This is a genomic window from Methanomassiliicoccales archaeon (assembly GCA_013415695.1).
GTDB lineage: Archaea > Thermoplasmatota > Thermoplasmata > Methanomassiliicoccales > JAAEEP01 > JAAEEP01.
This window is the reverse complement of the sequence record JAAEEP010000004.1, coordinates 57,672-115,342: the sequence shown is the minus strand read 5'-3', so window position 1 is coordinate 115,342 and position 57,671 is coordinate 57,672. Positions and strand designations below refer to the sequence as shown.

The following is a 57,671-nucleotide window of genomic DNA, read 5'->3' as shown; positions in this document are numbered from 1 at the left end:
CGACCAGAAGGAAGAGGGCGGTAAATTCATTTATTACGTGAAGAAGAAGTAGGTGATATTATGGAGAAACTCGTGATAATTGGCACCCATGGGGAGGATAACCCTGAGAAGGCAATCCTCACATTTGTCATGGCCTGTACCGCCACCGCCTCTGAGATGGACCCAGTGGTAGTTCTACAGGGTCCAGGAGTGTGGCTGGCTAAGAAGGGCTATGCTGAGACCATAAGTGTTACTAGTTTCCCACCACTGGATGAACTATTGGATGCCTTCCAAGAGAGCAAGGGCCGCATTCTTGTATGCGCTCCCTGCATCAAGAAGAGGAATATCCAACCGGAGGATCTCGTGGAGGGCGCCGTTGTGATCAATGCTCCTACGGTGATCAAGGAGATCGGTGAGGCCAAAGCGGTCCTCAGCTATTGATATTATCAAGGTGATAATGTGAGCTCTGATAACGAAGAGAATCCAAAGAGGATGGCGATCGTGGTCTCTGAAGGAACATTCGACAAGGCCATGATGCCCATGATGCTGGCCAATACTGGAGTGTCATTGGGTATGGATGTGCATATTTTCTTCACATTCTTCGGTCTCAATCTACTGAAGAAGGAGGCCAACCCCAAGCTGTCCGGAATGTACCGCCTTTTCACAGGCGTGTTCAAGAACCGAATGAAGAAGATCGGCTTAGAGGACTTCAAGGCCCAGAGAGAAATGGCCATAGAACTGGGGGCGAACCTTTATGCCTGCAGCACCACAATGAATCTATTGGGGCTTGGTACCGAGCAGATGGTTGATGGAATCAAGGTACTCGGCGCCGCAGCCTTCCTAGACATCGCGGCCGATTCAGATATCCAGCTATTCATAGGGTGAGGATATGAAATCGACGCTTTTTGTCTTGGTCAAAGGACCTCACGAATCATGTGACCTCGACCTGATACAGAAGGTTGGAGGCGAGGACCGGAAGGCCGTTATCCTTTTCGAGGACGCGGTCTACTTCTCGGTGATCGACATGAAGGCGGATGATCTCTTGGCAAGGGTGGACGAGGCTTACGTGATATCCGATGATCTCAGGGCCAGGGGCGTAGCAGAGAGACTGATCCAAGGATTTGAGGAGATCGATTACCCGAGGGCAATTGACCTCATCATGGAAGAGTACGACCTGACGGTGACAATTTAGGTGATGATATGGGCACGCTAACCATACAAATCCGTTCCGGAACGATGATGAACATGGACACCAACGTCATGGTGAAGTTGGCAGCCGCGGCGGTCGAGAAGGGGCACAAGGTCAAGATATTCGGATATGGAGAGGGGATCATGTCCATCAAGGAGGGACAGGAGCCCAAGCGTTTTCCAAACGTGGGAAAGATGCTGAACGACTTGGCTGAAAAGGGAGTGGAGATCGCGGTCTGCGAAACCTGTGCCTACGCTAGGGGTATCAAACGTGAAGAAGAGATATCGGGCGCCGCCATCGGTTCGCTGACCAACAACCTTTCGGTAATGGTGTCCGAGAGCGATAGGATGATTACCCTGGCGAGGTGATTGATTGGCTGAAAGTATAGTGGTACTGATAAGCAAACCGCCCTATGGCATTGAGGAAGCCTTTGCCGGTCTGAGACTCTCATTGGCCATGATGGTAAGCGGCGTGGTGGAAAGATCCACTGTGATCCTCATTGGTGATGGGACCCTCAACGCGGTCGTTTCACAGGATCCCGACGCCATTGGGATGCCCTCAAACGTTGAGGCCATTACCGACCTGGATGACTTCGAGGGTGAAATCTACTGCGTGGAGGAGGACCTCAGAGAACGGCTGGGTGAGATCGAGGTCGTGGGAAATGTCCAGATGGTCAATTGGGACCGTGCAAGGGAGATAATCAAGGAGCACGATCTGGTGACCACCTTCTGACCGCCAATGATTTCTATAGGGATGTAGATAGCAGGGTATGCTTGAGGTGCTGGACAGGGCTTTCAGGGCCAGGACGACACGTTGGACAGAGGCCCCGGTCTCTCTGAGCACCCCCGATATCATCTTTCTTGACACTGAGCATTTTCCGGCACCAGATTTCGCTAGGAGCTTCCTAGTTGAATCCGTTGAGGGAAGGAGATTGGTTACCAGTGAATCTGAGGGAAAGGGGCCATTGTTCAAAAACAGCTGGAAGGTGCCCCTCTCTCACCTGAGATCGACGAACATAGGAATGGTGACCCATGGAAAGGGAACGACAGGTGTGAGGTCGAAACCGGAATTAATTCCAGAATTACTATCGGGCTCGAAGCATAATATCGTTTCTATTGAGGATGCCTTTGAGTTGCGACGGGACGCTCGCAGCCTTGTCAGAACGATAGTGAATCTGAGAGAGATAGTCGGACACTCAACACTGATCTACGCACCTGGAATAATGGATCCGGGAAACCTCGCTCTCCTTTGCTACCTGGGCATCGATCTCTTCGACTCATCGCTTATTATCTACCAGTCATCTAGAGGAAAGTTGATTCTGCCAAATCTCACAGTGGATGCCAGTGAGGCTAGGTGGCTCCTTACTGATCCATCCCCAGAGCTTATACTAGAATTCAATCTGGAAGCGGCGTGGAAAGAGCTCCAGATGGTCCGATGGGCGATAGAGAGGAGTAAGATTCGCGACCTGGTAGAGACCCGAGTGACATCTGATCCCTGGGCGGTGGCAGTGCTGAGGCTCCTAGACCAAGAGGGCTACGAATACCAAGAGGAAATGTCGCCTGTCGTGGGGGGGACAATGCACTGCAACACCAAGCAATCCCTGCACAGGCCCGATGTCCAGAGATGGCGTAGGAGGATCCTTGACAGGTATCGTCCTCCTGAACACAAGAGGATCCTGCTTCTCCTGCCATGCTCCGCACGCAAACCCTATTCCACATCCAAGACTCATAAGTTATTCAGAAAGGTGATCGACACTATAGGTAAGTCCCACTTGATTCACGAGGTCATCGTGACATCACCCCTCGGCGTGGTCCCAAGGGAGATTGAGCTTCTATACCCTGCATCCCAGTACGACATTCCCGTAACAGGAGATTGGGATTGTTTCGAGCGTTCGATGATCTCAGAGATGCTCAACCATCTGAACAGCTTCGGTTACGATCAGACCATCTGCCACATGGATGAAGTGTTCGTAGCTGAGGCCATTGACTGCGAAGTGACTGCTGTTGGGGATCCCACCTCCCGCGAGAGTCTCGATAATCTGAGGAATCTGCTTGAAAAGGTTTGTGATGATCTGCCCACCGTGCCAAAGGCAGTTGACAGGGAGCAAGATATGGCCTCGTTGGCTAGGTTCCAATTTGGAACTGGTGGTGAACATCTTATTGATGGGGCCGAGGTGACAGGAAGGTACCCAAGACCAAGAGTGGTGAAGGGAAGGAGTCAACTGGGAATGCTTTCCCCTGAGAGGGGAATGATTTCGCTTACCATTGAGGGTGCGGAGAAACTTCGGGAGAAGAATCTGAATGTCGTCCAAATAGGCAGTTTCGATCTGAAAGGAAACCTCTTTGCCGTCGGTGTGGAGAGCGCAGATCCCTTAATTCGGATAGGGGACGAGGCAATAATCGTTCGGGAGGGCGAGACTGTTGGCGTTGGTGTTGCCTCCATGAGCGGAAGGGAGATGATGGACCTCTCTAGAGGAGAGGCGGTCCGGGTGAGACATACAGCGTAAGGCAGGCATTTTCGGTGACCTCCCCCCATTTCCCATATAAATATCCTAATCAATAGTAGAATTGATGGCATCGGATGATAACGAGCACTTCAGCTGGGAGGAACTCTATTCCCTTTATGGTGTATCCTTCACTCAGGATCACGGCGAAGGGATCACGATCCATCAAGATGAAACATCATCCCTAGGTGAGATGGGGAGAGGCCCCACCCCGCTCACTACTCCGATAGAGGCGTACAGTAACTGACGCCTCATTTTTTTATACAATCGGGCACCTCTTGAAGAGGGCCCGACAACCCTTTCAATAGGTGTTGAAGGTGAGATTATCGGATTATGGTCGAACCATGTATCGATACCCATCTAGGATCATTTTTTAATTTAAGCTAAACCAAAATTGCACAAGACCTCTCTACTAATTTCTCATTTGATACTGATGAGGATGGAGGGGGTAATCTTTTGAATTGGGGGGAGGGTTAGAGGCAATGGGGGCGCTGAGATGGGATGTAGCACCCCTTCTGCTAAAGAGATTGGTCTCTGAAGTCCGAACACGGCCTATGCTACATCACCGTTATCTTCCAAGAGAAACGCTTTCCATAAGAATGAAGGATGGGAATTCGATTCACCTGCGTTCAGAGAGTGGCTCGAATCTGGATATGATATTGGTTACCCCATCAAGAGGATTGGAAAACCGAAAACGCGTAAGAATGAATCAGAGACTTGATTATCAAAATCGATATCGATATCTATTAATTGCTAAACCCAAACATTTAAGCTTCAATGCTGAAATAGAAAGTCAATACAATTGTGATAATAGTATCTAATTAGAGAATATTATCACGATCAGGGGGGTAAGAAATAATGATTGCCAAACGAGCAATCTGCGTGCTGATAATGTTCAGCATGTTGCTCGCGACCATAATCGTGGCGTCACCCAGTATTCAAGCCCATACTGAGTCAGATCCCATGGTTGTGGATCTTATCGCGGGCGGTGGCAACCCCGAATCTGCGATGATAGTCGGGGATGTCAGTGTGTGGAATGACCAGGAATTTCTCTATGTGCAATTTAACACAGATGGCGACTGCTACCTAGTGGAGACACATTTGGCTGTTAACCTAACCCTAGGAGAAATACCTCAGACCAAGAAGGGCAATCCTATTCCAGGCCATTTCGAGTACAAGAATGAATCTCACGATGAATTCACACAATCATACACCTACACGATTCCGTTAGATGAGGCATGGGTTCCGTGTGAAACAGATGTTGTTATCGCGGCTCACGCTGTGGTCTGCTGCCTGTCCTGGAAACTCGGTCCTGAGCTCGTGATAAATGGAGATTTTGAATCTCCCGTTGTTGATACACCACAACAATGGGACATCTACGACAGTGGCACTCCCGGCTTGGGTTGGGATGTGGAGTGGTTTGATGGAGCCTCATCGTACGGAGGATGGGAAAGACCATATCCTGCCCATCTCGAGCTTCATGGGGGGGTGAACGGATGGCTGCCCAATACCGGCGACCAATATGCGGAGCTTGACACGGACTGGGACGGACCGGATAGTGGGCTCACCAACGAGCCAGCCTCAGTCAATATTTCGCAGGACCTTTCAACTGGGCAATACTGCCAGGTAGGCTTCTCATGGTCGCCCAGGCCCGGTCACAGTGACAACCAGATAGAAGTGTATTGGGAGGACGAGCCCATTTTCGGCCTGTCGGGCCCGGGAGATAGCAATACTATTTGGTACGATGAGTCAGTGATATTGTTCTCACCAGAGGATATATCCACACTTGCTTTCGTGGAAACGGGTAATGCCGACTCGCTAGGAATGTTCCTCGATTCGGTCAGCGTTAGGTGCTTCCCGTGCGAGACTGCATGGGGTGACGGCGAGGACTTCGAAGGCAAGAACTGGGCGATGTATTTCAGCTACCATATCCAGGAATATGAGGAGATCATCACCTTCCCAGAGACAGGCAACGCCTACATAGGCTACGAGGACTGGTATAACGGAGACTTCGATTACAACGACTTCGGAATGAATTTTAACGTAACGGAAGTCTACAAGGGTGGTGAGCTCACCCAGATCGACATGACCTTTGAGGCCGTCATCTACGATTCGGGTGGCAACAGCTATATTAACATAACAAGGATGCTGAACGGCGATTACGAGGTCAGTGTTGAGAGAACGGCCACAGCAATCACTCTCGAGACTCCAGCCGGATCATATTCTGGCTCAGGGGATGTGAACGTGTGCCTCTTTGACACTGGAAAATATGATTGGCCGCAAAAGAATATTGGGGAGTTCGTCTGGGTCAACATCACGGTTCTGGAACCAGGGCTCAATCCCATGGTCCCTCTCTCCTCACCGAGAGTCTATTCCAACGAAATAGTGGATTTGGACCCAATCTGGGAGAACTATGATCCTTGGATCGATCCTTACGAAGATCTTTTCCCGGGGTATGCAGCAGGTGATTACCACATTGATACCATCCAGACAATCACCTCAACCTCAAGTCAGAAGAACACGGGGTTGATCATCCCTATTGGTACGGAGGTTCCGTTCATCCTGGTTGTTCCATTCACCGATTGGACTCCACCGGCTGAGGACCACACAATCACTGGCCCATACCCTGACTTCTATGATTTCTACGTCGATGGTGACCAAACATACTACGACTGGTACATGCCTTAAACCTCTTCTCTAATTTCTTCTTTTTTCTTTAGCCCAGTACTATTAGAAAATGAACATTAGTCTACACTGCAGCCTATTCGCCATTGGTCATTATCTCGTTACCAGTAAACTCGATCTCCAGTGTTCGATATCATAAATGCGTGGCTATACGCCAATAACATCATTGGGATCTCTACTTCTCCTTATAAAAGTGAACCAGCTGTGAAATCATTTATGGAGTCTCTATGTGATGTAGTCCCCAAATAGAAATCGAAATCCTGATCATGAGATGCTGTTGTGGTGCAGGCGTCGGGATTCGAACCCGAGCTGTTGGCTTGGAAGGCCAAAATCCTAACCAGACTAGACCACACCTGCTTCTGGCACCTAATCTCAATTCCATATTAAATGCTTAGCGGTGACCTCTTTAGGTTCAATGTTGGAAAGACGGAGTATTATTAAGGTAGTGAATAGACCAAGAACAGTCAAGAGGAGGTTTAGGGGGACTCATATGCCCCCCTGGAGAGTTCAATCAAGCGTGGGCAGGCTCCTTCGTCGATATTTCGGAGCTCTTCAGGTCCATAACCCCTTCTTTAGCAACCAAGTTAAGCTCCTGGATGAATTCCCAGACTTCTTTAGCGTTCTCGCCGTTCTCCTCCATCTCGATAGCGATGTCGGTGAGGTCTCTGAGGGTGTGGTTCTTCATCCAATCCATGACGTCCTCAGCAATTTCCAACTGACTTGCGTCGAAATCTCCTGTCAAGTTATCCCATCCCTTTGGGGTTTCCCCCTTGTCCGACTTACGTCAGACAATAATGATAATCTTTATCATTATATATATAAATTTTGAAAACAATTGTCAGACGTAAAAATGGGAATCATCATTATACCAGTGTGAACTTAAAATATTCTTATTGTCAGACGATTTTTAATGAAAGTATCATTTCAATTTCGTTTTCTCATACTATGACCAAAGCTTTTTGAGCATTGCCGGATATTTAACCAGCACAGGTGAATGGGATGGGTTTTTTTGACTCTCTGCTCGACAGTGATCTGAGGGCTATCAAGAAATCACAGAGGTCCATCGAGAATGCTCAACAAAGCGTCGCTGGCGGCAACGTCGATTCAGCGCTGGAGAGTCTCGAGAGGGCCAAGGTGATGCTGTTCAAGGGAATGCCCAGCAAGCAGGAGAACCAGGCGACATACATCGAGACACTCTCGCAGTTGAGTCGAGCCTACATCACCTGTGAAAGGCCGGATGAGGCGAACAAGGTTGCGGATAAGGCACTTGAGGCATCCTCCCAGAGCGGAGTAGCCCTTACCATCAAGGCAAGGGCCCTATTCGCCATTGGGTCTGAGACCGAGGCAATCGACATCCTGGATAAAGCGATCCGTGACAATCCAGATGATAAGTCCCTATGGATGGAGAAGGCAGAGCTGCTGCATGATGCAGGCAGGGACGAAGAATCCGTCGAGTCCCTCAAGAGGGTCCAGCAGATGGACCCTCTGGACATTGTCGTGTATGACAAGCTCGTCGATAGGAGCGAGAACAAGGGGGATTGGCTCAGGAAGAAAGGCGAGACCCTCATGGGCGAAGGCAAGCTGGAAGAGGCTCTCGAATCTTTCGAGACTGGACTGGAGGAGGCTCCAAGAGACATTTACCTTCTCTTGGATAGGGCCAGGGTCCTTCTCATGAAAGGGGAGTATGTGTCAGCTGTAGAAGCATACGATAATGTCCTCGAGATAGATAGAAACTCCTTTTCAGCTCATCTGAACAAGGCCAGAGCTCTCCGGGAGAAGGATGATCTATACGAAGCTCTGGAGAGTTATTCAAAAGCACTTCGCTTGGATCCGGTGGACAAACACATCTGGGCAGAGAAGGGATCCCTGCTAGACCAGATGGGAGAGTTGGACGAGAGCATTGTCGCCTACAACAGGTCCCTGGAGATAGATCCTGTTTATATGCCAGCACTGGATGGAAAATGCTCGATTCTCAAGAGATTGGAGAGATATGAAGAGTTGGCAGAATGTTGCTCCCGCATCCTTTCCGTCAAGGACGAGGATCTGCCCACCTTCCTGATCAAGATGGATGCCCTCATCGAGTTGGAGGAGTACGATGAAGCGATGATGGAGATCCAGGCTACCATGGTCAAGTTCCAGAAGGAGCCCGAGCTCCTGACCAGGATGAGAATCGTGCTCCGCAATCTGAAGAAGTACCCCGATCTGGAGATTGTATGTTCCGAGCTTATATCTCTGAGGGCAGAGGATGCCGATGCCCTTCATGACCTTGGTCTGGCAATGATCCGGACCGATAGGTACAAGGATGCAATAAAACCCCTTGAGAGGTCCGCAAAGATCCGGCCGGATTACGAGGATACGTTCATTTTGATTGAGGAGGCCCAGAAACACCTTGGTAAGGACAAAGCGGTCCTTGATGCCTGTGATAGGATACTAGAGCTGAACCCGGCCAACAAGGATATTCTTATTGACAAAGCTGTAGCACTCGACAGGCTCGATCGGAAGCTGGAGGCAATCCAGGTCTACGATAAAGCATTGGAGATGGACCCGAATGACGAGAAGCTGATCCAGGATATTTCTGTGGCAATGTTCTCCGTGAGAAGATTTGAGGATGCCTTGAACAGGGTCTCTGACGGAGCTGATAAGTTCCCTTCGAATATCACATTCTGGAGAGTGAAGGGCGATTCGCTGTATGCCTTGGGCCAGTATGATGAGGCCACTGAGGCCTTCACCTCGGCGATCGAATTGGACCAGAATGATAAGCGACTCTGGTACTCCAAAGGACTGGCCCTGGAAAGCTCCAAGAGGTTCGAGGAAGCTGTTGCCTGCTATGACAATGCATTGGGCATCGACCCCTCTGACAAGAATATCTGGATTAGCAAGGGGGTAGCCCTCGAATGGCTTGACCGCATGTCCGATGCCCTCATGTGCTACGATCAGGCTGTTACTATGGATTTGGAGAACAAGTTCGTCCACTTCAGACGCGGCCAGGTCCTGTCTAAGATGGGGAGGCACCAAGAAGCGGTGGATTCTTACGACCGAGCCCTGGAACTTGGCAGAAGGGACATTGACATTCTCGAGGCTAAGAAATACTCGCTCAAATTCATTGGGCGGTCGGATGACATCATCAGAGTCTGCGACCAGATAATCAAGATCGATCCCAAGAATAAGAATGCCTGGGTGGACAAGGGAATAGCATGCCAGAACCTAGACAGGAACAATGAAGCGATAAAGGCCTTCGATCGTGCCATCGAGCTGGATCCCACTGATATTGGGATATTTGAGCACAAGAAGCTCTCGGTCATCGTCAAGGGGGATCCGTCGGAGATCATCAAGATATGCAACGAGATCCTACGTTTGGATGCCAAGAATAAGATGGCTTATGTTGACAGAGGAGGTGCGCTTGAGCGATTGGGAAGAGCTGAGGAGGCCATATCATCTTACGAGATGGCCATCCAGCTAGATACTGGAGACAAGATGCTATTCAATAGGAAGGGCCTTGCCCTGATCTCTTTGGGCCGTTATGGCGAGGCAGTTGAATGCTTCGATAGAGCCTGGAGATTGGACGCTTCTGATGCCAACATTCTCAACAATAAGGGAAGAGCCCTTCTTCTACTCGGCCAGTACAACGAAGCCCTGAAGGTCTTCGATAAGTGTGTGGAGATGTCCCCCAGCATAGCCTTGTTCCAGATGGATAGGGGGAGAGCCCTTGCTTCCTTGGAAAGGTATGATGACGCGGTTGCCGCCTTCGACAGGGCCATCACCCTGGACCGACGGAACGGTGAGGTATGGAAGTACAAGGGCGGCGCGATGTTCAAGCTCCAGAGATTTGAGGAGGCAGTTGACAGCTACAACCATTCCATAGAGCTTGGGGTAGCCGATTGCCAGATCTTCAAGTCCAAAGGCAGGGCGCTAGAGGAGCTTGGAAGGATGATGGAAGCACTCGACAGCTATGAGAGAGCCGCCTCAATGGAGCCTAATGACTCCGGTGTTTGGAACCGGCTGGGAGTGGTCAACATGAGGCTCAACAATATGGAGAGGGCGATGGAGTGCTTTGACCGATCACTGGAGATAGACCCAAGGGATAAGAAGGTCTGGCTCAACAGGGCATCCCTGATGGAGAGGGCAGGAAAGCAGGAGGAGGCCTTAAGGAGTTACGATTCCGCCCTAGGCATCGATGCTGACGACAAAATCGCCTGGAACGGTAAGGGAATGATATTGCTCGCCATGGGCAAGCACGAACCCGCCAAGCGGGCCTTCGAGAAGGCACTGGAGATCGATCCTGGAATGGACTCTGCGGCAGAAGGAAGAAGGCAAGCAGAGAAGAAGCTCAGAGAGGGGGAGATCGCTGGCATGGCCGAGAAAATCATGGAGTACGAGTACCGCCAGAACAAGAAGATCACAAGAGAGGAGGCGTTCAGGGAATGCGGAGTACCCTATGCATATTTGGACGATGTGATGGAGTTCCTTGAGATACGGGAGCCTTTGAGCCTATCCTCTCTCACAAGGGCTGAGTTCAAGGAGTACGAGGATCTCTCACGCAAGGTTCTGTTATCAAGTTACCGAAACCCCAGTGTCTCACGCTATGGTCTTAGATTGCCCGATGTCCTCATGGCCCTTCCCGAAAGGAATATCAAAAAGGCCAAACGGGTGCTCTCCTACATCGAGAAAGTGAACGAGATGGAGATGTCCTCAGGAATAAGGGACGAGGATACCGAATACCATCTACGGAGGGCAATGGACCTTCCGGAGGAACAGCGCAACCTGCTGGGGATCATGGAGAGTCTGGGAGTAGGCCTGTACACCGCCAGGAAGCTCATGGCGGTGATGGATTCCCTGAAGACGGAAGGATATCGCACCGCTGGTGTCAAGGTCAAAGAGTTCCACGGGGCCCAAGGACCAATATCCTTGGAGGACAGCAGGAGGGTCCCAGTTGCCCCAGTCACCACCAAGAAGCCCCCCTCTCCAGTGCAGAGGGAGAAGGAACTTTACGACCGGTTCTACGGTAATGATAAGAAGGAAGAGCCCACCAAGGTCGACACCGACAGCTTGAAGGACAGACGATGTCTGTTCCATGGCTCGCTCGCAACCGCTCAATGTCCATCCTGCGAGACCATGCTCTGTAACGATTGCTTGAAAGAGGGAAAATGTCCCAGGTGCAAGGCTCCCCTATCCAAGGACAGGCCAAAATCCCAGAGCAAGAAGGATGATTTACCACCATCCAACGGAAAGACCCTTCCGCTTGATCACGAGGAAAGACAGGAAAAGGAGCCCAGGGACTGGTCTCGGCTTTGAATGGCCCTAGTATCCAATGGGGTCGACCTTGAGGAACTCCCTCAAGAGGGAGGTGGCATAGCATCCTTTTCCCAACTTGAACTTGAATGTAGCCGTATCACCATCGACCGAGTTCGAAAAGTCCCAGAACCTGCAGATCAGTTCTCTCCTGCTTCCCTTTGAGCTGCAATGCGGGATCTCAGGGACGATGAAATCCTCCTTCTTCAGTCCTTCTGATTCCACGACAGATATTTCCAGGGCCCCCATATCTCCTTCGGCGAATTCGCTTTCAGAGCCGAACAGCACACCTGACACGAACGCCTTGCCCTCGGAAACCTGCTTGGACACGAGGTCGATGTTTTCCTCTGTCACGGGTATGAATAACTCGTGGTCCGGAATCCAGTCCTTGGTCATTGGGAGGACCACATCTCCCACTAGAGGAGAGTTAAGGGGCATATTCCTCCTGATCCTCTCAGAAAGAATTCGATTGAACATGTACGATTGGTAAGCGTGAACGAACATCATCTGGAGGTTAGTAGGAAGCCTTTTAAGCGCTCCGGAATAGTCTTCGGGGTATTCTACAAGATGGTCTATGACGACTCTCTCGAAGGTCAGCCTCTGGGGGAAGTACCCAAGGGCTGATTTAAAATCCCATTCCTCGTGTAGCCTCTTCCTTGCATCCCTGGATTCCTCCATCTCCCATGGTGTCGGTGTGGCCACATAGGTTCTCACGGCACCCTCAAAATCCCCATGAACGATCTGTTTCCCGACGGTGTGGGTAACTGGCCTTAGTGACCCGAATCGCTGAATGCCGAAGTAATTGGGAAAACCTCCAAGCTCCTGGAGGGGAGTCAGTACACTCTTGATCCTCTCCAATAGCTGCTCGCCTCTGGTAGAACAATCAACAACCCTCAACTCGAAGGCGTTGCCCACCAGGTCTCCAATGTTGATCTTTCTCCGGGCTCGGTAGGCATCGGTGATCTCCACCCCAGGCATCTGGATGGAAACGACTTCTTCAAGCGGTGCCTCGAAGGACATGAGCTGAGTGGTTACTGCCCTTTTATCCTTGGTTCCTGCGAATCCGATGCGGTTCCGTGAGATATGGAGGTTTCTGGACAATTGTCTGATGAGCCTGTTGGTCTCCCAGTTGTTGGAGGTGACCTTTGCGATGGTGAATCGCCCGTCACCGGATTCCGGAGGGAATTCTGGAATCTCTTCCACCCTGAAGTCCTCAGGGGTGTCCCTCAGCCTTCCCTCTATACCTGGTGTTTCTGTGTAGAAAACTTCGAAACCCAGGTTCCTTTCCCGGGTATGACATTCGACGCAGGCCATGGCACCTACTTCAGATCCTTCTTGAGTTTCTCCCTGGCTTCCTTGAATTGGTTCGATAGGTTCTTCGCCGCCCTCTTCAGAGCGGTTTGCGGTTTGCCCTTTTCGACCTTCACATAGAGCGTGGGAGATTCCAGATCGGGGTGACCGGCCCAGTAGTCGACCGCAGCCACCACTTCATCATTCAAGAGTTCGGTGACCAGGGGGTTGATAATCGTCATTTCTGGATCAATGAACTTTATCTTGATAGAGTCCTTGTCCTTCTCGATGAGCTCGAGTTCCATCGGGACTCGCTATATTCGTTCCATTTATAAACATTTTCGTAGAATTAGGATTCTACCCTCTTTAATTGGTGCTTATACATGGCCTCTAGCTCCTCAGAGCTAGTTGCTTCTCTCGGCCCCTTGTCTTCCCTTGTTCTTCCAGTGAATCTGGGGAAACGAATCGCCAACCCAGCCCCCTCGCGAATCATGGAGAATGCAGCGGTGTGGATCGGGCTGAGGCTTATCTCCGAGCCAAGGACCTCGAGCACCAGCGAAGGTTCGAACCAAAAATCAGCATCCATCTTGGATTCAACCTGGTGATGCTTCACACTTTCCTTGTACGGTTCCAGTAACCCCGGGAGAGCGGCTAGGAACTCGTCGTCGAACCCGCTGCCCAACTTGCATACCGTCTCGAATTTGTCCCGTTGTTCGTTGTAGGTTGCCATTAGGAGCGCTCCGTACACCCCGCCTCTTCTTCCCCTACCAGCGAAAGCCCCGACCGCTACCAGGTCCACTGTGTCAGTCATCTCCGACCTGTATTCCTTCTTGTATTTGATCCATAGGAATCCACGAGCTCCAGCCCTGTACACGGACCCTTCACCTATCGATTTGGCCATTAGTCCCTCGCAACCGTCCTGTAGGGCCCTGTTGAAAAAATTCTCCACTTCCTTCGTGTCCTCGAGAATCCGCATCTCCGACAAACGGGCTCCGTTACCCTGATCGATGATACCTTCGAGGGCCTTCCTCCTGATGGAGAGGGGCCGCTCGGTCAGGTCCTCCCCGTCAAGATATAGGCAGTCAAATAGGAATATTCGGACCGGGTAGTCCTCAATGGCGTCCTCCAGTCCATACTTACGGCCCCGACGGTGCGATACCTCCTGGAAAGGCAGCATCTCACCGGTATTGATGTCGATGGGGACGCACTCTCCCTCAACGATGGCCTCGCCCCCCGTAAAAGCATCCCTGAGATCTGAAACCACGTCTGGGAACTGGGGAGTAAGATCCTCAAGCCTCCTTGAGAACAGCCTGATCTCATCCTTCGAGATATGTGCCTGAACTCTCACGCCGTCGTACTTGTACTCGAAAGCAGCCGTTCCTCCAAGTTTCGCGAGTATCTCCTCCGGCGAGGCGAGCCTCTCTGCCAACATCGCCCTGATGGGATTTCCAACCTTAACACTCAGATGGGATAGGCCATCCAACCCCTCGCTGCATAAAGTGTAGGCCACCATTCCCAGGTCCGAGGAGATGTTGAACGCTCTCTCCACCTCGGGCTTGTGTTCCTTGCCACCAAAGGCCTGGGAAAGAGCGTCCACAGCGGTGGCTGCGGCCACGCCCAACCTCATTCTCCCAGTAACTATCCTGGAAAGGTATTTTGCCTCGTCGGGTGTTGCGTCATGCAGGATATCAGCCAGCAACTTCATCTTCAAATCTTGAGAGCCACTTCCCTCAGCCCTGGCTATCCTTACGAGGTTGGAATGTACTCTGTTCAGTGTGAGTTGCTCGGAGAACAAAGCAGTCTGCTTCTTCCTCCCAAACACCTCCCTGGCAACGATTCCAGGATCCCCTTCTCTAAGCCAGATTTCCTGGATCTCGCTCTCCTTGATCCCACTCGTGAAAGCAAGGGCTTTCAGCAGGAGTTTATCCGCGATGCCCAACTTCTCAGGGTAGAAGTCAGGGAAAAGCTTTCCCTGGGTGAGGTACACGATCTTGTCGATGTCATTGCAGCTGACACGGGAGAAGAAATCCGATAGGTAATCTGTCATCTCCAGCCGGCTGGCGGTTGACTCTAGGGAATCGAACACCTCCACCAGGTCACGAAAGAGCATGTCACATCAAACGCCTTGCAGGTATTTATCGTTGAAGACAAATGATGTCATCAAAGACCTTGGACGTCATCGGATCTGATATCAATGTCCAAAAGATCAATTGGCTGATCGGGATCGAAGCCCTGCCTTATGCCCCATCTGCGGAGAATATTCAGAATTATCCTGGACCCGATCCGGGTGAAGGGAGAGAAGACCAGGCGGTTGAATGGATTGCCCGTCATTGCGGACTTGGTGAACTTGGGAATCTCCTTAACAAGGTGTTTCCAGGAGTGATAGATCATCAGGAAGCGCCCCTCGTTCAGGGAGTTGGTTATATCAAAAGGCTCCCCTCCCCTAAGTGAGCCCATTGGAATGTACGCCAAGGGGGTCACAGAGAAATGGCATTTCTCTCCAAGACGTTCTTCCAAAATCTTCTCCATGGTGACCACCATTCTGGCAGTTTCCAGGGCGTCCTCCTCCGTTTCATCCGGAAGACCGACAATCGCGGTAAAAGCCGGAAACCAGTAGTTTGAATTGAGGATGCATGTTCCCCTGATAACGACCTCAGGCCACTCCTCTGGGGAGAAGGGTTTGGATTTGTTACCCATGTACTTGCTCAGAAGTCTACTGGAAGCAGTTTCAAGGCCCATCTGGATTCCCATCCAATGATCTGGGCCTGCTTCTCCCACGATAGACAATCTTCTTATCATCGATGGGTCCGCGACCACCGGGGCGATGCTGCCGTGCGTAGGGTTTGCTACCCTCACCCCTGGCTGTGCCATTGCGGTTTCCAACAACTCCACTATCCTGTCAGTGTTGGGTGTGAACCCTTTCTTATCCTCCAGGCCATACTGAAAAAAATCCTCGCTATGGAGTGATATGTGGTCCACCCCGTTCTTGGTGTTCACCGCGATCTCGGTGAGCAGAGTTTCAATGGGAACCTCCCTTACCCTGCGGTTACTGGGGTCGCACCATCGGCAGTTCCTCCCACAGCCTCTCATGGTCTCCACAAGACCATCGTAGGAAGCCCCCCGTATTGGCTGGAGTTCATCTGCCTTGGGGAACCCGTTCGCAGCGACCACGCCCTCGGCATCACCTAGTTCAATGGACTCCATAACCTCAATGGCCCTGTGATCGATCTCTCCCATGACCACATGATCGATTCCCATGGATTGCCAGTCCTCGTAGGTGAGCACCTGCCATGCCCCCGGACCTCCGACGACGATCTTGAAGTCAAGGGAACGCCGTTCGCGGAGGTTTGAAAGCTTCCTTACTAGATTCAGGAAAGCCAGCTTGGTAAAGGATGTGTATGATCCCCCGACGGTGAACATCATGGTCACGGGACCAAGACCCATAGGATCCATGGCCGATATCCCAACCACCCTTGTCCCCTCGTCAATGAATCTCTCAGTCTGGTCTGGATGTGCCAATACGAGCCCCTCAAACCCATCGTTGATCAGCGAGGCCTCCACCTTTCTCGTGGAGTAGGGAGCGATCTTCAGTATTCCGTTCTCGCATGGTAGTTGGGTATCCAACCCACCGTAGAGGAAATGCGGAACCTTCTCCGAAGGCGCACAGCCCAAGAAATCCAACATTGGTATATTCCTGAAACTGCTGGTTAGCGTTCTATCACAGGTGAGCACCAAGCGTACCATCGCACTCCTCCTAGTTCGGGCAACAATTGAACATTGCCAGGATTAGATATTTCAACTTACTCCCCCAAGCAGGATTATAATAGGCTCCGAGGTTTACAAATCATTTCCTCTTGGAAGAGGCCGAATCGAAAGACCGCTGGCTAGCTATTTGAAAGAAGACATCAGAAATCTTGAAGGGTCCGTTGTCTTTCAGCCCCTTGATCACTTGTTCCATGGACATCCGTTTTCTTCTGAAGGCTGGAAAGGCGTTTCTTCATAGCCTTCTCCTTCTTCATGGAGCTGTAATAATATGCTTCGTCCCTCGTACCCCTTGCGATGAGTATCACCACTCTACCCGCCCTACTCCTTCCAGTCCTTCCTCTCCTCTGGATAGTCCTTATCTCTGAAGGGACGGGTTCGTAGAAGACCACAAGGTCGGTCGAAGCGACGTCCAGACCCTCCTCTCCTACTGAGGTTGCCACCACCACATTGAGCTCACCTGTCCTGAATCGCTCAAGGAGGGCGACCTGTTCCTTCTGCTTCAGTCCTTTGTCTCCAGAGTGCTCTGACTGGCCTATTAGCTTACCCACCCTAGCCCCCTCTATCATCTCTAACTTGCCTGTAACTAGATCACAGGTATCCCTGTAATGGGTGAATACAAGAACTCTGGAATCCGGCTTGGCCAGAACTTGATTTGAGACAATGCTCATGATTCTTGAGAGCTTAGGATGCTCTATTCTGGCATTGGAGGAGATCTTCCTTACCTTCTTGAACTCCTCTGACCGGGCTATCTCCCTTGAGGCCTTCGATCCTTCTTTGGAGCATGCTTCCTGATCCAGTCGCTCAAGGTAGGCGTTGAGTGCTGTCATCCCCTGGGTCTCAACCATCTCAATGGCATGTCCCACCTTGATGGCCATTGCGACGAGGCTTACGGCTCTGTAGAGATGCCTTCTTTTTTCCCCGGATCGAAGCCTTGCTTGGACGGAAGAGCTGATCTCCAGAAGATACTTCTTCGAGGGAGGTCTGCCCTTGCTCATCAGCCCCATGCCAACAAGCTCTTTGACATAGCCAGAATACATTGAGTCCAGCACCTCTCGGATGTCCATCATTAGTTTTGGCAGATCGACCTCGACCCAATTGATGTTCACGTCGTGGACGTAGCGAGCCACATCCGGATCACTCTCAGAACGGATCTCCAGCTTCTCGATTCCAAGATTCCTGCAAACTTGATCGATCTTCTCCTTACTTGATCCGGGTGATGCGGTCATGCCCAAGATCAAGCCCCCGTAGGGCTTGTACTCCTCCGCTACCTGGACGTAAGCGTACGAGCCCACTCCCCTGTGGGCCTCGTCAAAGATGATCAGATTCACTTCTCTCAGGCTCACCCGCTCATGGCGAAGATCATTTGCGACGACCTGGGGCGTGGAGACAATGACATCGTTCTCAATCCACAGTACCTCTCTCTCCTCGGGAGAGACCTCACCAGTGAGGGTAAGGATGTCCTTTCCCACAAGATTATTCTCGAGGAACGACGAGTGCTGCTCCACCAGGGGCTTGGTCGGTGCCAGAAATAGGACTTTCCCCCCCTTAATCCGCAGGACCTCGGCTATAACCATGAGAGCCACAACGGTCTTCCCCATGCCCGTGGGGAGTACTACAAGCGTGGAGTGTTTGAGGGCCGTTTTCGCCAGGTTCCTCTGGTAGTCCCTCTCCTCGATCGCTTCATCACGGATAAGGGGGTGCTCGACGAACACCTGTTCGGATTACTGGGAGCATAGATGAATGTTTCTCCCCCGTCACCGAAAATCCCTCCGGTATCGGGCATCGAACTTAGTTCGATCTGGAAAGACATTGTTCTAAATCTCTGAACACAAGATGTGAGATGCATTGCTGGAAGAATCAAAGTAATTAAATCAATCTGGGTTAGAGCAATAGAACTACAACTTCAGAATAAGTTGAAAAGGAAATGGTTACGCTCAATGGCAGCTGCCGCCGCAAGAGGAGCATCCCGAGACATTTGGATTCTGGATGATTAGACCACTACCGTTTGCCGTGTCGACCAGGTCGATAGATGCTCCATCCAGGGCCATGTGGGTCTCGTCATCGAAGTAGAATGAAAATCCGTCCATCTTCTCCTCGATGTCCCCCTCCTTCGCAGCGTCCTGGAAGGCCATCCCGAACTGGGGGCCGGAACAGCCCATACCGGCCAGATAAATGCGAATACCGTAACCCTTCTTATCATTCTTCTCAAGAAGTTCATTAATGAACTTCAGTGCCTCATCACTGATGGTCACCATAGCTATCTCACCAATGCCCATTCAACATTTCAGCATATTTATATTCTTCCCATCAACCAAATGTCTTCAATAAGATACGAAGGGTTTTTAGTTATGGCAGGCCTCTATTGCCTTGTGTCCAAGTGTTGTCTTTTCCGCAGGATGAGACAAGATGATATCCCCGAAATCCTTAGAATGAGCCGGGAGAACATGGCTCCAGTCATTTGGTCCGCCTGGGGAGTAAAATGGCAGGACGAGACTCTATTGGATATGCTCAAGGATCCTGAATCGAACACCGAGATCATGGAGGTGGACGGGATCACCTCTGGCTATTTCAACGTGGAGCCAAGGGGGTGTTCCCTGTTCATTAACTCTATCCAAGTTCCCAAGGGCCTGAAGCGGAAAGGGTACGGTATGCGGATGATGCAACGTATCGAGGCTCTGGCCATCCTCTTAGGTATGGACTCGGTTGAACTATGGGTGCAGACAACGAACGTTGGGGCATTTGATTTCTATAGAAAACTTGGGTACAATTTCATATGCCAGAGAGGTAACAATTACCTCATGAGAAAAACCCTTGGTTCATATTGGAGTGATATGCATGCCTGAGCATTTACTGGAGATGGCGAAAGCCCTGGTTCTTGTCAAGGACGGAAAAATCAAGGTTCTTTCAGACCCTAAGATTAGAAGCTGTCCCCTTCGAAAGGATCTTTACGGCTGCGACAAGGAGTCGAGAGAGACTGTGGAGAGAGTACTCAGAGAGCACATTCAGGAGCTTGGGATGTATGGTCCAGACAGGGTTTTGGAGCTTGATGAGACCCCGGTCAGTTTCGGCGCTTCCGAGATGATTATGGATGGAATGAGCGAATCCCTAGTGGATGCTGCCGTGGTGGTGTGTGAAGGTGCTGGAACAATTATAGTAACAAATGGTGAAGTGCTGCAGGCGGTGGGGGCCCACATGACCGGATTGATGATGACGGAGCCGGTTGTGGAGATACAGGAGGGCCTTGAGAACCGAGAATGCACCCTTCTGGGCAATGAATGCGAGATCGACCAGGTTAAAGGGTATGCTAAGGCCATTGAATTGGGGTTCGAGAAGATTGCGGTAACCATCACTGGATTGAGGGCTTTCGAGGCCAAGCAGCTTTGGGAGATGGGCAAGGCAACCGGAAAACCGCCGATAATCATGGCCGTTCACACGACCGGCATCGATTTCGACCAGGCAGAGACGCTGGCGAAGTACGCCGACATCGTTTGGGCCTGCGCCTCCAAGCAGGTAAGAGAGGTTGTGGCTCCCAAATCCAAGATCCAGATCGGGGTGGCAATTCCCGTGTATGCCGTCTCCGACATGGGCAAGAGGTTAGTCCTCAACAGGGCGATGAAATTCGAGGGAGGGTTGGTAATTCACAGGGCATCACTTCCTCACCTGCACCCAGATAGGCAACCTGATCCGTTGCTCTAGTTCAATGTCGGCATCAGGTGTAATCTGAAGGTGTGCCCCATTCCTCCCATGGATCATATCTTGGGTAAGAGGATTGGAAATGCACGACTATTTTAGCAACATCGAATTCGGGGTGTGCATCGAAGAAAACCCTGTCTCCATACCTTATCGCCTCCAAGGCAAGGGGGAGTTCCCTTCGGAATGTCCTATCCCTGAACGTTTTTGTTCCCAGGACAACGCCACCGCTTACATGCAGAGAAATTTCCAATCTTCTATTCCCTTGAAGGTGTCATTCTTCTAGCACCTCGTCCCTCATAAAACGAGTGTACATTCCAGATATTTGCTGGAGATCATGATCGGCCGCCACTGTCAGAAAGAGATCCCCTGAAAGATCTGAGTGCGTGAGGGTGTACTTCCTTGGCGTCTCCGGCCCTGTTGAATTGCAGGGAGCCAAGAATCTCACTTTTAGCTTGTCTGGATGCAATCTTCTCAGCTGATCACCTTCCCCATCTGATACCGGTTCGATATCAAAAGCAACTTTCGGCCGCCTCCTATGAGTTGATTGAAGTACGGTCCAAATCATGACCATGGAGTCAATGACGGTGATCGAGAATGGAACTGGAGGAGGAGCTCAGACCATTCATCAATGAATGGATACTCAAAGAGGGTCTGCACCCCATCAACGAGTACAGGATATGCTGGCGCATTCCAGATGTCGTCGGAATTAGGGAAGGAAGGATCGAGGTGGCAGTAGAGATGAAGCTTTCGGATTGGAAAGGGGCTCTGAGACAGGCAAGCAACTACACTATGTTCTCGGTCAAGAGTTATATTGCAATGCCGTCGGAGAAACAGGCACTGGTTCTTCGACATATTCGTGAGTTTCGGAGGAAGGGAATTGGTGCCTTGATGGTTAGAGGCGATGGCTCTGTTGTCGAGCTGATAGCCAGCGGACGACATCAAGCCCCCTTCTCATATGCCGCTCCCTGCACTAGATCCGATACGATGAACATTCATCCTTGAGTGCAGAATATTCTACTCCCTTTCTTCTTGAGACAATGAGATCAGGATCGGAATTGTAGGAGACCTACGAATTTCGGTTTCATTCGATTCATTGATGTCGGGGACACCTCTGGGACCAAACTGCAGGCTGTCTTCTACTTCCACACTCGACTTCGTTCTTTTAAGCCAGCATGATTCTTCAGAATGAATTAACAGCTTATCCTTTGACTGAAACTCTTATAACGATAGACAGAATTAACGCAAGTTCAAGCATGACTCAGGAAAAGGGCGGTGAACACTCCAGTACGGTCGAAGTCTCTCTGAAGAGAGATTTGGGCCTACTTGAGGTTCTCATGATCGGAGTGGGCCCCAACATTGGGTCTACGATTTTCATCTTGGTGGGGTTTGGTGTAAGCATTGCCGGCCCTGCCCTACTTCTAGCTCTCGCCCTCAACTTCATAGTGACGCTTTTCACCGCCTTTTCCTATGCCGAGCTCAGCAGCGCCTTCCCTGAAACAGGTGGAGGATATCTCTGGGTGAAGGAGGGATTGTTTCCTCCCTTTGGATTCTTAGGGGGTTGGATGTCATGGGTTGGTCACTGCATCGCCTGCGGCGTCTATGTACTAGGATTCGGAGCCGGAATGCTCTGGATATTCGACCGTTACAACATAGACCTTGGGATACCCTCTGAAATGGTGGTCAAGATATTCGCGGTGATTATCGCACTGGCGTTCAGCTACCTTAACTATAGAGGGGTGAAGGGAACCGGCAAGTCCGGAGTATACGTCTCCATACTTCTCGTGGTTATTGTCGTGACCTATATCGCTTTCGCGCTTGCAGCGATACTTGGAATGCCCAACCCTGAGAGCAGCTACGAGCCTTTCATGCCCTTTGGACTAGTGAGTATCGCCTCCTCCATGGGATTCACTTTCATGATATTCGAGGGATACGAGATCGTGGCCCAGACTGGTGAGGAGGCCAAGAACCCCGAGAGAACGATTCCTCGGGCCATGTTCATGTGTCTGATAATCTCAACCGTTCTGTTCATCACGATAACATTCGTTACAATCGGTGCCTCTGGCTGGGAGAACGTCGCATCCTGGGGAGAGGAGGCTCTGGCCCGTACATCCGAGAATGTCGTGCCTATTTTGGGCTCGGCGCTGATAGCGATCGGAACTGTAATAGGGTCGATAGCTGCGGTGAACTCCGTCATATTCTCCTCATCCCGTGTCTCATTCGCCATGGGCCGGGATGGCAACCTTCCCGCTATCTTCGGGAAATTGCATCCTAAGAACCAGACGCCTGCCACCGCTATCATACTGAGCGGCGTCATCATCATTGGAATATCAGTCTTCCTACCGATAGAGCAGGTTGCCAGTGCGGCAGATATCCTCATCCTTCTCCTGTTCATACTTGTCAATATATCATTACTCTCGCTGAGAAAGAAGAAGCCCGATGCCCCCAGGCATTTCCTGGTCCCGCTGTTCCCTTGGATACCGCTCATCGCAATCGCGGCAAAGATCGGAATCTCCATAGCGATCCTGGAGGTCGAGCCAATTGCATGGTATGTGGCCTTGGCGGTTATTTATGTGGGATTGCTCATACATTACTTCATCAAGGGTAAGGAGGAGATCGAGAAGATCGTAATCCCTGTCCGTGCCCCCATGACTGCGGAAACAAGGAAGCAATACAGGGTGTTACTCCCTATCGACGACCCCAAGAGCCTAGCCCTTGTAGATCTTGGATGCATGCTCGCAAAGGAAAGGGACGGAGAATTGCTCTTGACCACAGTATTGGAGGTGCCTAATAACGTCCCTCTGAGCAACGCGGATCCCAAACTACTCGATGACAAGAAGAAGATGCTTGAGAAGCTCAAGATCCACGCGGAGATCAAAGGGGTGACCACGAGGGCCATGGTTTCGGTTTCGCACGATGTTGTGGGAGCGATCGTTGACACCGCTTCGGAAGAGCATACCAATATGATCGTGATCGGGTGGAAAGGCTATACCCGCACCCAGAAGAGAATTCTCGGCCGTAAGATGGACGAAATACTTCATAAGACGCCCTGCGACGTCATCTTGCTTAGAGCGGAGGAGAAGTTCTCCCCCGAGAACATCCTGGTCCTTTCTGGAGCGACATGGCATGTTTCCAGTGCCACTGAGATAGCGTCGGAGATTGCACGGGCCGAAGGCTCTCGGATAACCATTCTGAATACTATAGTGGACGAGCGCTATCGGGATAAGGCAAGAAACTACTCCAAGCGGCTGAGAGAGATAGTAGAGGCGCACGGAGTCCCTGTGATTACCAAGGAGATCCGGCCAGAGACCATAGTCGGAGGAGTGGTGGGGGAGTCCATGGACTACGACCTTCTGGTAATCGGGTCAAGCGCCGCCAAGCGCTGGGAGAAGTTCGACTTTGGTCCCATACAGGACCGCATCGCGAAGGAAGCCAAGTGCCCTGTATTGGTCTATAAACGGGTAGCCGGGACCGATATGGAGCCAAAGCGACGTCGATGATACTTTTCCCCCTGGAGAAATAATCAGTTAAGATGATATTCCCTGCCTCACTTGTCGTTACGTGGACTTCATCGGGGTTGACTTGGCTTGGAAGACAAATCATTCTCTGGAGAATAGTACTGCCTTCTGCGTCATGGACTCCGCCGGAAAGGTGACGGATATTGACCTGGTGACCAACGATCACCAAATACTCTCAAGATTGGAGGGACGAAAATGTGCCTGGGTGGGTATCGATGCTCCTCTTATAGTCAACAATGAGGGCGGCCTACGAAAATGCGAAAGATCTCTTTTCGACCGAAGCATAAGGGTTCTTCCGGCCAGTAAAGGTTATCTCGCCAGGAAGTTCGGAGGATGCAGGGGAGTTGACCTAGCTGATATGATGAGCAAGATGGGATACTCCTTCCCCGGAGGCGATCGGGAGTGCAAGGTCATGATTGAGGTGTATCCATATGGTGCATTGCATGTGATCACCGGAGGTAGTGTTCCACGATACAAGAAGGGAAAGGCCGACGAAAGACGTAAAGCAGCCCTGAAGATAATGAGAATATTAAGAAAATGGCTTCCCGTTTCTATCCCTGAATCTCTCGATGAAGAGATCGAAGCAGCTACTCCGTCCGAACTGAAATCAGTGAGTGATAAGATCGATGCGGTAATCAGTGTACTCTGCGTGTATGGGCATTGGATTTATGCGGGAAAGATGACCGAGGTCTTGGGAGATGCGACAGATGGTTTCATTCTCCTCCCACGACAGGTGATCTGAAAATGGCAGGCAAGGATGATCAGGATATTCAGGAAATATTCAAAGGAACGGGCAGGCGACATGGCTACGATTTCGTCGAGGCCAACTTCTTCCCCTTCAAGGAGTTGAAGAGTACTTGGCATCGGAACCGTTGGAAAGTGGCATTCAGAATCTCAGACTACATGTCCGGCTGCGGAGAGGATGTACTCACCGATTACTCTGACGCCCTTTTCAGGCGAATGGTCAATGGTGAGAGAGTAGCTTACACCGACAGCGTCATGTGTTGGTTGAAGTCAGATGAATTCATCGAAATGAATCGACCATTGTACCTGGAAAGGAGCAGAAACCTCTCCTTGAGCCCGGAGGGACGATACCATGATCTGCAATCTGCGATGAATGGTCTCAGGGATAAGGGGTTGATTGAAGACATGGAAGATGTCCATCTAACCTGGACAAGGAGTGCCAACCGGAAAAGGGTGGGGTACTGCAGCGTTCTGATGAAGGTAATTGCAATTTCATCAGCGTTGGATTCTCTCGAGCTTCCATCCTTCGTTCCTGAATACGTTCTTTATCACGAGCTAGTTCATCTTGAGATGGGGCGTGAGACTCTCTCGCCTCGGCACGGACGGGAGTTCCGCAGGAAGGAGAGACTCTTCCCACTCTGGGAGGAAGCTGAGTCCTGGCTCAGGAGAGTGGCTTCTCAAAAAACCTGATTTATTCGATGAATTTGCGATAAGCATTTCAATCCACGGAGGCATACTCTGGTTGGTGCTATGAGATGGGGAAGCGGCAGTTCTTGAAGGACCTCCAAGAGGGGGACGAGGTCGATGATGTCTTCTCGATCAGGTACAAGAAGCCACCTCGTGAGTACTCAAAAGGATACATGTTCGAGGTTCGGTTGAGTGATCGTTCCGGCAACATGAACTTGAAGTTCTGGGGACCCAGCGACGAACGTCTGGTGGATAGGATCTATGAACCCATTTACGTCGGAGGGGTCGTAAGAGTCAAAGGCAGGGTGGGTAGCTACAAAGACTGTCTTGAGATATCCGTCGGTGAGGATGATGGGATAACGCTCGTCGAAAGATCCGAATACGACATCCGGGACTTTGTTCCGACTACGGAGAGGGACGTGGATCAGATGATGAGCCGCCTTAATTCCTTCATCAGGCAGGTCAAGGATCCGTTCCTCTCAAAGATACTAAGACACTTCTTCGCCAATGAGGAATTCGTGGTCAGATTCAGGGAGGCCCCAGCATCGATTCAGAAACACTCCAACTGCATCGGGGGGTTGCTGGAACACACTCTCTCTGTTGTTGAGATATGTGATATGGTTCATTCCCTCAAGCCCAAGATGAACAAAGACCTCCTCCTGACAGGGGCTATATTGCACGACATCGGCAAGATGGATGAGTACAGGATAACAACAAACATCGACATGAGCGAGGAGGGGATGCTTCTAGGCCACATCTTCATAGGTGCCGAGAAGCTCAAGCAGGTCGTTGATAGCATCGAGGACTTCCCTCCCACGCTGGGATTCAAGCTCGTCCACATAGTCCTCAGCAGCCATGGCAGGTTGGAGTTCGGCTCGCCTCGTCTACCACAGTTCGCCGAGGCGGCGCTAATACACTATGCCGATAAGATGGATGCCAAGGTGGAGCAGTACGTTAGAGTCAAGGAGGAAGCACGTACTGAAGATGACTGGGCTTACGATTCGGACCTGAAGCACATCTTCCTTCGCTAGTCCTCGATGATCTCGAAGGAATAGGAACACTTGGAAAGATGTGTTATCTGGTCAGGATGCCAGGGAAATCTCCTGCAGTGGTCTGCCCTCCCGGTATGCATGCTGCAAATGCCTTTTCCGCCTGCAAATCGAAGGTACTGGCACTGCCCATCCTCGGGAAGACCATTCATTAGGTAGAAATCTTTTGCCTCTTCGGAAATGGGGAACTTGGGTTTACAGCACTCTCCACACAGATTGCAGACCCCTTTCCTGAGATACTTGACCATCGTCGGCCCGATACTCATCAGATGCTTTCAATCTTTCCACGATCAGTTCGGACAAACTCGGTAAAAGGGAGTGTGCCCCGGCCGTAACAGATTGGTTCACGGACAGGCAAACGCCCACTCCCCACACTGACCCTGGCCGGGACTTTTGTGTTGTGCACCGGGGTTGTCCTCCAGTCATTACGCGATGTCGCATCGCAGTTCTTGCAGGGACCCATTGTAACGATGCACTGTCCACCCCCTTTGGTATGAACGAATCACTGGTCATCGTCACGTTGCTCGGGGGCGATCATATTAAGCAAGACCCTTTCATAACCTTTTCGATTGCCTACCGTCAATGATTTATCCCACTAGGAACGCTTTCAAACTGACATGTCCCTTGATCTTAGCAAAAAGAATCTCATTCTCACGGGGCCACCCAAAGTGGGGAAGACCACCGTAATAATGGCCGTTTCCAATGTACTGGGCGAAAGAGCCGACGGTTTTTACACCAAGGAGCTGAGGGAGCGAGGCAGGAGGAAGGGATTTCTTTTGCTCTCACTCCGGGGAGAGGAAGGTCTACTGGCCCATGTGGACCTGAAGCACGGACCTCGGGTAGGAAAATATACCGTCAACATCGATGATATGGAGTCCATTGGCGTAAATGCGCTCAGAAGGGCCAAGAAAGAGGGAGCGATCGTGATCATCGATGAGATAGGTAGAATGGAACTCTTCTCCGAAGCATTCAAGAGGGAGGTCATACGCGTCCTTGATTCACCATCTCGCGTGCTTGCCACCATACGGGAGGGCGAAGAACCATTCTGTGATTCGATCAAGGAGAGAGGAGACGTTGTGGTTGTTCGAGTTACAGAAGGGAACAGGAATGCCCTTCCCGAGATCATAATCAATGAACTCCTTGAAGCTTAGGTCTGCAAAGAGCATATTAATACTCACGGGGTCAATGATAAATCGTGGTCGTGCTGATAGGCAGCAGTGGATGGTCATACGACGACTGGGTGGGACGCTTCTATCCCATAGATATGGCCAAGAATAAGGGCGATTGGTTCGCCTACTATGCGCAGTACTTCAGGACGGTGGAGATAAACAGCACCTTTTACCGAGTGCCTAATGAGTTCACGGTCAGATCATGGATCAAGAAAGCCTCGAAGGTGGAGGGTTTCGAGTACTCTTTGAAGCTCCCCAAGCTCATCACCCATGAAAGTATGGTCAAGGGGAATCACGAGACCGCCGCCAACCAGGCCAAATCCTTTGAGCGGATCTGCATTGAACCGCTTGCCGAAAATGGAAACATGGGCTGTGCATTGATCCAGCTCTCTCCTTATTTCCGTAACGAGGAAGGATCCCTGAACACGCTCTCTGAATTACTCGAATCAGTCTCGTGTGATCGTTTTCCCTATGCAGTGGAATTCAGACATAGGAGCTGGTTAGATGAAGAGAAGAAAGAGATCGTGGAAGAGGCAAGAAATGCTCTTCAGGAGCATGGAGTGGCTAACGTGATGATAGATGGTCCTGGCTCACCTATAACAAGGGCCCAGACTGCGGATCACTCATACATACGGTTCCACGGTCGCAACTACGATATTTGGTACAAGGGTGAGGACGAGGATGACTATAGGATCAATAGGTATGATTATCTCTATTCGATCGACCATCTAAAGAGGTGGGTACCGATAATCAACGAAGTTGGAGAAAAAACTAAGAATGTTAGATTGTACTTCAATAACCACGGAAGGGCAAAGGCGGTTAAGAACGCTATCCAGATGATGGACATGTTGTCAATCCCCCATAAGGAGAAGGAAATCAGGTTGCAAGACCAGATGAAGCTGGGAAGCTACGAATAACGAACATATTGTCGGAGTTTGTTACGGATTATCACGACAATCTAAAAATACAAGTAAGCAATCGAAGGCTCGTTGAGAATATGAAGGCTCTATTCGAACCCGAATCCATCGCAGTTATCGGGGCTGCTCGAGAGAGGGATAAATTGGGCAATATTATTCTGAGGAATCTAATCTCATCAGGTTTCGAGGGGAGTCTATACCCTGTGAATCCAAAGGCTGACGAGATACTCGGGATGAAGTGCTACCATTCTCTGATGGAAATACCTGAGAAGGTGGAACTCATCGTGGTCGTGGTCCCGAACCGCATCGTGCCTGCTGTCATTGAGGAGGCGGGAGAGAAAGGTGTCAAGTCAGCAATCATTATCACTGCTGGCTTCAAGGAGATTGGTCTTGAGGGCGCGGAATTGGAGAGAAGGGTAGGCAATCTAGCCAAGAAGTACAACATGAGGATACTTGGTCCTAACTGTCTTGGACTCATCAACAGGCATCACAACATGAACGCTACCTTCACCCGTAATTATCCAAAGAAGGGAAGGATAGCGATAACCTCTCAATCAGGCGCCATATGCACATCGATTCTTGATTGGGCGACAAGGACCAATGTGGGTTTCTCCAAGTTCATAAGCGTCGGTAATAAGGTAGACATAGACGAAGCTGATCTTCTGGAATACTTGAGGGAAGACGATCAGACCGCTGCCATAGGCATGTACATTGAAGGCACGAACAGAGGAGAGCAATTCCTGCACCAGGCCAGCGAAGCGACACGTCTCAAACCTATCCTAGCCCTTAAGGCAGGAAGGACGAGCTCGGGTGCGAAGGCAGCTTCTTCCCACACTGGAGCTCTCTCCGGGAGCGACGCCGTCTACGAAGCGGCACTATACCAGACGGGTGTGGTGAGGGCTCACACAATCGACGAGTTTTTCGATCTGCTTCTGATCTTCGGCCTTATGCCGCTTCCAGAGGGTGATGGGGTGGCCATAGTCACCAATGCCGGCGGTCTAGGAGTAATGGCGGCCGATGCAACTTCAGACTTTGGATTGAACCTTGCATCGTTCGACGGCGAGACCATAGAGAAGCTGAAGGAATACCTTCCCGCCGAAGCGAACCTCTACAACCCGGTCGATGTGCTTGGAGACGCTCCTGCCGAACGGTACCAGTTCGCCATCAATACGGTCATGGATGATCCAAACGTATCGATGGTTCTGGTGATCCTTGCGCCCACTGACACTGTCGATATCATGTCGGTAGCGAAGATCGTTGCCGGCTTCGGGGGTAAGGTGAACATACCGTTGGTTGCGACCTTCGTGGGTGGTAAGGACTGTGAGGAGGGGATCGAGCTCCTCAGGGAGGCTGGAGTACCTAACTATGAATCACCGGACCGGGCCATGAAGGCACTCAGTGCAATGGTCAATTACAGGAATATGAGGGATTCCAAGGGTGACATGGAGCCGGTCGTTGTTGATGGTGACCAAGAGAGGGTGAAGGAGATTCTTGACATCGTAAAATCCGAAGATCGCCTGACATTAAGGGAGGACGAGGGCAAGGAAATTCTCAAGGCATATGGTGTGCCAGTTCCTATTGAGGCAATTGCCAACACCGCTGAGGAGGCTGCAGAGATCGCCGATAGGATCGGTTACCCCGTGGTCATGAAGATCGCATCACCCGATATCTTTCACAAGACCGATGTAGGAGGCGTAGCGGTCGGGGTGGAAAATGCTGAGGAGGTAATGGTCAACTTCAACATAATCACCCGACGTAGCAAGGAGAGGATGCCCCAAGCTAGGATAGATGGGGTTTCCATCCAGCAGATGCTCTCGGGAAGGGAGGTGATCGTGGGCATGGTTCGCGATGATCAATTCGGCCCGGTTCTCACCTTCGGTCTAGGAGGTATCTTTGTGGAGATAATGAAGGATGTATCACAGCGCATCGCACCCCTGACCAAGAGCGATGTCAATACCATGATAAGCTCCATCAAGGCCTTCCCCATACTGTCCGGAGCCAGGGGAAGGAAGCCAGCCGATATTAAAACACTAAAGGATATTATTTTCAAGGTAGCGCAGATCTCCGTGGACTTCCCGGAGATCTCAGAATTCGAGATCAACCCCGTAATCGTAGGAGACGAGGGCGAAGGGGCGAGTGCGGTGGACGCGCTGGTAACTATAAGGAGGGAGAGTAAGTGAGATCTTTATTTATCGGATCAGTTTCTGAAAGATCTGGGAAGACGATACTGTCACTTGGACTTGCGAAGAATGCACCTGGGAAGGTGGGTTACTTCAAACCGTTCAAGGAGACGATAGTTTACGCCAAGAACCGCATCCTAGATCAGGATGCGTACCTCATGAAGAAGGTCCTGAATCTAGAGGCTGAGGAGGAGATAATCTCACCGTGTTCCTATGATGTCTTCAGGCCGGTGAGCATGAACACGATGCTGGAATGCTGGGATAAGTTGAGAGAGGGCTGCGATACCATGATCGTGGAGGGTACCAGGGATATCACCACTGGGTATATCCATGATGTATCGGGTCCTGCCATCGCCCAGGCGATAGGCGCTGACATGGTTCTTGTCGGGGACTCAAGCCCGGGAGCACTGGATAAGATAGCCGTGATGAAGCACCTATTAGGGGACTACAACATCGATTTCAAGGGTGCAATCCTCAACATGGCAGACGATCCAGCGGTCGAGGTCTTCCTCGAAGAGAAAGGGATCAACGTGCTGGGATCCATACCTTCAATCAATGAGCTCAAGCGGTTCCGTGTCAAGGAGGTAGTAGAGTCATTGGGAGCCGAGGTCGTGGTCGGGGACGAGAACCTGGACAGACCTGTGGAGGACGTCATGGTTGGAGCTATGACGCCAGAGAGCGCAATCAAGTACATGAGGAGGGTCGGAAGAAAGGCCCTCATCACTGGTGGAGATAGATCCGACATACAAATGGCCGCCCTTTCCACCGACACCTCCTGTCTCATACTCACGGGCGGTCTGTATCCAGTGAAGACAGTCGTATCCAAGGCTTATGAGAAAGGCGTCCCCATTTTACTTGTCAGGTACGATACCCTGACCGCGGCAGAGATGGTGGAACACCTCATCGCCAGGATAGATCCGGAGGACGAAGCCAAGATCAAGTTGATCAGTGAAACCGTCAAGAACAACATCAATCTGGATGAGCTCTGGGGCGAAGTGTGAACCATTGATACTCCCCTTCCTGATATCTGGGTATCCGAGGATTCAGTGTAGGAACCTAAAGATGCCCTTTGCCTTTTTCTCTCCTATACCTGATACACTTTGAAGGTCCTTGACGCTAGCTCGGCTCAGATTTTCGATGGAATCGAATCGTTCAAGAAGGCTGTAGGCGAGTTTGTCACCCACCCCGGGGATCATAGATAGCAGCAAAACCCTTTGATCCTTCACGGGGAGTTCGGACGATGTCCTCGGTTTGAACCACCTCGCCGGTGGAACCCTATCATTGAGACCTTCCCTTTCCCTTCTGACCAGAACTCTCAGGAATGAGCCCATACCCTGGTCCCCCCGCACTTGGACAATAGGAATATGATAGGTGTATATGCACTCCATCTGAGCCCCAATCACGCTGGCCCAACCCTTCTCATCAAGAATCTCATCGTCTCCCTGGGATCTTTCGATAACCAGCATTCGTCTGACCACTTCAGATCCTTCGTATTCCTTCATCTTGGAGAGTGCAACCAATTGCTCCCATAACCTGCCGTTCCTAAAGGACGAAATGAAGTCCCCGAGAGTCTTCCTCTCGATGGCTGTGGCTGTCGCACCGGTTTTAATGATATAATCCCCGATCTCAAGCTGGACAACCCTGACCTCGCCGAGGTCACCGATGTAGGTAAGAAAGCCACTCTCTCTTCTATCAACGAAGATCTCTATCATGTTTCAAGTACCAGACCGCTCGAGCCGTCCTCCCCCTCCTTGACATAGATGACGTTGCCCATAAATTCCTTCACGTCGTCTATGTGAGTAATTAGAACGATCTGCTTGAACTTGTTAGACAACCGGTTCAAGGTGGACAATATGTTCCTCTTCCTGGTCTGATCCTGCGATCCGAATATCTCATCGAGTATGAGGAAATCCACGCTGCTTCCAGACCTGTCCGCTATCGCCCTTGAAATGGCCAGTCTCAAGCAGAGATTGGCAAGATCGCCTTCTCCACCAGAGTAGCGCTCCAGTCTGAACTTCTCGCCCCCGTCGAAAATGAAGACATTGTAATCCTTGTCGATCTCCATTCCCCCATACTTGGACTCGGTCATCTCATTGAACAGGGACGACGAGATCTCCGATAGGGTGGGGACTATCCTGGAAATGAGATTTGACTTGAAGTCCACCATAAGATTCGCCAGCGTCGTCATCGTGGAGATCTTTGACTCGTACTCCTTCTTGAGCCGAACCTTCTCTTTCATCATCTTCAAATCGGATTTCAGGCTCTCCTTCTTTCCGTCGAGCACCCTGATCTCCCCCTTGAGTTCGGATATTCGAGCACCTAGCTTATCCTTTGAAGACAACAAGTTCTCGTACATTTCCCTCAATGATGCAAGTTTCTCCTCATCATAACCTATGGATTCCAGTTCGATCGCGAGATTCTCCATATGGCTCTTCTGGTCTCCAATCGTTTGATCCAAACCAACGATCTCCTCTGAAAGTCGTGGGAGCCGCTCGAGCCTGACTCGTATCTCCCCATATCTCCTGGCAGGACCTCTCAATTCATCGATCTGTCCCTTGATATCTTCATAGGTCTTTTCGTTAAAAGTGACCTCACCTATTTCTTCAAGTCTGGATACCAGGCGGGAGACCTCATCGTTCAGCTCGGTCATCTTGCTATCGTATCCCCTCAGCGCTTCCCGTACTTTGGTCAGTTCGAGTTGTGAGGCTCTTAGATTTTCGAGGCGGCTCTCCAGCACATCCTTCCTTTTTTTCTCCTTCTCCAGATCGATTTCAAGTCTCGATTTCTCCTCTGCGAGGTCAGATACTCTCTCCTCGAACTTCTCGATCTCAATGGCCATCTTATCTAGGAGGAACTGGTGTTGATCCTCAAGCTTCCTTTCACAGGTAGGACAGCTGCTCTCAGGACCCAATCTATTGATGTCATCCCTCTTGGCCCTGATCTCATCCCTCTCCCTTGCCTTACCTCTCGCTTCGGCACTCAGCTCGCTGATCTTTCCCTTAATCCTGGAAATAGAATCCTCTGCTTCCTTCTGAGACCCATTCACCTTTGGAATGCTTACCTCGGGATTACCGATACTGGCGATCATTTCCTGACTGCGGACCATCTTCTCCTTGACAGTTGAGATCTGTTCCCTGAGGGATTCCAACCTGTGCTTTATCGACACTATTTCATGGTACGAGGTGCGGGCTCCCTCCATCGTTTCCTTTTCTTTGATACTCCTCTCAAGCAGTTCACTCTTCTTGCCCAGGTCTTCCAACTCTCCATTGAGGGTTTCCAGGGATATCCTCTCCGCGAGCATGGACTTTTTTTGTTCCTCGAGACCCTGTAGATAGCTCTTCTTGCCGGCAAGTTCCCTTTGTATCCTGTGGAAATCGCTTTCGATGGACGCCAATCCGTCCCTCATCTCCTTCAACTCTGCGATCTGCTTATCCACCTGCTCTCTCTCAGCCTGTACCGATACCAGCTCATTTCTGTGAACAACAACAACTCGATCGATCTCTTCGATTTCCGTCATCATCGTCTGCGATCTGTCCTTCCCTTCCCCATCCAACAGCAATTCTGAATAGGCCCTGACCTGACTTTCCAGTCCTGATCTGTCGGCTCTTATCGAGCTGATGATCCTATCTAGGACATCGATATCCAGCATCCTCAGGATGAGCTGTCTTCTCTCTCCAGGCGGGAGGATGGACAGGGCATCGAGATCCTTCTGCCTGGCGAACACCGAGATGAAGAATGCCTTGTAGTCCATACCCAATCTTTCCGCGAGGACCTGTGTGACTGCCCTGTCACCGTCCGCATGGAGTTGGTTGTTGATATCCAGGGTGACTTTCATCTTCAGGTCCTTACCTCGCATCTCCCGATACACCCGATAGTGGTCACCATCCATCTCGAACTCTAAAATGACGGAGCACTCGTCCCCTGGAGAAGCTCCGGTCCAGCGGACCTCTTCCTTGCTGGTCCTCTGGGCGTCGTTGCCGTAGAGAGCCCATGAGATGGCCTCAATTAGGGTGCTCTTTCCCACACCATTGGGGCCGATGATGCCAATGACGCCATCTGGAAACTCCACTGCCGCATGTCGGAATTTGCGATAATTGTGAAGTTCCAGGTATCTCAGTCTGATCCTTCCACCCCCCTCTTGAGATATTGTAAGCCTTTTTCCTGAAGAGAATTCTTATCCACGTTCTCAATGGGATAGTGTTCAAGGAAAGTGACGAACTCGTGCTCCAAGGAATCGATCTTAGAGCTGGTCCACTGAACCGAGATCCCATCCTGTTTCATCTCGAATCTCCGTTCGAAGTGCATTGCACCAGAGCTGAGTTGTTCGATGTGGTGGAAGTCGAGTGCCCTGTAGCTGCTTGATGGGATGTTCCTTACCACCAACCTCACTATCTTTCCTTGGAGTTCCCTGCTCTCCAATAGATCGACTATCTCCTTCTGGAGGGAGGAATGGTCCATCTTGTTGGCGTCCAGGGGGCCAAGGTCGAGCATGGGCCGAGTCTGGAGCTCATGGAATATCCTGCTTCTCTTCTCCAAGTCAACCTCTAGAAAACCTTTCTTCTGTCTTGCCTCGGAGAAGGAGAATCGTTCGGTGGATCCAGAGTAACAGGCATTGTCCATTACCACACTGTATTCGTGAAAATGCCCCAACGCTATGTAATCGAAATCGGGTCTGAGATATGAGCTGTTGATAAGCTGTTCGTTGAACTCATCCATCTTGAAGACCCCTAGGCCAACTATGCCCCCATGCAACATGGCCACGTCGTATTTCCTCTGCCTCGAGGGTTTCAACAGCTGAAGCTGATGGTGAAGGTTGTCCCCCTCTGTATGAGGCATTGCATGTATGATCATATCTCCAATTTCGATGTGTTCCAATCGTCCACAGTAGACTGGGTGGACATCCCTGATGTGGTCGAAAATCCTCATTACCGATCCGGTTTCCCGGAGTCTTGGCGTTGAGTGGTTCCCCGCAATAACCACCACGGGTATCCCCGCTTCCGTCAGCCTTATCAGCTGGTCAAGTGTGAAGGTGAGAGCCCTGTTAGTAGGTCTGACCGAATCGAAGAGGTCGCCACTATGCAGGACCGCGTCGGGCTTCAGTTCCAACACCTTGTCGACGAATTGCTTGAAGGCGTCGTATACGTCGACCTCCCTTTGGTTGAGTCCTGTCTCCTCGTCAACCTTTCTATACGCTGCGTAACCCAGATGTGTGTCCGAGACGTGGACTATCCTCAAAATTCACCCCTCTCTTTCTTAGATCCCTCAATCCCTAATGTCAATTCTTTCTAATATGGTTATCAAGACCCCTTTGAAACTACCCCTGAGAATGCCTTTCTCTTCCTAGATCTCACCGTCCCGCATCTTACAGCTCATGCTGAAAATCCTTTGACCCTTAGAAGAAGCGGAAGTCCTTCTCTGATTTTTTGTTCTCCTCATTGCCATTGGTCTTCGATGAAGATAGCTCTTTCTCAAGCCGCTCCTCGTAGAGATGGACCTTGACCGGTACGGCGAAAGGCGTGAAGGGCGAGGCTATCAGCGCCTCTCCAGGCATCAGCATCTGTATCTCGTTATCGAGTCGGGATACGTCCTGCTTCGCGGAATCTCTTAGGATGCTCCTGTCCCTTTTATCGGCGAGTCCCAGGATGAAAAGCGTGTTGAACTGGGAGATGATCTCTTCCTCTATCAGCTTGGGCTGCTGCGATACCGCGCACAGACCCACCTTGAACTTCCTACCCTCTCTGGCGATCTGCGCGAAAACCGATCCCTTTGCCTCGGACAACACCCGCTGGGCTTCCTCCATGGCGATCAGCACTGGGGGTATACGGTCAAAGGCTCCCTTGTCGGAGTACATCGACTTGTTCCTCTCGAAGACGGCCCTGGATAGTACGGTGGATATCAGGAGTTCCTCAGCCTCGAACATGTTTGAGGTATCCACCAGTACAACCTTTCCGCAGTGCAGGCAATCAATTATGTGCTTTGTAATCGAGAGTTTGGGATCGGTGGTGATGAGCCCGAACTGGAATATGCTTTCCAGCCTTCTCTTGATGACGTTTATGGTACCTTCGTGGAACCGCCCCGACAGGTCCTCCGAGATCTCAGGGACCCCCTTATCGTCAAGGTCGACCAACCATGACTCACCATACCTGAACTGTGCCGCTTGCAGGCACTCCAGTTGGGGTTGCGTGAACTCGTAGAGGTTCTGCAGGTCGGCGATCTCGATCTCCCTTGCAGCTATGCGAAGAGAGTTGTAAGGGCCGTCCAAAGGCCGTGAGCTGAAGACCTCCAGCGAATTCCTCATTCTAGCCTGAGAAAGCCCCATCTTGCCCTTCTCACCTCCGTCATAGTACTCGCCATGAGGGTCCATGATCAGAAAGCCGTATGTTTTCAAACGCATGCAGGAGAGGGCCAGGTTCTTCATCAGATTGCTCTTGCCCATTCCGGTTGTGGCGAATATCCCTATATGGTGGGGAATCGCCCGTCCGGCTATTCCTACCGGGAAATCCAGGACGCTGTCTCCAGATCGAAGATTGCCAACCTCTATGTCTCCAAGGAAACGCTCCAGGAATAGGTAATCATCCTTCGTCGCCCTTCTGACCTTTGAGAAATGGGAAGGCAGGCTTTTCGTCTTCCTGAAGATCTCCCCCTCGATGTAGCCCAGGGGAACGCATACACCCAAACGGTATAGTCTGTCATGAAAGAGAGAAGGATCTCCCTGACCTTCGGTGTCCTTCGCCAGGAGATCTCCGGCCTCCTTTTTCATCCAGTCATCTCGCTCGGCGTCGGCTCCGTACTCGATGTCCATTACCCTAATGAGGTACTTCGTTCCATTCCCATCGTCATCCACGATGAGCATCTCGCCAACCTGAAGAGGTTCATCGCAACCCGCTCTGAAGTTGGTCTCTAGAACCCTGTTCCCCACTACTCGGCCCATGTGCATTAAAGTGTTCCCCCGTTAGGTTATGGAGCTACGGACCAATCGATCTACGGTTTAAAATCGTTTCCCGGTGTGGACTGAAACTGAGTCACCATGAGAAATAAAAAAAGAATGAGGACGGATCAAGGGTCGGAAGCGACTTCGATCTTCATGATCCTCTTTGCCATATCCTCTAGGAGAGGCCAGGATTTGAAATCGCAGACCATCGCTGGTAGAGGACAGTTGCGACATGTGAGGTTGTCCAACATCTCCTTCTCCGCACCGTACATGTCGAAATAGCAGCCCGTGGGGCGCTCCTCAGAATCGTTGTGCATTTCGATCGATTCCTAAATTACAGGCCCCTAGTACTTAATCATGTCTGGCCAACCATTTTTTAAGAAGTTGAGTTCAGCTTTGGATTCCCATGGGCCAATCCTTAATAATCCAAATCGGGTTTGACCCGATGTGTCAAGAAGGGTCGTCTCCTCGCCATTCTTCAAACAGTCACATTGCACGGGTCCAGGGCAGTTCAAGATGTGTGGGCCCGAGTTCCACATGATGGGAGAGGAGGAACCCAAGAGAAAGCCTAGCATCAAGGTCATCGGTGTGGGAGGAGCCGGATGCAATGCCATCGCCGATTCCCCATTCAATAACATAGCGGTCTGCACTGCGATGGAGGATACCAGGGCCATCAGGCTTGAATCACGAGTCCTCGTCACCGCGGAGCATATAGATTTCATGAAGGAGACTTCCTTCAAGACCGTTAGGTCCATCAAGTACGAATTTAAGGAGTGGTTGGAGAGTGCTGTAGGTGAAACGGACATCGCCTTCATCTTCGCAGGTCTAGGGGGTGACACAGGTAGTTACATTGCCCCTGTGGTTGCCGATATCTGCAAAAAGAGAGCAGGTTTGTGTGTCTCCAATGTGGCCCTTCCCTTTTCTGTTGAGGGAAAGGATCGTCGTTGCGTGGCCGACTGCTCTCTGACGAAGATGTGCGAAGCCTCGGATATCACAATAACCTATCCCAACAACCATCTGCTCAAGATGGTCCCCAACCTTCCACTGGGAAAGGCATTCAACGTCATGAATCGGATAATGATGGTGCCATTGTTGGAACTCGAGAAGGTGCTCACGGTTGGGGACCTTGAATTGGTGAGAAGGAATTTCAATCGTTCCAACTCCTGCCGTCTTGGGGTGGGCACCGGGTCCGGAGAGTACGGTGAATTGAGGGCCCTTGAAGAAGCCATTACATCTCCCTGGTTCGACTTTGAGAAGGATCGCGTAATGTCCGCACTTGTGATCATCTCCTCGGGCGAGGTGGAGGAGGAGGCTGTTCGCAGGGTGCTTGATGAGCTGGCGAAGATAATACCATACTCAAAAATCGATTATGCGGGCATATGCGACAAAGAGCTTGGCGCTAAATACAAAGTCATGTTGGTTCTGGGATTCGCGTGATTCATTCATGTTCCTCTTCTTCCTTTATTCCTTCCCTTATGGCATCACACACCCTGGTGTGAAGGGAGTGGAAGGTGCTCCACAGTATATAGACCGTTATTGCGCTGAGGATTACAAGTGCCAAGAGGAGGAACCATGGGACCCCTTCTGCCATAGTGATGAATGGAAGTATCAGGAACAATATGATCATTCCAGCTATGGCGGAAATTATACTTGCGAAGACCTTGTGAATTATCCTGGGATCACCTTCGCTACATTCCTCCGATTCAACCGTCCAGGTAGTGAAGATATCAGTGATCCTCCTCAAATAGCTGACCATGCTGACGATGGGAGCGGCCAGCAGTATCAATGTGACCATCAGGAGAACGATTGCCAGGAGACCTTGGTCGATTCCCGACAGCGGTGGAAGGTTCCTCAGGCTGTAGATAAGGTTGGCCCCTATCACGATGACCACCAAGACTATGACATCGATGAAAATCATACCGATCTCGTGTTTTACCTCCGCGCTCTTGGCGGATGAGCTCGAGATCCTCTTCCTGGTTATCGCCCTCATATCCTCGATGTTGATGATGACGGATTTAATCGAGAGCGGCAGTCGTGATTTGATCGACTGGATGATCTTGGGGGAACGCCATTGTATAAGGGGATATACCAGCATGGTCATGAGCGTCGCTGCGAGAACAGAGGAATAGAAGCTCCCCTCAATGATGCCTGTATCCAGGCCGACCTTGGCGATTATTATGGAAAACTCTCCCATGGTGACCATGCTCAAGCCAGCCAATAGAGAGTTCTCGGCACTTCTGTTAGCCACGTAAGCGGCAAAGGTTACAGCGAAGATGCTTCCCGCGATGAAGACGACCGCGATGAGAACCGCCGTGGGAATGCTCTCTCCCAGAGTGGTCGGATCTATGATCATTCCCATGGAGACGAAGAATATTGCCACGAAGAGTATGTTGATGGGTCGCACCTTGGATGCCACCATCTCAGCTGATTTTGCCTGGGAGATTATGATGCCCATGATGAATGCCCCTATGGCCACCGACAGTTCGACCGCGATCGATAACAGCACCATGCTGAAGCAGAGTCCCAAAGAGACAAGGAGCACCGTCTCCTCCCTGAATTCCATGCAAATGCGGTCGATAGCCTTTGGGACTACCATCAGTCCCAAGGCCAGTCCAACAGCGATGAACAGTACCACTCTGAGGGCGATCTCGATCACCGGAAAGATATCCAACGACGCATCGCTAGTCATTGGCGAGATCAGCGCGAGAACGATGATCACGAAGAAGTCCTCGATGATGAGCATCCCAATCACCGCGCTGCCGCAGTCACTTCCCAGAGTCCCCCGGTCCATAAGCATTTTTGTGATGAGCGCGGTCGAGCTGATGGCCATGACCGATCCCAGAAGGAACGATTCGATCGTCCCCCATCCGAGCAGTGAACCGAGGGAGTAACCGATAGCCATCATTATGGTTATCTCGATCGTGCCTGCCACGGCCGCGAACAGCCCGATCTTTCTGAGCCGCTTAAGGTTGAACTCCAGTCCCAGAGAAAACATGAGGAGTATGATGCCCAGGTCGGCAAAGAACGACACAGAATCTGGATCCCTCACCGTAAGGAAGGGTACAATCCCAGCCCCTAGTATGAGTCCTCCCAGTAGATATCCGATGGCCGGAGGGTATTTCAGACGGGGTAGAACCAGGGCTGCGATGCCGACCACTATCATTATCACCGTTATGTCGACGATGAAGTCCATCCCGATCTCAGCCAAACTATACCTCCGCAATCAAGAATTCAAGTTCGACAATAGCGTGATTCTTTGATTTGGACCTATCGGATTTCAGTCCTTAACAATATCTCCTGGGGCTGAGGCGAAGCTTACCAGGAACTTCGCTTCCATGAAGTGGAGCTTGCCAGGTATCACGAGGCAGTGAAGCGGGGGTCCCATGTCCAGTTTCAACATCCGATTGGGGTATCCAGCCGCCACTTTCTCGCTTGAGGAACCTACCCTAGCCGCAGCGCAAATCAACGTTTTCTCGTGGATCAGTCCCTTCCCTACTTTGCCCTCAGCCTCCATCAACCATTCTACTGCCTCCATGGAGCTCATGTACCTATTTTCGTCCCGCCTGATGTCCAGGAGCAATAGGGTGTGCAGACCTCTTTCCTTGTTCTCCACAATATTGTCATAGGGGCTGGTGGGAAAGTATCCCGGCTCAGGAAGGGGTAGGGTCACTGTCCTACCGAACTTGTATGGCTGGAGACCCAGGGCGGATGCCGCGGCCGTGAAGATGGAAACTCCATGTATAAGTGTGGTTGGTATTCCAAACTCCTCCGCTCTCAACCTAATTTCTACATGGGTGGTGGCGGCCATGGTATCCCCCGCAGTGATGAACGCCACCTTTTCTTTCCTGGCGGCCTCCACTATGCGATCCTCCTCCTCGACCTCCTTTCTCTCCAATACAATGATGGTTCTCCCCAGCTCTTCTTCCAGATCTTGGACAGTACAGTCTATCAGCGAAGAGGTGTAGAACTCGGCAAATACCTCGTCCGCTTCCCTTATATGTTCGAAGGCGCGCCTGCTCATGTCCTTTGGTCCGCCTAGCCCTAAACCGACAAATATCAATTCGCCCATGATACCACCGTGCGTTCATGGTGTGTGAAGATACCGAGAGGAGAAGGGGAATCGGCTCGTAAAAAGCTTTTAGAAGCAAGCCTCCTAGACATTTCTCTTAAGATTAGGGGTGAGGGAGAATACCTTCTACTTCCTGTCAACGATCCAGAGGCTATGGGGGAAATGGATCTGATGCTCGCGGACTTTGAGGAGCGCGATGTCCTTGAGACCGACTATCGTAGGCTGGTCAAGGTACCAAGTGACCTGGCAGGGCTCTTACCAACATCCTATGATGTTGTGGGGGACATAGCAATAGTCCGCCTGGTTGACGAGTTGTTACCATTCAGGCGGAATATTGGGGATGCGATGCGGGAGGCGCTGTCAAGATTGAGAACGGTCGCAATGGACAAGGGAGTTCAGGGTGAGTTCAGGGTCAGAGAGATCGAGATCATCAGCGGTGGACCTTCTACAATCACTATGCACACAGAGTTCGGTCTGCATTTCAAGGTGGACGTCTCCAAGGTATACTTCAACCCAAGGTTGGCAAGCGAGAGATGGAGAATATCATCCCTCGTTGGGAGAGGGGAGACCGTCATTGACATGTTCGCAGGCGTAGGACCCTTCTCCATAATGATCGCCAAGTACGCTTCTGCCCGAGAGATCCATGGGATCGACATGAACCCAGAAGCAGTAGCGCTCATGAAGGAGAACATAGTAATTAACAAGGTCAAAGGCGTGAATCCTTTGCTTGGAGATGCCAGGGAGCTTATTGGAAGTCTGCCTCCCGCAGACAGGATCATTATGAACCTACCCCATTCCGCGCATGAATTCCTGGAGATCGCCTCCATGAATCTCAATCCAATGGGCATCATCCATTTCTACACGATCTGTGAAAGGGAAGCGATAGACGGATTCGTGGGAGATCTAGTCTCAGAACTTAAGGGGAAGGGAATCGATCTTGACCTGATGCGATTAGAAGAGCTGAAGACCTACTCACCCACAATGAGCGTTTACTCCGCCGATCTAGTGCTCATTCATCGACCTTGTTCACCGGTTTGAGGGTGATTCCCCGCTGCCCCTGATAATGTCCGCTCCTTTTATCATAGGGAAGAGTAGGTATGGAGCACAACTTCTCAAAGACGATCTGGACAAACCTGTCCCCGATGTCGATTTCGATGGGCGAATCCGAGAAGTTGAATCCCGAGAATGTAAGGGTACCCTGGAAACCTGCATCCACCTTGCCCAAACCCGCTACTATCCCCTTCCTTATCCAAGAGGTCCTAAGCCAGAGCTGGGCACTGACGTCATTTGGTAGTGCCACATACTCTATCGTGGAAACGAAGAATCGGGTCATGGATGGAATGGCAACCTTCCCCTCACCAAAAAGCTCATCCGTTGAAGGAATGGATATCTCTGATATCCGAAGGTCGTAACCATTGGGGGTAAGCGATTGCTCATTGAAATCCTCAATTCTTAGATTTCCGCTTTCCATCCTTGATAGAATTTCGTGGTCTGGTATGATGCACATCTTAGGTGGAATGGTGGTCCTCCTAGAACTTACTTTCTGGAATTGCGATCGATCCTTCAGAATCCTTCGGGATTGGTCGAGCAATTCTGAAAAAAGATTTATATATCGAGTCCATTAGACTATCAGTTGGATAATTCATCCAACTCTAGATTGGACCCCAATTGGATGTATAATCCAATGTACTCCAATCCACAGCTGGATGGATTACCCAAAACCTAGGAAATTGATTCCAGGGAGGAAACCGATTGAAGTCAGTAACGAAGTCAATGATCCTCGTCGTGATACTGGGAATCGTGCTTATCTCCGTAAGCTACATGGTTCTCTTTTCACCAAAGGAGATTAGAACAGAATATCCAATTCCAGTCACAGATGCGCTTGGGAGGGAGATCACTTTCGAGGAGGTTCCAGAGAGGATAATCTCCGCCGCACCAGGAAACACCGAGATGATCTTTGCTCTTGGACTAGGTGACAAGGTTATTGGCATCACAGAATACTGCAACTGGCCAACCGAGGTGCTCAGTATGAAGGAGAATGGAACCGTGACCTCTGTTGGGGGCTATTGGGACCCAAATCTTGAGATCATAATCAACCTTGAACCTGATCTCGTGGTGCTCGACGGAGGGGTTGCCTCTCACGCAACTATCGCCGGGCAACTTGGGAACATGGGCATCAAAGCCTTTGTGGCCTGGAAAGGAGAGAACCTCACTGAGATATACCAGAACATTGAGATCTTGGGTGAGATTTGCGATAGAATGAAAGCCGCATCAGACCTGATACAGTCCATGAAGGATAGGGTCGATTTCGTTGAGAGTACCATCAGCGGGCATGATCCGGTAAAAATGCTGCATGCTGTTTGGCTTGAGCCAGTCTACACCTGTGGTGGCGCCACCTTCGCCTCGGAGGTCATCACACTAGCGGGTGGGGAGAACATCTTCGCATACATGAACGGATGGCCAACGGTCAGCATGGAGCAGATCATCGACAGTCAGCCAGAGGTCATCACGATAACCGCGACCATGATGATGTCCACTCCTGAGGAAATCATCCAGTCACTCGAGGATGATCCACTATGGAACCAGATACCAGCTGTTCAGAATGGCAAGGTCTACATACTCTATGGCGATGGCGAGGACATCTTCAACCGACAGTCGGTAAGGGTGGTCGATGCAGTCGAACTGCTTGCAGTAATACTCTTCCCAGATGATTTCGGTGTTACAGTGCCCAACGTGATAGGCGCTGACTATGTGGATTACATACCCTCCCAGACATCGGGATCAGTTTCGACGACTCTAGAAGTGCAGGGCAGCGTCGGATATGTCTGAGAACTGGTGTATAAATGGCCGATTCCATAATCGAACAGAGACGATTGAGACTAGTAGTGATCTCTATCATCGGAATCGTCGCCCTTTTTATTTTCTTCATCGCTTACCTTTCAGTAGGAGCGGTGGAATACGGGTTCTTCGAGGTAATGGACGCGCTGTTCAGTGCGATTGCGAAAGGCGGTCAGGACCTGACCCCCCTCGAGAGCATTGTTTACAACCTACGGCTCCCCCGGGGACTGGGCGTCATTGGAGTGGGGATAGGCCTTTCAGTAGCGGGAGTGGTCCTTCAGGCGGTGATAAGGAATCCGCTTGTGGACCCATACATTACTGGAATATCATCTGGTGCAGGACTTGCCGCGGCCATCGCCATGTCATCAGGAATAACATTCTTCGGCTCCTTGACATTCACTGTTCCGATAGCGGCATTCATCGGAGCGATCGGAGCCTTTGCTTGCACCATCCTGCTAGCGGAGTCCGCAGGGGGACGACCCATAACCTACGTCCTGGCAGGAGTGGTGGTCGGTCTAGGGTTATCCGCGTTCACTACAATGATTCTACTGTTCGCCGGAGACGACGTTCATGGGATTCTGTTCTGGCTTTACGGAAGCTTCACGGGAGTGTCCTGGACCAATGTCTGGATAATACTGATACCCGTGCTTGCCCTGACCATTGGAATAGGATTGTATGCAAGGGAACTGAACCTTATTCTACTGGGCGACGAACAGGCACGACAGCTGGGTCTCAATGTCCGCAATTTCAAGCGCCTGTGCATGATATTGGCATCGATTCTGACGGCGTTCAGCGTTGCATTCACTGGCATCATAATGTTCCTTGGGCTCATCGTTCCCCACACCTCGAGGTTGATAGTGGGGAGCGACCACAGGATCCTGTTGCCCATGTCCATGCTCATGGGCGCAAACATCTTACTCCTGGCCGATATTGTGGCCAGAGTGGCTGCAAGGCCTTTGGAGCTTCCAGTCGGTGCAATAATATCCCTGATCGGGGCTCCGTTCTTTGCATATCTCATGATACGGAGGGGGAAGGAATATGTCGGGTGAGAATGGCAATTCAGTCATGATCAAGATCGAGGGAGTAAAATTCTCCTATGGCAGCGTCGAAGCCCTCAAGGGATTGACCATTGAGGGGAAGCGAGGTCAATTCATTGGCCTCATCGGTCCCAATGGCTCTGGTAAAAGCACGCTCCTTCGATGCATCAACGGCATCCTGAAGCCCAAAGCGGGATGCATAATGGTCAATGGTCATGAGGTAAGCAAGATGAAGCTCTCAGAAATGGCCCAGATCTGCGCGAACGTGCCGACGGAGTTTCCCGACGACTTCAATATGACCGTTCAGGACCTGGTCTTCATGGGCCGCTACCCCTACGTCCAGGGATTATGGTGGGAGAAAGAGGAAGACGAGGAAATGGTTATGAAAGCACTCTCTGACTTCCAGGTCCAACACCTCAAGGATCGAAAGATGAACGAGATCAGCAGCGGTGAGAGGCAGCGAGCGCTCCTTGCGAAGGCAGTGGTGCAGACACCCAAAGTCATGTTGGTGGATGAGCCATCTGCCCATCTGGATCTCAAATACAAATTGGAATCAATGGAGCATCTCCGCTCCCTGCTAGCAAATGGTATCTCAATCATTGTGGCGTCTCATGACATCAATCTCCTGGCCAAGTACTGCGACAAGGTGATCATCCTCAGCAAGGGAGAGATTGTGGCCTTTGGCGATCCCAAAGAAGTGATCACCGAAGACCTGATCAGGGATGTTTACGGTGTGGAGGCGGATGTCATCAGGAATAACGGTAGCATATTCGTCGTTCCCAATAACACAGTGAAATCACTGAACTGAAACAGTTGATATCATGGATCCAAGCTTAATAGTCAGAAAGGAGATACTGTCACTTCAGAAACCATTTCACGGGGGGACCGCCTGGAAACTGGGCGAGATCGAGGACTTCAGTTCGAACCTGAACCCTCTCGGTCCGCTACCATGTCTGGGCGAATTGATTGCGGAATATGTGCAGGAGGTGGACCACTATCCCGATGATTACTCCCTGGAGTTCAGGGAAGCCCTGTCCGATCATTATAAGGTGCCCATCGACTGCGTGATCGCTGGAGCGGGATCCTCAGAGCTCATCAGGCTCTTCCCGGAGGTATTTATCTCTCCAGGCGACGAGGTACTTATCCCCAAGCCCGGTTTCTCCGAGTACGCCTTTGGATGCAGGCTGATGGGCGCCAGCATCAAGAACTTCCATTTAATCGGGAATAATGACTTCAGGGTGAATTATGACGAGATCCTCAGCAAGCTGGACAAAGGTCTGAAGGCTGTCTACCTTTGCAACCCCAACAATCCAACCGGTAGGTTGGAATCAAAGAAGAAAATTCTCGAGCTCGCGGAGGAGCTGGAGAAGAGGAATGCGCTTCTTTTCCTGGACGAGTGTCTTCTGGAGCTTGTGGAGGGGAGTCAAAATCATACCTGTGCAGGTGAGGTCGAATCTCATAGTAACATGTTCATCATCAACTCCCTCACGAAGTCCTTTGGGTTCCCTGGGCTCAGGGTGGGCTATGGCATCGGAAGCCTAGGTGTAATCGCTCAGCTCGAGAAGGCTCGGCTATCATGGAACATGGGAGGAATCGAACAGAGGGTAGCAGCCTCCTGTGTCAGGGACCACTATTCTCATGTGACTGAGGCAAGCAAGATCATAGATGGCGAGAAAAGAAGGATGTCCGAGGCGCTCAAGACAATGGGGATGTCAACGGCCTCGGTACCAGATTCTTTCTTCTTCTTTTCCTCACTTAAGGACATTGGCTTCACTTCGGTCGAGTTCAAAGACCAAATGCTGAAGCAGGGAATCTTGGTAAGGGATTGCACCTCCTTCGGCAATGATTGCGAGAATTATACCCGCTTCTCGGTCAGGACCAGGGAAAAGAACGACGTCTTCCTCTCTGCTTTCAAGAGGGTGTTGGAGAGCTGAGTTCGATGGGTGAGAACAATGAACGATATTGTCATTTACGGGATCATCATCGCTCTTGGCGCTCTCGCCCTTGATCTGGCCTTCGGTGAACCATCGAACAGGTTTCACCCGGTGGCTTGGATGGGGTTATTTATCAGGGCAATCGATAACAGAATACCCCGAGGGAGTAAGGGTGAGAGGGCTTATGGCGTTCTACTGGCCTTTATTACTATCATTGTTTTCGTACTGCTCTTCACGGTAGTTCTCGGGGCGGTGCGGTTATTCCTTAGCGCGATTCTCTGGGCAGTGCTGTGCATGATCGTTCTCAAGTTGATGTTTGCCATACACTCGCTCTCCGTTCATGTCAAGCCGATCCAGAGTGCACTTGAGGCTGGAGATCTGGAAGGTGCGAGGAACAGTGCGAGAATGGTGGTGAGCCGCGATGTTAGTGAACTCGATGCTCCGCATCTTATCTCATGCGCCTCCGAGACCGTGGCCGAGAATCTGGTCGACAGCATAATCTCTCCAATGTTCTTCATGGCTTTCGGGGGCGTTCCAGCAGCCGTGGGACTAAGGGCGGTGAACACTCTGGATGCCATGGTGGGCTACGAGAATGAAAGAAACAAGGAGGTTGGATGGTTTTCTGCGAAGTTTGACGATGTCCTGCATTTCATTCCTGCTCGCCTTTCCATACCATTCATCCTTCTAGCACTAAAGCTAACGGGAAACGATTGGCATACTGGATGGAGAGCGGCCCGAAGGGATCATGTGCGGACCAAGAGCCCCAACAAGGGCTGGCCCATGTCTGCGGTTGCGGGAGGACTTCGATTCCAGATGGAGAAAAAAGGCAACTACCTGTTGGGGGAAGGGAATTTACCTCAGAACCCCGAGATGATAATGGAAACCTATAGGGTAGTTAGGCTCACGGCACTAATCTTCTTCTTCGTGTTCGCCCTTCCCCTCTTCATACTGATCGGAATACATGTTCAGATATTGATCGAGAATATACTGCTTTCACCATTCTAGGAGGAACCGATAATGGACGTAAAGGTTGAATTTCATGCGATCGATGGCGGTGATGTCGTCGTCGTGCGCTTTCCTTTCAAGATGAGAACATTGAGCTCCGCCATAGTTGGAGGCGGTCTCTCCACTGCGGAAGCCGCTGTGATCATGCAGGTTCCCACGAACTACACCGACGATGCTCCGGAGAGAAGGCTGGAGAGAGTTTGCGAGCAGCTTGGACTCGGGAAAGAGGCGGTGGGATTCATGACAGCGGCTCATGTCAAGAAGGTCTTCAGCGTCTCTAAAGAGGAGAAGGACGGTGCTGAGGCGGCCGTGGTAGCCACCGCTGGCCTCAGCAATGCGGTTGTGGCCGGAGAGATGCTTCCCATGTACACCCTGTCGGACAGTTTCAAGGCGGGAACCATCAACATCCTTGCCATTGTCAACATCCCCTTGGAGGATTCCGGGATGGCAAACGCCTTCATTCCCATCACCGAGGCCAAGACCTCGGCCATTCAGGAACTTGGAGCCCGGGCTACCGGAACGACAAGTGACGCGGTGATGGTGGCCTGCCCGGAAGGATCGACTTTCAAGTACGCGGGTACCGCCACGAATGTTGGTATAGCCCTGGCAAGAGCCACCAAGAAAGCGGTTTTAGAGTGTCTCACGAAGAATGGTGACGGTCCCAGGCCGACAGATTACGTGATGAGGTTGGAAGAGAGGGGAGTGACATTTGAGGATATGTGGGATGCAGCCCAGGCTCTCTACTATCCCAACCCGGATTGGGACATCGCGAAATTGAAGGAGATGTTTGAGTCAAGGATCAATGCGTTGAGGGATGATATAAACGTCAACGCTTTGATACTCAGCGCCATCGCACTGGATGAGAGGGGGGAGGCCGGGAGATTGTACGGCCTTCCAAGAGCTCAGTACCTTGAGGATCCGGTTCACCTGCTGGCGGATGAGATGATAGCCATGGCACTGGCCCAGTACATATCCGGTACCAAGGGGCTCTTTGAATATACACGGTATGATAGGAAGAAACCAGGGATACTGGCCGAGCTTCCGCCTTTCCTCGACGACGTCGTTGCCGCACTGATCGGCGGAATTATGTCAGATATCTACACAAGGTTGCTGGAGGGAGGAAAATAGGCATAGGAAATGCAGTGAAGGCCTTGTTCTCGCTCTTCACCGTTGTCCCGGTGAACTCCAGCATGACAGATTTTGAGGACCTCTCCAGAAGATTCTGGCTTCTGCCTATCATCGGGGCATTTTTCGGTATTATCGCCTCTTTGGCCTTATTCGTTTCTTCAGAGGTATTCTCCCTATTCCTATCAGCTGTCCTGGTGGTCTTCATTCTGCAGGCCCTAAACAGGTTTCTGCATTTCGACGGCCTTATGGACCTGGGAGATGGATTAATCGCCCACGGCGATCAGGGGAAGAAGCTGGGAGCGATGAAGGACAGCTCGATCGGGGCAGGCGGGGTCGCCTTCGCCCTTTTCTTCACACTGCTTTCGATTGCCGCCCTGGCTTCACTTCCCTCTCATCATCCAGCTCAAATCCTGATAATTGCACCCTTTGTAGCAGAGGTACTCTCACGCAATGCCATGCTGGTCTGCACCTCAGTGGGAAAGCCCAGGCCAGGTCTTGGAAGCACATTCGTCTCCAACACTTCTAGGAGGGCCATAATCCCTTCATTTGTGCTATCTTGGGCACTTTCAGCAGTCACCTGGTACTTACTGGTGGCAGGGTCAGAGGGGGCCTTCGATCTCCTGAATTCAACTCTGATATCCCTTCCTCCGTATATCTGGATCACACTACTGTCCTTTGTGATCGCGTTGGTGTCCGTCCTGGTCGGGTTGGTGATGGCGAGGATCGCTCTTCGCAGTTTTGGATGTGTCAACGGGGACGTGATCGGAGCAACCAATGAGATAACTAGACCAGTAGTTCTTATGACGATCACTCTCCTGGTGATGATTCTATGACCGTCGATGCCATCGTCACCGCGGGGGGAAAGGGTACCCGGATCAAGGAGCTTGGCATGGAGAAGCCTATGATCAAGGTCCTGGAGAAGCCCATAATCGAAAGGGTGCTCGATGCCCTCAATGAGGCGAAAGGTGTCCGAGATATCTTCGTCTCGGTCAGTGACAGCACCCCCGTAACCAAAGATTATGTGGAACATCTCGGTTACACCACCATACATACTTCAGGAAAGGACTACGTCAAGGACCTCAGGGCCTCGATGAAGATCCCCTCATCCCGTGCTGTTGTGGTATGTCCTGCCGACCTTCCGCTGATCACTAGTAATTCGGTGGATCAGGTTGTATCCGAGTATCCGAGGGCTGGATTCCAGTCCCTGGCAGTTGCGATACCATCTCACTGCATTCTGTCAATCGGTCTGGAGGTGACCTTCGAGATGGAGGTGAACGGAAATCCTGTTGTCATGTGTGGGGTCTCGGTGGTTGACAGGGGCGTCATGCTCTCAGGGGAGTACCTGGAGGAGGGATATTTCATCTCCCAGAAAATGGATTTCGCCCTTAACGTGAATTCGATCCAGGAACTCAGGATGGCCGAGAGAATACTTGAGAAGAGGTCTCAATCCTCCAAACCCAGAATATGAGCGTAGTTCTCATCTATCTTCTCCAGGAGTGACCTGGAGGTGATGGATCCATTGGAGCTTAGTATAGCTGCCACAGAAACCCCTCCAGCACCGGCACCCTCCTTGACCAATCCGGTCTCGTATATCCTGAGTCCGTCATACTTTGATTCAGAGAAGTCAAGGTTCACGGCCAGAACCGGGACTTCTGCGGATTGAGCGACCAGCGAGATCATGTCTGACTGCTTGTCCTCGACGATCCAGCGCGTCGTTCCAAGAGCGATATTCTTCAGCGCCTCAGGTTCCATACCATTTATCACCGCGAGCACGGCTGCCATCTGAGTTCCCCCCGCCATGATGACTGGAATGGTCATCGCGGCTCCCGCCACGACGCCAGCCGCGGCTGGCATCATAGGGTCACCGACTATCGCCACTGCGTCCATGACACCGTCAATGCTCTCGCCATCCGCCTCCGCGGAGGTCAATCCCTCCCGTACCACTTTGATCTTGAGGTCGTGAGGGTTCTGCGGGAAGCTGCTGCTCTCTTTCCCCTCTGCATCGTATCCGAGGGCCAGAAGTACTCCCAGAGCGGTGGTCGTCCCGCCAGGGGTGCTCTCCCCCACCACGAGGTAATCCACGGTCTTTGCCAGGTTCTTGCCAAGAAGGAAGGACTCCTCGAACACCTCCTTGGGATTCTCCACGGCTTTACCAGTCCGGATATCTCCTCCGGGTCTTCCTCCGACCTCGAAGTAAGGTGTAAATGGAAGTATCCTGCATCCTCCGTTTACAACGAAGATGGGCATGTCCGCCAGCTCTAGAGCGGACATGGTAATGATAGCAGGAGTAGGAATGCCATCTGGAGTGACTGGCACCCCATCGATGACCTTGCACCTGCCGTAGTGTAGGAGCTCCATGTCTGCTGCAGGGGTGTAATCCGTGATCTCTGGATTGGCACCAGCTGCGGATATTCCCGGTATCTTAGCGGTCTCGGTGTTGCCGATGACACAAACAAAGGCGGGCTTCTTGCCCATCACCTTCTTTACAAATTCTTCCGCTTTGACCCGATCTCCACACATCATGATATCGTCGAGGGTGCTCATTCCAATACCTCCATAGAAAGCCGTCTTGAAGTTCAAAGGCAATTTCACAATCCCATCCCGAGAGTCCATATTAATCTATCGATGATTGCACTGTCTTGAACAATCAGGTTGTCTTCAGCATTGATGAATCGCGATTCTTGAATTCCCCCACATCAATGGAATCAGAATGGTCAGTGATTCTTGGTTCGGCTGGGTTCAATTAAAGCGATATACGCACATCGATGTCTGCAGTATAAGGTCTTACCAGCCCATCAATAAATCTAGAAGTTCTGGTAAAGGAACATATCCCTGACTTGTCTCCTGGAAACTCCTTCCCGCAGATTCTCCAGAAAGGTCCTCGGAAACGGCGAAAGGAACTGGATTCTCGTCATGTTCTCCGGTAAGTGAAGATGCACCATGATCGACTATGAGTGAAAGCCTGACTTCGCTCTTCCCTTGGAAGTGTCTCCTGAGCAAAATATCAACCTCTTCTAGGAACTCCAGCTTCTTCTGTGGATCCCTCTTGTGACTCATGTCATCGATCTCTTCTATGTGAAGGAGGACATCAGATTCGTTGACCACATGGGACGCCTTCTCGATCCTTTCTTCGAGGTCATCGATCCAAATCTTATCCATTCCTAGAAATGCTCCCACGCCAAGAGCCGAAGGACTGTTGGAAAGGAAGGAGATGCCGCTGAGCTTCTTCCTGACATCCTTGTATTTCTCCACCATGTCTCCTCTGCCCCCTTGCCAGGGCAGGATAACCCATCCTCCGGTCTCATCCCTCACTGCTTCAACCAGTTCCCGGAGAGGCCCTAGTCTATCCAAATCGAGTTCGGCGTTTACCGGTGGAGATGGAAGGTCCAGTACATCATCACTCTCAATGGTCATGACTCCCTTCCCCTCGCCGTAGTATCGTATCTCGGGCTTCAGATGGTCTATGAGTGGAAGATTTCTTTCGAAAGAGGCCTTGAGAACCTCGACCTCCTCCTCCGAGATGATGTAACCCCATTCCATCCAGCCGTTCTTGATGGTAGCTGGGCTGAGCCTATAACCAATGCGTCCTGGAGGAACAGTTAGATTGAATCCAAGGGTCTCGATCAACCCTCTTGGGACATCCTCCTTCCGCCTGCTTAGAAGTTCTAGGAGGAAAAGATGTGTGTATCCGCAGGCATCGGTACAGCCGAACCTCCCCGCGGTGGTGATACTGTTGATGAAAGGCATCTCCGCGGCTTGCAACGGAGTCAAGTTTCCCAAGCTGGGTATTCTGTCGTCGGTGGCCCCATCCAGCAGTATGATGATCCTATGCATCTAAACCGGTTTCGAGATTGAATGTCTTGATATTCAATACTTGCCATTATTCTTCAGGAAAAGTTAGAATTCTAGCCAACATCCCATCCAAATTCTGATGTTTTCTTCGAATATCCAGAAAAAAGTCAACCTCATTGATGAAATGTAAGGAGAATGGCGGTTAGAATTCTAAATTTTGGATAGAGCTATAGCCACCTGGCCTATGGATATGCCCCCATCACCATTGGGAACTCTGTCATGGCCGATGAAGTTCATCCCCTCTTTCCGTACCTTGTCCCTCACGATACCAGAGATCGTTCCGTTATATGCCACTCCGCCAGTCAGGCCAATGTTCCTTGTTTCTGAAGATTCCGCAGCTTCAAAGGCGACCTCGAGCAGGCCCGTGAGAAGGTCGTGAACGAAGCTGATCGCTAAATCTTCCCTGCGTCCTTCCATCTCGAATAGCTGATCGAACATAGGAACGGTTCTTACCACCCCGTTCGAGACGTCCACCTCGAAATCGTGTATCTTCCTACCGTTCTCAAGAAGAGCTTCCAGCTTCATGGCCGGCTCGCCATCGTAGGAGCGATATCTGCAGACTCCCAGGTAACACGATAGCGTATCGAGGATCCTTCCAAAACTGCTCGTCCTGAGACTGCTCGTCATCATCTTCCTGAAGATAGCGGCCTCTTCCTCCTCGAAGAGGTCGCAGTTTCTTCCGTTCAATTCACTGAACGCGAAGACGAGTCTACCCACGTCCCGAACCGCTTTCTCTCCTCCAATGAGCGGAATCTCCTCCAGATGCCCCACCCTTTCAAATTCCTGGAAGGTGGTTTGGAGAACCTCGCCCCCCCATGCCTTTCCGTCCTCGCCGTAACCGGTTCCATCCAAGGTCAGGGCAATCAACTCATTCTCGGCCGAGTCGATCATGAGGGACGCGGCATGTGCCCAGTGATGCTGGACCTTGATGATCTCTGCTCCGTACTCCTCGCTCATGATCCTTCCCATTCTGCGGTTGGAATAACCGGGATGGAGATCCATGGCCAACACATCCAACGAATCCAAACCCAGCAATTTGGTCTGATACCTCACCGCCTGTTCCAGAAATTCTATCACACCGATGGAATCTCCATCGCCCACATACTGGGTAGGGTATATTCTTCCATCCATTGCTATGGCTGCTGTCAGGTTCTCCTGGGCTCCGATTCCAATGGCCCTGCCCTTGAATGGCGACCCAATGTTCGACGGTATGTGTCCCCTGGATCTTCGGATGAAATGCGTGTTCTCGTCAAAAGACCTCACCACTGAGTCGTCGCAGCGGTTGACAATTCTTCTGTTGTGGAGCAGGTATGAATCGGCCCCTAGTGAAAGCACTTCCCGATCGTCCAGCAACATCGGCTCCCCGGGAACGTTTGCCGAGGTCATTACCACAGCATCAGCCTCCAGATGGTGAAAAAGGATCTCGTGCATGGCGGTGTATGGAAGGAACGCCCCTATGTTGTTCAGTCCGGGGGAGGTCCATTCCATTCCCTCGGATCGATTCTTGGCGATCAGGGTGACTGGTCTATGGGGCGAGGTCAAAAGATGGATCTCGTGCTCAGTTGGAGAACCGTAGGCCTCAAGGGCTTTAAGGTTCCTGACCATGATAGCAAATGGCTTCTGTTTCCTCCCGTACCATTCCCTCAATCTAGGGATGGTTTCCATCGAGCAGCAGATGTGCATTCCGCCCCATGATTTTGCCACGCCGATCTCACCACCATCGATGCGAGCGGCAAATTCTGCGATAGGGTCTGTTCCAATTTCATTGCCGTTCCTGTCCAGGAGCTGGTATCCAGGTCCGCACTGGGGGCAGGAGATCGTCTGGTGATGGAACCTCCTGTTAGATGGATCAGAGTATTCATCACGACAGGTCTCGCACATGGGGAATTCCTGCATCGAGGTCTTGCCTCTGTCGTAGGGGAGATTCTCTATGACCGTGAAACGAGCCCCGCAATCAGTGCAATTTGTGAATGGGTAAAGGTATCGTCTATTGGAGGGATCGAAGAGTTCCCTCCTGCATGAATCACATAAGGCGACGTCGTTAGGGATACCGATGCCTTTCTGCCCTTCCTTGCTGGGAACGATGATGAACCCGTCTATTCCATCAAGGGCCGTGGTATCGCTCTCCTGGCATTCTATCCGGTCTATTCGTGCCAGGGGGGGAAGGCTTTCTTTCAATTCCCTCAAGAATGCCTCCCCATCGCCATCGATCTCCACAACCACGTTGGATCCATTGTTCTGGACATATCCCTTGAGATTGAGAGATCTCGCGATCCTGTAAACGGTCGGCCGGAACCCGACCCCTTGGACAATTCCGTGGATCACGAGTTTCATCGGGGCATTTGACCAGCTGATAGATATAAAAATCTTCTGCAGGAACCCGAGTCTGCACAACGTTTAAGGAAATCCTAATTGATATGCCTGAAGGAGCTGGATTACTATGAGCGAGGTCAGAGATGGTCTTCTTTACAGCGAAGAACATGAGTGGATCAAGGTGGAAGGGGATATCGGAAAGGTAGGCATCACCGACCACGCCCAGAAGGAGATGAACGATATTCTTTATGCCGAGGTTCCTGAAGTGGGACGGAAGGTCAAGAAGGGAGAAACCATTGGCGCAATTGAGAGTGTGAAGACGGTGGCAGATGTATACACGCCGGTATCAGGAGTGGTCATCGAGGTCAACTCAGAGCTGGAAGACTCCCCCCAGTTCATCAATGAGAGTCCCTACGACAAGGGTTGGTTCGCGATCATCAGGATAGAGTACGAGGATGAGTTAGACGAACTGATGGACGCGGAGGACTACGCCGATTTCATAGGGGTGTGAATCAGGCACCAGCTAGGTCCAAGGTGTGGGGGCACTCGCATTTCGCCCTTTTCTCCGGTATCGAGGGCAAGGTTCTCTTTAAAATCTCTCGGATCTTATCCAGGTTATCAGCCATAGTGGAAAGTACCGTGGCAGTATCTACGGGATGATCTGCCCAAGTATCATAATCGGTGATCATTGCGAGGCTCACGTAGCACATCTCAAGCTCTCTTGCAAGCTGGCATTCCGGTACGAGGGTCATACCAATGATGTCGGCGAAATTCTTGAACATTATACTCTCTGCCCTGGTGGAGAATCTGGGCCCTTCAATACAGATGTAAGTTCCAGTTGAATGGTACTGCAAGCCCATGGATTCGGCCTCCCGTATGAATATCTCCCTCAGTTCGGGACAGAATGGGTCGGCCATTCCAACGTGAATCGTCTTGGGGCCGTCATAGAAGGTGTAATTCCTCTTCTTGGTGAAATCGATGAACTGGTCTACGATGACCAGATCTCCTGGTTTGTATTCCTCATTCTCGGAACCAACGGCACAAGGTGATATGACCCTATCAACTCCCAGCTCCTTCAGTGCCCATATGTTTGCCCTCGAGTTCACCATATGGGGAGGGATCCTATGCCCCTTGCCATGTCTGGGGATGAATGCCACACCAACCCCCTCCAGTTCTCCCAGTATGATCTTGTCCGAGGTTTCTCCATAAGGCGTGGACATCGTCACCTCCTCCTTGACCTCGAAAACCTCCGGGTCGTAGACACCCGATCCACCTATGATGCCTATCTTCACGTTCATCCTCTCACCGGCCCTGGTAGACCGGGAGCCACTTAAATGTTTGTCGCAATCATTGTCCACCGCAATAACAGGTGTTTCGGGAAAGCATTTTTCTAGACCGAGCTCCACTTTATTCCCAGGGTTTCGAATGGAAGATCGATATGAGAAGGTGGACATCGGGTGGTCCGACGCGATAATGTCGCTACCGCCATCACAGGTATTCTTGCTGGCCGTGGGGGAGGAGAGCCCTAACATCATCTCCATTGGCATGTTCGGCGTGTTCTCCTTCCTGCCGCTCACAGTTGGAATTGGGATCAAGACCGGAAGGCACAGCTACAAGCTTATCATGGAGACGCCGGACTTCACGTTGAACGTCCCTGGCAAGGAGCTGATAGAAGCAGTGAAGATCTGCGGCGAGAAGTCAGGTAAGGATATCGCGAAGTTCGATGAGACCGGTCTTACACCTGTTCCTGGGAAGAGGACTAAGTCCCCTAAGATAAGAGAATGCTTGATAAACATCGAGTGTAAGAAGAAGGAAAAGATGAGGATCGGGGATCACGAGTGGTTCCTGGCCGAAGTAGTGCACGCGGATATCGTAACCAAGTATGATAAGAAGGACACGATACTCTACTG

53 protein-coding genes, 1 tRNA gene and 1 pseudogene (2 of these 55 cut by a window edge) are annotated in these 57,671 nt (G+C 51.1%); 33 read left to right on the top strand and 22 right to left on the bottom strand.

What is annotated here, in order from left to right:
- From GKC03_03330 to GKC03_03290, 9 genes are all read left to right on the top strand, one after another.
- Nucleotides 1–52 carry the 3' portion of a sulfurtransferase TusA family protein gene (locus tag GKC03_03330; GenBank protein NYT11569.1) on the top strand. Its footprint begins 173 nt before the window's first position, so only the last 52 of its 225 coding nucleotides appear in the window; its start codon lies off the left edge, out of view; the stop codon is at nt 50–52.
- An 8-nt stretch (nt 53–60) separates the two neighbouring features.
- Nucleotides 61–420 carry a sulfur reduction protein DsrE gene (locus GKC03_03325; protein ID NYT11568.1) on the top strand — a complete coding sequence of 120 codons (360 nt, stop codon included), beginning with the start codon at nt 61–63 and terminating at the stop codon, nt 418–420.
- Nucleotides 421–471: 51 nt separating this feature from the next.
- A complete protein-coding gene (locus tag GKC03_03320) occupies nt 472–864 on the top strand; it encodes a pyridine nucleotide-disulfide oxidoreductase (protein NYT11567.1) in 393 nt (130 codons plus the stop codon).
- Nucleotides 865–868: 4 nt separating this feature from the next.
- Entirely contained in the window at nt 869–1,171 is a 303-nt protein-coding gene (locus GKC03_03315; GenBank protein NYT11566.1) for a hypothetical protein, read from the top strand.
- A gap of 8 nt (nt 1,172–1,179) precedes the next feature.
- Nucleotides 1,180–1,536 (top strand): sulfur reduction protein DsrE, encoded by a 357-nt coding sequence (locus GKC03_03310; GenBank protein ID NYT11565.1) that lies wholly within the window; start codon nt 1,180–1,182, stop codon nt 1,534–1,536.
- Between the two features lie 4 nt (nt 1,537–1,540).
- Nucleotides 1,541–1,900 carry a sulfur reduction protein DsrE gene (locus GKC03_03305; GenBank protein NYT11564.1) on the top strand — a complete coding sequence of 120 codons (360 nt, stop codon included), beginning with the start codon at nt 1,541–1,543 and terminating at the stop codon, nt 1,898–1,900.
- 37 nt (nt 1,901–1,937) lie between these two features.
- Nucleotides 1,938–3,674, top strand: a complete 1,737-nt coding sequence (locus GKC03_03300; protein NYT11563.1) for a hypothetical protein — start codon at nt 1,938–1,940, stop codon at nt 3,672–3,674.
- A 64-nt stretch (nt 3,675–3,738) separates the two neighbouring features.
- Nucleotides 3,739–3,918, top strand: a complete 180-nt coding sequence (locus GKC03_03295; GenBank protein NYT11562.1) for a hypothetical protein — start codon at nt 3,739–3,741, stop codon at nt 3,916–3,918.
- A gap of 611 nt (nt 3,919–4,529) precedes the next feature.
- Entirely contained in the window at nt 4,530–6,359 is a 1,830-nt protein-coding gene (locus GKC03_03290) for a hypothetical protein (protein NYT11561.1), read from the top strand.
- Between the two features lie 277 nt (nt 6,360–6,636).
- Here the strand turns inward: GKC03_03290 and GKC03_03285 are convergent.
- Nucleotides 6,637–6,713 (bottom strand) — tRNA-Gly (locus tag GKC03_03285).
- A gap of 154 nt (nt 6,714–6,867) precedes the next feature.
- Nucleotides 6,868–7,098 carry a hypothetical protein gene (locus GKC03_03280; protein NYT11560.1) on the bottom strand — a complete coding sequence of 77 codons (231 nt, stop codon included), beginning with the start codon at nt 7,096–7,098 and terminating at the stop codon, nt 6,868–6,870.
- 257 nt (nt 7,099–7,355) lie between these two features.
- Between GKC03_03280 and GKC03_03275 the strand changes: the two genes are divergently transcribed.
- The gene (locus tag GKC03_03275) at nt 7,356–11,648 is read left to right on the top strand and encodes a tetratricopeptide repeat protein (protein NYT11559.1); all 4,293 of its coding nucleotides are present in this window, start codon (nt 7,356–7,358) and stop codon (nt 11,646–11,648) included.
- Between the two features lie 6 nt (nt 11,649–11,654).
- On the opposite strand, the gene truD is transcribed toward GKC03_03275, so the two are convergent.
- From truD to GKC03_03245, 6 genes are all read right to left on the bottom strand, one after another.
- The gene (truD, locus tag GKC03_03270; GenBank protein NYT11558.1) at nt 11,655–12,959 is read right to left on the bottom strand and encodes a tRNA pseudouridine(13) synthase TruD; all 1,305 of its coding nucleotides are present in this window, start codon (nt 12,957–12,959) and stop codon (nt 11,655–11,657) included.
- 5 nt (nt 12,960–12,964) lie between these two features.
- Nucleotides 12,965–13,240 carry a DNA-directed RNA polymerase subunit L gene (locus GKC03_03265; GenBank protein ID NYT11557.1) on the bottom strand — a complete coding sequence of 92 codons (276 nt, stop codon included), beginning with the start codon at nt 13,238–13,240 and terminating at the stop codon, nt 12,965–12,967.
- A gap of 44 nt (nt 13,241–13,284) precedes the next feature.
- Nucleotides 13,285–15,045 carry an ATP-dependent DNA ligase gene (locus GKC03_03260; protein ID NYT11556.1) on the bottom strand — a complete coding sequence of 587 codons (1,761 nt, stop codon included), beginning with the start codon at nt 15,043–15,045 and terminating at the stop codon, nt 13,285–13,287.
- Nucleotides 15,046–15,095: 50 nt separating this feature from the next.
- Nucleotides 15,096–16,679, bottom strand: coding sequence for a B12-binding domain-containing radical SAM protein (locus GKC03_03255; GenBank protein ID NYT11555.1), 1,584 nt, complete (start codon nt 16,677–16,679; stop codon nt 15,096–15,098).
- 161 nt (nt 16,680–16,840) lie between these two features.
- The gene (locus GKC03_03250; protein ID NYT11554.1) at nt 16,841–18,412 is read right to left on the bottom strand and encodes a DEAD/DEAH box helicase family protein; all 1,572 of its coding nucleotides are present in this window, start codon (nt 18,410–18,412) and stop codon (nt 16,841–16,843) included.
- 222 nt (nt 18,413–18,634) lie between these two features.
- Nucleotides 18,635–18,955, bottom strand: coding sequence for an iron-sulfur cluster assembly accessory protein (locus GKC03_03245; protein NYT11553.1), 321 nt, complete (start codon nt 18,953–18,955; stop codon nt 18,635–18,637).
- Nucleotides 18,956–19,144: 189 nt separating this feature from the next.
- Between GKC03_03245 and GKC03_03240 the strand changes: the two genes are divergently transcribed.
- Nucleotides 19,145–19,543, top strand: a complete 399-nt coding sequence (locus tag GKC03_03240) for a GNAT family N-acetyltransferase (protein NYT11552.1) — start codon at nt 19,145–19,147, stop codon at nt 19,541–19,543.
- Nucleotides 19,536–20,396, top strand: a complete 861-nt coding sequence (locus tag GKC03_03235; GenBank protein NYT11551.1) for a DUF2099 family protein — start codon at nt 19,536–19,538, stop codon at nt 20,394–20,396. Before GKC03_03240 ends, GKC03_03235 begins: the two co-directional genes overlap by 8 nt.
- Nucleotides 20,397–20,409: 13 nt before the next feature.
- On the opposite strand, the pseudogene GKC03_03230 reads toward GKC03_03235, so the two are convergent.
- Nucleotides 20,410–20,868, bottom strand: a pseudogene (locus GKC03_03230) (hypothetical protein).
- A gap of 119 nt (nt 20,869–20,987) precedes the next feature.
- Here GKC03_03230 and GKC03_03225 point away from each other — a divergent pair.
- The 5 genes from GKC03_03225 (at nt 20,988) to GKC03_03205 (ending at nt 26,370) form a co-directional block, all read left to right on the top strand.
- Nucleotides 20,988–21,395, top strand: a complete 408-nt coding sequence (locus GKC03_03225) for a hypothetical protein (protein NYT11550.1) — start codon at nt 20,988–20,990, stop codon at nt 21,393–21,395.
- 251 nt (nt 21,396–21,646) lie between these two features.
- A complete protein-coding gene (locus GKC03_03220) occupies nt 21,647–23,890 on the top strand; it encodes an amino acid permease (GenBank protein NYT11549.1) in 2,244 nt (747 codons plus the stop codon).
- An 82-nt stretch (nt 23,891–23,972) separates the two neighbouring features.
- Complete coding sequence (locus GKC03_03215) at nt 23,973–24,650, top strand: DUF429 domain-containing protein (protein ID NYT11548.1); 678 nt, start codon at nt 23,973–23,975, stop codon at nt 24,648–24,650.
- Nucleotides 24,651–24,652: 2 nt separating this feature from the next.
- A complete protein-coding gene (locus tag GKC03_03210; GenBank protein NYT11547.1) occupies nt 24,653–25,342 on the top strand; it encodes a M48 family metallopeptidase in 690 nt (229 codons plus the stop codon).
- 65 nt (nt 25,343–25,407) lie between these two features.
- Complete coding sequence (locus GKC03_03205; GenBank protein NYT11546.1) at nt 25,408–26,370, top strand: HD domain-containing protein; 963 nt, start codon at nt 25,408–25,410, stop codon at nt 26,368–26,370.
- Here GKC03_03205 and GKC03_03200 read toward each other — a convergent pair.
- Nucleotides 26,367–26,654 carry a hypothetical protein gene (locus GKC03_03200; GenBank protein ID NYT11545.1) on the bottom strand — a complete coding sequence of 96 codons (288 nt, stop codon included), beginning with the start codon at nt 26,652–26,654 and terminating at the stop codon, nt 26,367–26,369. The two genes, GKC03_03205 and GKC03_03200, sit on opposite strands and share 4 nt — an antisense overlap.
- A gap of 351 nt (nt 26,655–27,005) precedes the next feature.
- On the opposite strand from GKC03_03200, the gene GKC03_03195 reads away from it, so the two are divergent.
- The 4 genes from GKC03_03195 (at nt 27,006) to GKC03_03180 (ending at nt 31,655) form a co-directional block, all read left to right on the top strand.
- Entirely contained in the window at nt 27,006–27,539 is a 534-nt protein-coding gene (locus tag GKC03_03195; GenBank protein NYT11544.1) for an NTPase, read from the top strand.
- A gap of 44 nt (nt 27,540–27,583) precedes the next feature.
- A complete protein-coding gene (locus tag GKC03_03190) occupies nt 27,584–28,474 on the top strand; it encodes a DUF72 domain-containing protein (protein NYT11543.1) in 891 nt (296 codons plus the stop codon).
- 80 nt (nt 28,475–28,554) lie between these two features.
- On the top strand, nt 28,555–30,654 hold the full coding sequence (locus GKC03_03185) for a CoA-binding protein (GenBank protein NYT11542.1): 2,100 nt from the start codon (nt 28,555–28,557) through the stop codon (nt 30,652–30,654).
- Entirely contained in the window at nt 30,651–31,655 is a 1,005-nt protein-coding gene (locus tag GKC03_03180; protein NYT11541.1) for an AAA family ATPase, read from the top strand. The genes GKC03_03185 and GKC03_03180 overlap by 4 nt, the downstream gene beginning before the upstream one ends.
- A 42-nt stretch (nt 31,656–31,697) precedes the next feature.
- Here GKC03_03180 and GKC03_03175 read toward each other — a convergent pair whose 3' ends face one another.
- From GKC03_03175 to GKC03_03155, 5 genes are all read right to left on the bottom strand, one after another.
- Nucleotides 31,698–32,366 (bottom strand): hypothetical protein, encoded by a 669-nt coding sequence (locus tag GKC03_03175; protein ID NYT11540.1) that lies wholly within the window; start codon nt 32,364–32,366, stop codon nt 31,698–31,700.
- Nucleotides 32,363–34,801, bottom strand: coding sequence for an SMC family ATPase (locus GKC03_03170; protein NYT11539.1), 2,439 nt, complete (start codon nt 34,799–34,801; stop codon nt 32,363–32,365). The genes GKC03_03175 and GKC03_03170 overlap by 4 nt, the downstream gene beginning before the upstream one ends.
- Nucleotides 34,768–35,889: an exonuclease SbcCD subunit D gene (locus tag GKC03_03165; protein NYT11538.1), complete on the bottom strand. Its 1,122-nt coding sequence runs from the start codon at nt 35,887–35,889 to the stop codon at nt 34,768–34,770. Before GKC03_03165 ends, GKC03_03170 begins: the two co-directional genes overlap by 34 nt.
- A gap of 157 nt (nt 35,890–36,046) precedes the next feature.
- Nucleotides 36,047–37,585 (bottom strand): ATP-binding protein, encoded by a 1,539-nt coding sequence (locus GKC03_03160; protein ID NYT11537.1) that lies wholly within the window; start codon nt 37,583–37,585, stop codon nt 36,047–36,049.
- Between the two features lie 125 nt (nt 37,586–37,710).
- A complete protein-coding gene (locus tag GKC03_03155; protein NYT11536.1) occupies nt 37,711–37,902 on the bottom strand; it encodes a hypothetical protein in 192 nt (63 codons plus the stop codon).
- 130 nt (nt 37,903–38,032) lie between these two features.
- Here GKC03_03155 and GKC03_03150 point away from each other — a divergent pair, with 130 nt between their 5' ends.
- The gene (locus GKC03_03150; GenBank protein NYT11535.1) at nt 38,033–39,022 is read left to right on the top strand and encodes a hypothetical protein; all 990 of its coding nucleotides are present in this window, start codon (nt 38,033–38,035) and stop codon (nt 39,020–39,022) included.
- Nucleotide 39,023: 1 nt separating this feature from the next.
- Here GKC03_03150 and GKC03_03145 read toward each other — a convergent pair whose 3' ends face one another.
- Entirely contained in the window at nt 39,024–40,793 is a 1,770-nt protein-coding gene (locus tag GKC03_03145) for a cation:proton antiporter (protein NYT11534.1), read from the bottom strand.
- Nucleotides 40,794–40,862: 69 nt separating this feature from the next.
- Nucleotides 40,863–41,654, bottom strand: coding sequence for a diphthine synthase (dph5, locus tag GKC03_03140; protein NYT11533.1), 792 nt, complete (start codon nt 41,652–41,654; stop codon nt 40,863–40,865).
- A 9-nt stretch (nt 41,655–41,663) separates the two neighbouring features.
- Here dph5 and GKC03_03135 point away from each other — a divergent pair, with 9 nt between their 5' ends.
- Complete coding sequence (locus tag GKC03_03135) at nt 41,664–42,692, top strand: class I SAM-dependent methyltransferase family protein (GenBank protein NYT11532.1); 1,029 nt, start codon at nt 41,664–41,666, stop codon at nt 42,690–42,692.
- Here the strand turns inward: GKC03_03135 and dcd are convergent.
- Nucleotides 42,664–43,161: a dCTP deaminase gene (gene dcd, locus GKC03_03130; protein ID NYT11531.1), complete on the bottom strand. Its 498-nt coding sequence runs from the start codon at nt 43,159–43,161 to the stop codon at nt 42,664–42,666. The two genes, GKC03_03135 and dcd, sit on opposite strands and share 29 nt — an antisense overlap.
- 245 nt (nt 43,162–43,406) lie before the next feature.
- On the opposite strand from dcd, the gene GKC03_03125 reads away from it, so the two are divergent.
- The 8 genes from GKC03_03125 to GKC03_03090 are packed head-to-tail and all read left to right on the top strand — an operon-like array spanning nt 43,407 to nt 51,064.
- On the top strand, nt 43,407–44,483 hold the full coding sequence (locus GKC03_03125; GenBank protein NYT11530.1) for an ABC transporter substrate-binding protein: 1,077 nt from the start codon (nt 43,407–43,409) through the stop codon (nt 44,481–44,483).
- 14 nt (nt 44,484–44,497) lie between these two features.
- Nucleotides 44,498–45,541, top strand: coding sequence for an iron ABC transporter permease (locus tag GKC03_03120; GenBank protein NYT11529.1), 1,044 nt, complete (start codon nt 44,498–44,500; stop codon nt 45,539–45,541).
- Nucleotides 45,531–46,337: an ABC transporter ATP-binding protein gene (locus tag GKC03_03115; protein ID NYT11528.1), complete on the top strand. Its 807-nt coding sequence runs from the start codon at nt 45,531–45,533 to the stop codon at nt 46,335–46,337. The genes GKC03_03120 and GKC03_03115 overlap by 11 nt, the downstream gene beginning before the upstream one ends.
- A gap of 13 nt (nt 46,338–46,350) precedes the next feature.
- Complete coding sequence (locus GKC03_03110; GenBank protein NYT11527.1) at nt 46,351–47,463, top strand: histidinol-phosphate aminotransferase family protein; 1,113 nt, start codon at nt 46,351–46,353, stop codon at nt 47,461–47,463.
- Nucleotides 47,464–47,481: 18 nt separating this feature from the next.
- The gene (locus GKC03_03105; GenBank protein NYT11526.1) at nt 47,482–48,468 is read left to right on the top strand and encodes a cobalamin biosynthesis protein; all 987 of its coding nucleotides are present in this window, start codon (nt 47,482–47,484) and stop codon (nt 48,466–48,468) included.
- Nucleotides 48,469–48,480: 12 nt separating this feature from the next.
- Nucleotides 48,481–49,596: a bifunctional adenosylcobinamide hydrolase/alpha-ribazole phosphatase CbiS gene (gene cbiS, locus GKC03_03100; protein NYT11525.1), complete on the top strand. Its 1,116-nt coding sequence runs from the start codon at nt 48,481–48,483 to the stop codon at nt 49,594–49,596.
- 14 nt (nt 49,597–49,610) lie between these two features.
- Nucleotides 49,611–50,429, top strand: a complete 819-nt coding sequence (cobS, locus tag GKC03_03095; GenBank protein NYT11524.1) for an adenosylcobinamide-GDP ribazoletransferase — start codon at nt 49,611–49,613, stop codon at nt 50,427–50,429.
- Nucleotides 50,426–51,064 (top strand): NTP transferase domain-containing protein, encoded by a 639-nt coding sequence (locus GKC03_03090; GenBank protein NYT11523.1) that lies wholly within the window; start codon nt 50,426–50,428, stop codon nt 51,062–51,064. The genes cobS and GKC03_03090 overlap by 4 nt, the downstream gene beginning before the upstream one ends.
- Here the strand turns inward: GKC03_03090 and GKC03_03085 are convergent.
- From GKC03_03085 to hypF, 3 genes are all read right to left on the bottom strand, one after another.
- Nucleotides 51,040–52,140 (bottom strand): TIGR00303 family protein, encoded by a 1,101-nt coding sequence (locus GKC03_03085; GenBank protein ID NYT11522.1) that lies wholly within the window; start codon nt 52,138–52,140, stop codon nt 51,040–51,042. The two genes, GKC03_03090 and GKC03_03085, sit on opposite strands and share 25 nt — an antisense overlap.
- A 240-nt stretch (nt 52,141–52,380) precedes the next feature.
- Complete coding sequence (locus tag GKC03_03080; protein ID NYT11521.1) at nt 52,381–53,430, bottom strand: hypothetical protein; 1,050 nt, start codon at nt 53,428–53,430, stop codon at nt 52,381–52,383.
- 168 nt (nt 53,431–53,598) lie between these two features.
- A complete protein-coding gene (gene hypF, locus GKC03_03075) occupies nt 53,599–55,782 on the bottom strand; it encodes a carbamoyltransferase HypF (GenBank protein NYT11520.1) in 2,184 nt (727 codons plus the stop codon).
- Between the two features lie 106 nt (nt 55,783–55,888).
- On the opposite strand from hypF, the gene gcvH reads away from it, so the two are divergent.
- The gene (gene gcvH / locus GKC03_03070) at nt 55,889–56,272 is read left to right on the top strand and encodes a glycine cleavage system protein GcvH (protein NYT11519.1); all 384 of its coding nucleotides are present in this window, start codon (nt 55,889–55,891) and stop codon (nt 56,270–56,272) included.
- A gap of 1 nt (nt 56,273) precedes the next feature.
- Here the strand turns inward: gcvH and GKC03_03065 are convergent, their stop codons facing one another.
- Nucleotides 56,274–57,059 carry an S-methyl-5'-thioadenosine phosphorylase gene (locus GKC03_03065; protein ID NYT11518.1) on the bottom strand — a complete coding sequence of 262 codons (786 nt, stop codon included), beginning with the start codon at nt 57,057–57,059 and terminating at the stop codon, nt 56,274–56,276.
- A 127-nt stretch (nt 57,060–57,186) separates the two neighbouring features.
- On the opposite strand from GKC03_03065, the gene GKC03_03060 reads away from it, so the two are divergent.
- Nucleotides 57,187–57,671, top strand: partial view of a flavin reductase family protein gene (locus GKC03_03060; protein ID NYT11517.1) — the 5' portion only. Its footprint extends 55 nt past the window's final position; 485 of the gene's 540 nt are visible here — the first part of the coding sequence; it begins with the start codon at nt 57,187–57,189; the stop codon falls past the right edge of the window.

Coding starts and splice junctions, on each gene's coding strand:
- GKC03_03325 (NYT11568.1), top strand. CDS start 61: ATGGAGAAACTCGTGATAATTGGCACCCATGGGGAGGATAACCCTGAG.
- GKC03_03320 (NYT11567.1), top strand. CDS start 472: ATGGCGATCGTGGTCTCTGAAGGAACATTCGACAAGGCCATGATGCCC.
- GKC03_03315 (NYT11566.1), top strand. CDS start 869: ATGAAATCGACGCTTTTTGTCTTGGTCAAAGGACCTCACGAATCATGT.
- GKC03_03310 (NYT11565.1), top strand. CDS start 1,180: ATGGGCACGCTAACCATACAAATCCGTTCCGGAACGATGATGAACATG.
- GKC03_03300 (NYT11563.1), top strand. CDS start 1,938: ATGCTTGAGGTGCTGGACAGGGCTTTCAGGGCCAGGACGACACGTTGG.
- GKC03_03295 (NYT11562.1), top strand. CDS start 3,739: ATGGCATCGGATGATAACGAGCACTTCAGCTGGGAGGAACTCTATTCC.
- GKC03_03290 (NYT11561.1), top strand. CDS start 4,530: ATGATTGCCAAACGAGCAATCTGCGTGCTGATAATGTTCAGCATGTTG.
- GKC03_03275 (NYT11559.1), top strand. CDS start 7,356: ATGGGTTTTTTTGACTCTCTGCTCGACAGTGATCTGAGGGCTATCAAG.
- truD (NYT11558.1), bottom strand. CDS start 12,959: ATGGCCTGCGTCGAATGTCATACCCGGGAAAGGAACCTGGGTTTCGAA.
- GKC03_03265 (NYT11557.1), bottom strand. CDS start 13,240: ATGGAACTCGAGCTCATCGAGAAGGACAAGGACTCTATCAAGATAAAG.
- GKC03_03260 (NYT11556.1), bottom strand. CDS start 15,045: ATGCTCTTTCGTGACCTGGTGGAGGTGTTCGATTCCCTAGAGTCAACC.
- GKC03_03255 (NYT11555.1), bottom strand. CDS start 16,679: ATGGTACGCTTGGTGCTCACCTGTGATAGAACGCTAACCAGCAGTTTC.
- GKC03_03245 (NYT11553.1), bottom strand. CDS start 18,955: ATGGTGACCATCAGTGATGAGGCACTGAAGTTCATTAATGAACTTCTT.
- GKC03_03240 (NYT11552.1), top strand. CDS start 19,145: ATGGCTCCAGTCATTTGGTCCGCCTGGGGAGTAAAATGGCAGGACGAG.
- GKC03_03235 (NYT11551.1), top strand. CDS start 19,536: ATGCCTGAGCATTTACTGGAGATGGCGAAAGCCCTGGTTCTTGTCAAG.
- GKC03_03225 (NYT11550.1), top strand. CDS start 20,988: ATGGAACTGGAGGAGGAGCTCAGACCATTCATCAATGAATGGATACTC.
- GKC03_03220 (NYT11549.1), top strand. CDS start 21,647: ATGACTCAGGAAAAGGGCGGTGAACACTCCAGTACGGTCGAAGTCTCT.
- GKC03_03210 (NYT11547.1), top strand. CDS start 24,653: ATGGCAGGCAAGGATGATCAGGATATTCAGGAAATATTCAAAGGAACG.
- GKC03_03205 (NYT11546.1), top strand. CDS start 25,408: ATGGGGAAGCGGCAGTTCTTGAAGGACCTCCAAGAGGGGGACGAGGTC.
- GKC03_03200 (NYT11545.1), bottom strand. CDS start 26,654: ATGAGTATCGGGCCGACGATGGTCAAGTATCTCAGGAAAGGGGTCTGC.
- GKC03_03195 (NYT11544.1), top strand. CDS start 27,006: ATGTCCCTTGATCTTAGCAAAAAGAATCTCATTCTCACGGGGCCACCC.
- GKC03_03185 (NYT11542.1), top strand. CDS start 28,555: ATGAAGGCTCTATTCGAACCCGAATCCATCGCAGTTATCGGGGCTGCT.
- GKC03_03175 (NYT11540.1), bottom strand. CDS start 32,366: ATGATAGAGATCTTCGTTGATAGAAGAGAGAGTGGCTTTCTTACCTAC.
- GKC03_03160 (NYT11537.1), bottom strand. CDS start 37,585: ATGGGCCGAGTAGTGGGGAACAGGGTTCTAGAGACCAACTTCAGAGCG.
- GKC03_03155 (NYT11536.1), bottom strand. CDS start 37,902: ATGCACAACGATTCTGAGGAGCGCCCCACGGGCTGCTATTTCGACATG.
- dph5 (NYT11533.1), bottom strand. CDS start 41,654: ATGGGCGAATTGATATTTGTCGGTTTAGGGCTAGGCGGACCAAAGGAC.
- dcd (NYT11531.1), bottom strand. CDS start 43,161: ATGTGCATCATACCAGACCACGAAATTCTATCAAGGATGGAAAGCGGA.
- GKC03_03120 (NYT11529.1), top strand. CDS start 44,498: ATGGCCGATTCCATAATCGAACAGAGACGATTGAGACTAGTAGTGATC.
- GKC03_03115 (NYT11528.1), top strand. CDS start 45,531: ATGTCGGGTGAGAATGGCAATTCAGTCATGATCAAGATCGAGGGAGTA.
- GKC03_03110 (NYT11527.1), top strand. CDS start 46,351: ATGGATCCAAGCTTAATAGTCAGAAAGGAGATACTGTCACTTCAGAAA.
- GKC03_03105 (NYT11526.1), top strand. CDS start 47,482: ATGAACGATATTGTCATTTACGGGATCATCATCGCTCTTGGCGCTCTC.
- cbiS (NYT11525.1), top strand. CDS start 48,481: ATGGACGTAAAGGTTGAATTTCATGCGATCGATGGCGGTGATGTCGTC.
- GKC03_03090 (NYT11523.1), top strand. CDS start 50,426: ATGACCGTCGATGCCATCGTCACCGCGGGGGGAAAGGGTACCCGGATC.
- GKC03_03085 (NYT11522.1), bottom strand. CDS start 52,140: ATGAGCACCCTCGACGATATCATGATGTGTGGAGATCGGGTCAAAGCG.
- GKC03_03080 (NYT11521.1), bottom strand. CDS start 53,430: ATGCATAGGATCATCATACTGCTGGATGGGGCCACCGACGACAGAATA.
- hypF (NYT11520.1), bottom strand. CDS start 55,782: ATGAAACTCGTGATCCACGGAATTGTCCAAGGGGTCGGGTTCCGGCCG.
- gcvH (NYT11519.1), top strand. CDS start 55,889: ATGAGCGAGGTCAGAGATGGTCTTCTTTACAGCGAAGAACATGAGTGG.
- GKC03_03065 (NYT11518.1), bottom strand. CDS start 57,059: ATGAACGTGAAGATAGGCATCATAGGTGGATCGGGTGTCTACGACCCG.